Source organism: Sphingomonas sp. SL1004 (assembly GCF_057815015.1).
Map to the genome: position 1 here is coordinate 4331923 of NZ_JBYMUX010000001.1, position 56373 is coordinate 4388295.

Annotated in this window: 56 protein-coding genes (2 of these 56 cut by a window edge); 38 read left to right on the forward strand and 18 right to left on the reverse strand. The window is 65.2% G+C overall.

Annotated elements, in window-relative coordinates; translation table 11 throughout:
- Window positions 1-177: the beginning of an SDR family NAD(P)-dependent oxidoreductase gene (locus AC3D24_RS19955; protein ID WP_489032804.1), read on the reverse strand. The gene continues 684 nt to the left of window position 1, outside the view; only the first 177 of its 861 coding nucleotides appear in the window; it begins with the start codon at window positions 175-177; its stop codon lies off the left edge, out of view.
- A 247-nt stretch (window positions 178-424) separates the two neighbouring features.
- Between AC3D24_RS19955 and AC3D24_RS19960 the strand changes: the two genes are divergently transcribed.
- From AC3D24_RS19960 to AC3D24_RS20020, 13 genes are all read left to right on the forward strand, one after another.
- The gene (locus tag AC3D24_RS19960; RefSeq protein ID WP_489033257.1) at window positions 425-1567 is read left to right on the forward strand and encodes a sulfotransferase family protein; all 1143 of its coding nucleotides are present in this window, start codon (window positions 425-427) and stop codon (window positions 1565-1567) included.
- Window positions 1568-1570: 3 nt separating this feature from the next.
- The gene (locus AC3D24_RS19965) at window positions 1571-2038 is read left to right on the forward strand and encodes a VOC family protein (RefSeq protein WP_489032805.1); all 468 of its coding nucleotides are present in this window, start codon (window positions 1571-1573) and stop codon (window positions 2036-2038) included.
- Between the two features lie 13 nt (window positions 2039-2051).
- Entirely contained in the window at window positions 2052-2861 is an 810-nt protein-coding gene (locus tag AC3D24_RS19970; RefSeq protein ID WP_489032806.1) for a sugar phosphate isomerase/epimerase family protein, read from the forward strand.
- 11 nt (window positions 2862-2872) lie between these two features.
- Entirely contained in the window at window positions 2873-3250 is a 378-nt protein-coding gene (locus AC3D24_RS19975; protein ID WP_489032808.1) for a VOC family protein, read from the forward strand.
- Between the two features lie 190 nt (window positions 3251-3440).
- Window positions 3441-5711, forward strand: a complete 2271-nt coding sequence (locus AC3D24_RS19980; protein WP_489032809.1) for a TonB-dependent receptor — start codon at window positions 3441-3443, stop codon at window positions 5709-5711.
- Between the two features lie 197 nt (window positions 5712-5908).
- The gene (locus AC3D24_RS19985) at window positions 5909-8428 is read left to right on the forward strand and encodes a TonB-dependent receptor (RefSeq protein ID WP_489032811.1); all 2520 of its coding nucleotides are present in this window, start codon (window positions 5909-5911) and stop codon (window positions 8426-8428) included.
- 187 nt (window positions 8429-8615) lie between these two features.
- Window positions 8616-9320, forward strand: coding sequence for a TetR/AcrR family transcriptional regulator (locus AC3D24_RS19990; RefSeq protein ID WP_093400210.1), 705 nt, complete (start codon window positions 8616-8618; stop codon window positions 9318-9320).
- Between the two features lie 141 nt (window positions 9321-9461).
- A complete protein-coding gene (gene acuI, locus AC3D24_RS19995) occupies window positions 9462-10445 on the forward strand; it encodes an acrylyl-CoA reductase (NADPH) (protein ID WP_489032813.1) in 984 nt (327 codons plus the stop codon).
- Window positions 10446-10464: 19 nt separating this feature from the next.
- On the forward strand, window positions 10465-12153 hold the full coding sequence (locus tag AC3D24_RS20000) for a class I adenylate-forming enzyme family protein (protein WP_489032815.1): 1689 nt from the start codon (window positions 10465-10467) through the stop codon (window positions 12151-12153).
- The gene (locus AC3D24_RS20005; RefSeq protein WP_489032817.1) at window positions 12150-12563 is read left to right on the forward strand and encodes a nuclear transport factor 2 family protein; all 414 of its coding nucleotides are present in this window, start codon (window positions 12150-12152) and stop codon (window positions 12561-12563) included. The genes AC3D24_RS20000 and AC3D24_RS20005 overlap by 4 nt, the downstream gene beginning before the upstream one ends.
- Window positions 12564-12693: 130 nt before the next feature.
- Complete coding sequence (locus AC3D24_RS20010) at window positions 12694-13863, forward strand: FAS1-like dehydratase domain-containing protein (protein WP_489032818.1); 1170 nt, start codon at window positions 12694-12696, stop codon at window positions 13861-13863.
- Between the two features lie 10 nt (window positions 13864-13873).
- On the forward strand, window positions 13874-14635 hold the full coding sequence (locus tag AC3D24_RS20015; RefSeq protein WP_489032819.1) for an SDR family NAD(P)-dependent oxidoreductase: 762 nt from the start codon (window positions 13874-13876) through the stop codon (window positions 14633-14635).
- A gap of 14 nt (window positions 14636-14649) precedes the next feature.
- The gene (locus tag AC3D24_RS20020; protein WP_489032821.1) at window positions 14650-15069 is read left to right on the forward strand and encodes a nuclear transport factor 2 family protein; all 420 of its coding nucleotides are present in this window, start codon (window positions 14650-14652) and stop codon (window positions 15067-15069) included.
- A 217-nt stretch (window positions 15070-15286) separates the two neighbouring features.
- On the opposite strand, the gene AC3D24_RS20025 is transcribed toward AC3D24_RS20020, so the two are convergent.
- On the reverse strand, window positions 15287-15724 hold the full coding sequence (locus AC3D24_RS20025; protein WP_489032822.1) for a cupin domain-containing protein: 438 nt from the start codon (window positions 15722-15724) through the stop codon (window positions 15287-15289).
- Between the two features lie 200 nt (window positions 15725-15924).
- Between AC3D24_RS20025 and AC3D24_RS20030 the strand changes: the two genes are divergently transcribed.
- The 5 genes from AC3D24_RS20030 (at window position 15925) to folE (ending at window position 20557) form a co-directional block, all read left to right on the forward strand.
- On the forward strand, window positions 15925-16707 hold the full coding sequence (locus AC3D24_RS20030) for a hypothetical protein (RefSeq protein ID WP_489032824.1): 783 nt from the start codon (window positions 15925-15927) through the stop codon (window positions 16705-16707).
- 92 nt (window positions 16708-16799) lie between these two features.
- Window positions 16800-17537 carry an SDR family oxidoreductase gene (locus AC3D24_RS20035; RefSeq protein ID WP_489032825.1) on the forward strand — a complete coding sequence of 246 codons (738 nt, stop codon included), beginning with the start codon at window positions 16800-16802 and terminating at the stop codon, window positions 17535-17537.
- A 45-nt stretch (window positions 17538-17582) separates the two neighbouring features.
- Complete coding sequence (locus AC3D24_RS20040; RefSeq protein WP_489032827.1) at window positions 17583-19052, forward strand: aldehyde dehydrogenase family protein; 1470 nt, start codon at window positions 17583-17585, stop codon at window positions 19050-19052.
- A 31-nt stretch (window positions 19053-19083) separates the two neighbouring features.
- A complete protein-coding gene (locus tag AC3D24_RS20045) occupies window positions 19084-19797 on the forward strand; it encodes a TetR/AcrR family transcriptional regulator (RefSeq protein WP_489032829.1) in 714 nt (237 codons plus the stop codon).
- 121 nt (window positions 19798-19918) lie between these two features.
- Complete coding sequence (gene folE, locus AC3D24_RS20050; RefSeq protein WP_489032831.1) at window positions 19919-20557, forward strand: GTP cyclohydrolase I FolE; 639 nt, start codon at window positions 19919-19921, stop codon at window positions 20555-20557.
- 174 nt (window positions 20558-20731) lie between these two features.
- Here folE and AC3D24_RS20055 read toward each other — a convergent pair whose 3' ends face one another.
- Genes AC3D24_RS20055 through AC3D24_RS20070 form a run of 4 tightly spaced genes read right to left on the reverse strand, consistent with a single transcriptional unit; the run spans window position 20732 to window position 24895 of the window.
- The gene (locus AC3D24_RS20055; RefSeq protein ID WP_489032832.1) at window positions 20732-21565 is read right to left on the reverse strand and encodes an enoyl-CoA hydratase/isomerase family protein; all 834 of its coding nucleotides are present in this window, start codon (window positions 21563-21565) and stop codon (window positions 20732-20734) included.
- Window positions 21566-21575: 10 nt separating this feature from the next.
- The gene (locus AC3D24_RS20060) at window positions 21576-23792 is read right to left on the reverse strand and encodes an acyl-CoA dehydrogenase family protein (RefSeq protein ID WP_489032833.1); all 2217 of its coding nucleotides are present in this window, start codon (window positions 23790-23792) and stop codon (window positions 21576-21578) included.
- Between the two features lie 15 nt (window positions 23793-23807).
- Window positions 23808-24641 carry a coniferyl-alcohol dehydrogenase gene (locus AC3D24_RS20065; protein ID WP_489032834.1) on the reverse strand — a complete coding sequence of 278 codons (834 nt, stop codon included), beginning with the start codon at window positions 24639-24641 and terminating at the stop codon, window positions 23808-23810.
- Between the two features lie 23 nt (window positions 24642-24664).
- The gene (locus AC3D24_RS20070) at window positions 24665-24895 is read right to left on the reverse strand and encodes a ferredoxin (RefSeq protein ID WP_489032835.1); all 231 of its coding nucleotides are present in this window, start codon (window positions 24893-24895) and stop codon (window positions 24665-24667) included.
- A 242-nt stretch (window positions 24896-25137) separates the two neighbouring features.
- Here AC3D24_RS20070 and AC3D24_RS20075 point away from each other — a divergent pair, with 242 nt between their 5' ends.
- The 4 genes from AC3D24_RS20075 to AC3D24_RS20090 are packed head-to-tail and all read left to right on the forward strand — an operon-like array spanning window position 25138 to window position 28657.
- Complete coding sequence (locus AC3D24_RS20075; protein WP_489032836.1) at window positions 25138-26391, forward strand: cytochrome P450; 1254 nt, start codon at window positions 25138-25140, stop codon at window positions 26389-26391.
- A gap of 1 nt (window position 26392) precedes the next feature.
- On the forward strand, window positions 26393-26797 hold the full coding sequence (locus AC3D24_RS20080; protein WP_489032837.1) for a Zn-ribbon domain-containing OB-fold protein: 405 nt from the start codon (window positions 26393-26395) through the stop codon (window positions 26795-26797).
- A 41-nt stretch (window positions 26798-26838) separates the two neighbouring features.
- On the forward strand, window positions 26839-27966 hold the full coding sequence (locus AC3D24_RS20085) for a thiolase family protein (RefSeq protein WP_489033259.1): 1128 nt from the start codon (window positions 26839-26841) through the stop codon (window positions 27964-27966).
- Between the two features lie 4 nt (window positions 27967-27970).
- Window positions 27971-28657, forward strand: a complete 687-nt coding sequence (locus AC3D24_RS20090; RefSeq protein ID WP_489032838.1) for a DUF2889 domain-containing protein — start codon at window positions 27971-27973, stop codon at window positions 28655-28657.
- 186 nt (window positions 28658-28843) lie between these two features.
- On the opposite strand, the gene AC3D24_RS20095 is transcribed toward AC3D24_RS20090, so the two are convergent.
- Together AC3D24_RS20095 and AC3D24_RS20100 are read right to left on the reverse strand one after the other, a co-directional pair.
- Window positions 28844-29743, reverse strand: a complete 900-nt coding sequence (locus tag AC3D24_RS20095) for a helix-turn-helix domain-containing protein (protein WP_489032839.1) — start codon at window positions 29741-29743, stop codon at window positions 28844-28846.
- A 371-nt stretch (window positions 29744-30114) separates the two neighbouring features.
- On the reverse strand, window positions 30115-31341 hold the full coding sequence (locus AC3D24_RS20100) for a CaiB/BaiF CoA transferase family protein (protein ID WP_093400229.1): 1227 nt from the start codon (window positions 31339-31341) through the stop codon (window positions 30115-30117).
- Window positions 31342-31573: 232 nt separating this feature from the next.
- On the opposite strand from AC3D24_RS20100, the gene AC3D24_RS20105 reads away from it, so the two are divergent.
- Both AC3D24_RS20105 and AC3D24_RS20110 read left to right on the forward strand, forming a co-directional pair.
- On the forward strand, window positions 31574-32362 hold the full coding sequence (locus AC3D24_RS20105) for an SDR family oxidoreductase (protein WP_489032840.1): 789 nt from the start codon (window positions 31574-31576) through the stop codon (window positions 32360-32362).
- 148 nt (window positions 32363-32510) lie between these two features.
- Window positions 32511-32807, forward strand: coding sequence for a hypothetical protein (locus AC3D24_RS20110; RefSeq protein ID WP_489032841.1), 297 nt, complete (start codon window positions 32511-32513; stop codon window positions 32805-32807).
- Between the two features lie 263 nt (window positions 32808-33070).
- On the opposite strand, the gene AC3D24_RS20115 is transcribed toward AC3D24_RS20110, so the two are convergent.
- Together AC3D24_RS20115 and AC3D24_RS20120 are read right to left on the reverse strand one after the other, a co-directional pair.
- The gene (locus AC3D24_RS20115) at window positions 33071-33541 is read right to left on the reverse strand and encodes a MarR family winged helix-turn-helix transcriptional regulator (RefSeq protein WP_489032843.1); all 471 of its coding nucleotides are present in this window, start codon (window positions 33539-33541) and stop codon (window positions 33071-33073) included.
- Window positions 33542-33545: 4 nt separating this feature from the next.
- The gene (locus AC3D24_RS20120; RefSeq protein WP_489032844.1) at window positions 33546-34817 is read right to left on the reverse strand and encodes an acetyl-CoA C-acetyltransferase; all 1272 of its coding nucleotides are present in this window, start codon (window positions 34815-34817) and stop codon (window positions 33546-33548) included.
- 184 nt (window positions 34818-35001) lie between these two features.
- On the opposite strand from AC3D24_RS20120, the gene AC3D24_RS20125 reads away from it, so the two are divergent.
- The 7 genes from AC3D24_RS20125 (at window position 35002) to AC3D24_RS20155 (ending at window position 41690) form a co-directional block, all read left to right on the forward strand.
- On the forward strand, window positions 35002-36687 hold the full coding sequence (locus tag AC3D24_RS20125; protein ID WP_489032845.1) for an MFS transporter: 1686 nt from the start codon (window positions 35002-35004) through the stop codon (window positions 36685-36687).
- Window positions 36688-36894: 207 nt separating this feature from the next.
- Window positions 36895-38247 (forward strand): spinster family MFS transporter, encoded by a 1353-nt coding sequence (locus tag AC3D24_RS20130; protein ID WP_489032846.1) that lies wholly within the window; start codon window positions 36895-36897, stop codon window positions 38245-38247.
- Window positions 38248-38260: 13 nt separating this feature from the next.
- A complete protein-coding gene (locus AC3D24_RS20135; RefSeq protein WP_489032847.1) occupies window positions 38261-38572 on the forward strand; it encodes a DUF1330 domain-containing protein in 312 nt (103 codons plus the stop codon).
- Window positions 38573-38606: 34 nt separating this feature from the next.
- Complete coding sequence (locus tag AC3D24_RS20140; protein ID WP_489032849.1) at window positions 38607-39272, forward strand: carboxymuconolactone decarboxylase family protein; 666 nt, start codon at window positions 38607-38609, stop codon at window positions 39270-39272.
- 133 nt (window positions 39273-39405) lie between these two features.
- Window positions 39406-39636: a biotin/lipoyl-containing protein gene (locus AC3D24_RS20145; protein ID WP_093400235.1), complete on the forward strand. Its 231-nt coding sequence runs from the start codon at window positions 39406-39408 to the stop codon at window positions 39634-39636.
- Complete coding sequence (locus tag AC3D24_RS20150) at window positions 39633-40736, forward strand: Gfo/Idh/MocA family protein (RefSeq protein ID WP_489032852.1); 1104 nt, start codon at window positions 39633-39635, stop codon at window positions 40734-40736. Before AC3D24_RS20145 ends, AC3D24_RS20150 begins: the two co-directional genes overlap by 4 nt.
- A gap of 12 nt (window positions 40737-40748) precedes the next feature.
- Window positions 40749-41690, forward strand: coding sequence for an alpha/beta hydrolase (locus AC3D24_RS20155; protein WP_489032853.1), 942 nt, complete (start codon window positions 40749-40751; stop codon window positions 41688-41690).
- Here the strand turns inward: AC3D24_RS20155 and AC3D24_RS20160 are convergent.
- Window positions 41677-42471 (reverse strand): enoyl-CoA hydratase/isomerase family protein, encoded by a 795-nt coding sequence (locus AC3D24_RS20160; RefSeq protein ID WP_489032855.1) that lies wholly within the window; start codon window positions 42469-42471, stop codon window positions 41677-41679. The genes AC3D24_RS20155 and AC3D24_RS20160 overlap by 14 nt on opposite strands.
- 120 nt (window positions 42472-42591) lie before the next feature.
- On the opposite strand from AC3D24_RS20160, the gene AC3D24_RS20165 reads away from it, so the two are divergent.
- Window positions 42592-44265, forward strand: coding sequence for an FAD-dependent oxidoreductase (locus tag AC3D24_RS20165; protein ID WP_489032856.1), 1674 nt, complete (start codon window positions 42592-42594; stop codon window positions 44263-44265).
- Between the two features lie 10 nt (window positions 44266-44275).
- Window positions 44276-44722: a PaaI family thioesterase gene (locus AC3D24_RS20170; RefSeq protein WP_489032857.1), complete on the forward strand. Its 447-nt coding sequence runs from the start codon at window positions 44276-44278 to the stop codon at window positions 44720-44722.
- A gap of 10 nt (window positions 44723-44732) precedes the next feature.
- On the opposite strand, the gene AC3D24_RS20175 is transcribed toward AC3D24_RS20170, so the two are convergent.
- Together AC3D24_RS20175 and AC3D24_RS20180 are read right to left on the reverse strand one after the other, a co-directional pair.
- The gene (locus AC3D24_RS20175; protein ID WP_489032858.1) at window positions 44733-45674 is read right to left on the reverse strand and encodes an acyl-CoA dehydrogenase family protein; all 942 of its coding nucleotides are present in this window, start codon (window positions 45672-45674) and stop codon (window positions 44733-44735) included.
- 28 nt (window positions 45675-45702) lie between these two features.
- On the reverse strand, window positions 45703-46848 hold the full coding sequence (locus AC3D24_RS20180) for an acyl-CoA dehydrogenase family protein (protein WP_489032859.1): 1146 nt from the start codon (window positions 46846-46848) through the stop codon (window positions 45703-45705).
- Window positions 46849-46987: 139 nt separating this feature from the next.
- Here AC3D24_RS20180 and AC3D24_RS20185 point away from each other — a divergent pair, with 139 nt between their 5' ends.
- The 3 genes from AC3D24_RS20185 to AC3D24_RS20195 all read left to right on the forward strand — a co-directional run bounded on the left by AC3D24_RS20185 (window position 46988) and on the right by AC3D24_RS20195 (window position 49594).
- Window positions 46988-47314, forward strand: a complete 327-nt coding sequence (locus AC3D24_RS20185) for a Rieske (2Fe-2S) protein (RefSeq protein ID WP_489032860.1) — start codon at window positions 46988-46990, stop codon at window positions 47312-47314.
- A gap of 112 nt (window positions 47315-47426) precedes the next feature.
- On the forward strand, window positions 47427-48629 hold the full coding sequence (locus AC3D24_RS20190; protein ID WP_489032861.1) for an acyl-CoA dehydrogenase family protein: 1203 nt from the start codon (window positions 47427-47429) through the stop codon (window positions 48627-48629).
- Window positions 48626-49594 carry an acyl-CoA dehydrogenase family protein gene (locus tag AC3D24_RS20195; RefSeq protein WP_489032862.1) on the forward strand — a complete coding sequence of 323 codons (969 nt, stop codon included), beginning with the start codon at window positions 48626-48628 and terminating at the stop codon, window positions 49592-49594. Before AC3D24_RS20190 ends, AC3D24_RS20195 begins: the two co-directional genes overlap by 4 nt.
- Window positions 49595-49934: 340 nt before the next feature.
- Here the strand turns inward: AC3D24_RS20195 and AC3D24_RS20200 are convergent, their stop codons facing one another.
- Both AC3D24_RS20200 and AC3D24_RS20205 read right to left on the reverse strand, forming a co-directional pair.
- Window positions 49935-50930: an alpha-ketoacid dehydrogenase subunit beta gene (locus tag AC3D24_RS20200; protein ID WP_489032863.1), complete on the reverse strand. Its 996-nt coding sequence runs from the start codon at window positions 50928-50930 to the stop codon at window positions 49935-49937.
- Window positions 50927-51922 (reverse strand): thiamine pyrophosphate-dependent dehydrogenase E1 component subunit alpha, encoded by a 996-nt coding sequence (locus AC3D24_RS20205; protein ID WP_489032864.1) that lies wholly within the window; start codon window positions 51920-51922, stop codon window positions 50927-50929. Before AC3D24_RS20205 ends, AC3D24_RS20200 begins: the two co-directional genes overlap by 4 nt.
- 157 nt (window positions 51923-52079) lie before the next feature.
- Between AC3D24_RS20205 and AC3D24_RS20210 the strand changes: the two genes are divergently transcribed.
- Window positions 52080-53198 (forward strand): NADH:flavin oxidoreductase, encoded by a 1119-nt coding sequence (locus AC3D24_RS20210; RefSeq protein ID WP_489032865.1) that lies wholly within the window; start codon window positions 52080-52082, stop codon window positions 53196-53198.
- A gap of 306 nt (window positions 53199-53504) precedes the next feature.
- Here AC3D24_RS20210 and AC3D24_RS20215 read toward each other — a convergent pair whose 3' ends face one another.
- On the reverse strand, window positions 53505-54887 hold the full coding sequence (locus AC3D24_RS20215; protein ID WP_489032866.1) for an aromatic ring-hydroxylating oxygenase subunit alpha: 1383 nt from the start codon (window positions 54885-54887) through the stop codon (window positions 53505-53507).
- A gap of 187 nt (window positions 54888-55074) precedes the next feature.
- On the opposite strand from AC3D24_RS20215, the gene AC3D24_RS20220 reads away from it, so the two are divergent.
- Window positions 55075-55599: a nuclear transport factor 2 family protein gene (locus AC3D24_RS20220; protein WP_489032867.1), complete on the forward strand. Its 525-nt coding sequence runs from the start codon at window positions 55075-55077 to the stop codon at window positions 55597-55599.
- 83 nt (window positions 55600-55682) lie between these two features.
- Here the strand turns inward: AC3D24_RS20220 and AC3D24_RS20225 are convergent, their stop codons facing one another.
- Together AC3D24_RS20225 and AC3D24_RS20230 are read right to left on the reverse strand one after the other, a co-directional pair.
- Window positions 55683-56228 carry a nuclear transport factor 2 family protein gene (locus AC3D24_RS20225; RefSeq protein ID WP_489032868.1) on the reverse strand — a complete coding sequence of 182 codons (546 nt, stop codon included), beginning with the start codon at window positions 56226-56228 and terminating at the stop codon, window positions 55683-55685.
- Window positions 56225-56373 carry the end of an SDR family NAD(P)-dependent oxidoreductase gene (locus AC3D24_RS20230; RefSeq protein ID WP_489032869.1) on the reverse strand. 727 nt of this gene lie beyond the right edge of the window, so only the last 149 of its 876 coding nucleotides appear in the window; its start codon lies beyond the right edge, outside the window — the gene reads right to left on this strand; it ends in the stop codon at window positions 56225-56227. Before AC3D24_RS20230 ends, AC3D24_RS20225 begins: the two co-directional genes overlap by 4 nt.

The following is a 56373-nucleotide window of genomic DNA, read 5'->3' on the forward strand; positions in this document are numbered from 1 at the left end:
GATCATGTCGACTCTGCCGCCGTTCGATGCCGCGCGGATCTCCGCTTCGGCCGCAGCGGTACGCGCGGGATCGCGGCCGAGCGCGATGACATGCCACCCGCGCGTCGCGAGCGTCCTGGCGGTTTCCTTGCCGATCCCCGAGCTTGCGCCGGTCACGACTGCCACGCGTAATGCCATCGATACTCTCCCAATCGCCCCGCCCGTTATCGGCCTATCGTCCTGCCAAACATGGTCTGGAGCAATTCATCGAGGGTGTTTCGGTGGCGGGATCGCGGGCGCGATGCTGCGCAGCATGACGCCCCGGCGTTGTGGCCGGATCTGGATATCTCGGCCGGATCGCTACATCGAACGGCATTGGCGCAACGGGAAGCACTGCGCATGATGCCGGCAAAATATGACATTGGGAGAGAATGCTGTGAGCCAGATGCTCGTTTCCGACGCGCTTATCGAACAGGCCATGACGACGACCGGGCTCGACCGGTTCGATTCCACTTCCTATCGCGAAGGGCTCGATGTCCTGCTCGCGGACTATAATTCCTATGACCACCCCGAGCCTTTGATCGAACGGATGCGCGGCGGGCTGGTCCAGTCGCTGGTCGATCGGCTGAAGACCACCGACTATCTCGCCAAGCGCCCCGAACTACTGACCCGACCGGTCGAGCGGCCGTTGTTCGTGTTCGGCATGCCGCGGACCGGTACGACGCTGCTGAGCAATCTGCTCGCGTGCGATCCGGCGCGACGCTCCGCGCTGACGTGGGAGATCGAACAGCCGGTGCCGCCGCCGACGACCGCGACGCTGAAGACCGATCCGCGCGCGATCGCCAAGCTGGAGCAGGAAAAGGCGATGCTCGCCGCGCGGCCCGAGATGGGGAAGTATTATCGCAATTCGGCGGTGTATCCGAACGAATGCATGTTCTTCATGATTCACGACTTCAAGGGGCTGGCGTTGGAGTCGCGCGGCAAGCTGAAAGCGTATCGCGACTGGCTGTTCCAGACCGACATGACGTCCGTCTACACCTATCACAAGCGCTTCCTCCAGCTGTTGCAGGCGGATGCGCCGGGTGCGTGGAGCCTCAAGATGCCGAGCCACGCGCTGTGGCTCGATACGCTGCTCGAGACCTATCCGGATGCGCAACTGGTCTGGGCGCACCGCGATCCGTTTACCGCGACCAGCTCGTTCTGCAGCATCCTGTCGATGGCGCACCGGGGCTATACGGGGAAGGTCGATTATGAGTGGCTGGGCGAGGATTGCCCGTACCAGGCGCAGCTGCATCTCGACCGGATCATGGACACGCGCGAACGGCTGGGCCACGACCGGATCGTCGACGTGCATTATGCCGACGTCATGCGCGATCCGATGGCGACGATCCGCAAGCTCTACGCCGACCTGGGCGACACCCTGACCCCCGAGGCGGAGGCGGCGATGCAGGCTTGGCTCGACGAGAACCCGCAGGGCAAGTTCGGCAAGCACGAATATGCGCTCGATCAGTACGGCCTGTCGGTTGAATCGTTGGCACCGAAGTTCGACCGCTATCTGTCGCAATACGACGTCGCGCGGGAGGGATGATCGGTGAGCATCGGTCGCCATTACCAGAACGCCTATGTCACGCGCGACGTCGACAAGGCGGTCGCCGGCTTCAAGCTCCACGCCGACGTGCGGACGATCATCGAGATCGAGACGCCGGTCCAGGTCTGGACACCGCAGGGCGAGGGGCGGGGCGTGCAAAAGCTCGCCTTCGTGTGGGTCGAGGACCTGAACTACGAGCTGATCCAGCCGATCGAGGGCGACGTGCTCGCAATTTACCGCGACGCGTTGCCGGCGGGTGACGCGCTGGCGTTCCACCATGTCTGCCACCGGGTCGACGATTGGGATGCGGCGATCACGCAGATCGAGGCACAGCCGTTCCCGGTCGTGCTGAAGGGCGGCACGGCGGGGCTGCTGCAATTCGCCTATACCGACACGCGGTCGTGGCTCGGGCATTATACCGAATATGTGTGGATGGTGCCCGATCGCTGGGCCGGGATGGGCGGACGATGACACAGTACAGGTCATGAGCCGGCTGGGGATCGAGTTGCTGAGCGTATTCGGGCTCGATCCGGTCGCGCACGTGCATCTGGCGGCGGATCTCGGATGCGGTCATATCTCGAGCGGGCTCGGCCCGGCGCCGTTCAACCCGCATGGCTATGCGGCGTGGTCGTTGCGAGAGGATGCTGCGTTGCGGCGCGCGGCGATCGCCGCGATGCGCGAGCGGGGGGTGACTATTTCGCTTGGGGAAGGCTTCGCAATACGGCCGGGTGTCGACATGCGCGACCGTGCGAAGGAGTTCGACCTGATGGCGGAACTCGGTGCGGAATGCCTAGGCGGTGTGGGTATGGAGCCGGATGCGTCGCGGTCCGACGACCAGTTCGCGGCGTTGGCGGACATGGCGGCGGCGCGGGGGATGAACGCGACGATCGAGTTCGCGCCGGGCCTGGCGATCGGTACGCTCGGCGCGGCGGTTTCGCTCGTCGGGCGGATCGACCGGCCGAACTTCCGCGTGTTGGTGGATGCGATGCACCTGTTTCGCTCGGGCGGGACGTGTGCGCAGCTTGCCGCGCTCGACCCGGCGCTGATCGGCTATGCGCAACTGTGCGACGTGCCGCTGGTCGCGACCGAGCCCGACTATTTCCGCGAGGCAAGTTTCGAACGGCGCGCGCCGGGGGAGGGGGAACTGCCACTCGCCGAACTCATCGCGGTGCTGCCCGAGACCATCGCCATCGGCCTCGAAGTGCCGATGTTCGCGCGTGCCACTGCCGGCGAGCCACCGATTGAGCGGTTGCGCCCCGCTGTCGTCGCGGCGCATGCGTTGCTCGGCAATTAAGGAGACCAATGATGTTGACGGTAGCACGGTTCGGGACGCGCGACGTGGCGCGGGCGCGCAGCTTCTACGATCCGATCGCAGCGATGGTAGGCGCGAACATTGCGTATGATCGGCCGAACATGATCGCGTACAAGGGCACGGATGGCGCGATGCTGTTAATCGGCCTGCCGTTCGAGGGCGAGGCGACGGTCGGCAACGGGACGCAGGGCGGCTTCATGGTGGCGAACCGCGCCGATGTCGATGCGGTCCATGCCAAGGCCCTCGAACTCGGCGGCAAGGACGAAGGCGCGCCCGGCGTGCGCGGCGACGATCCCGATGGCTTCTACGGCGCATATTTCCGCGATCTCGACGGCAACAAGCTGTGCGTGTTCCGCTTCGGCCCGGCCTGACGGTAGGCCACGGCGGACCGAAGAGCGGCGGACGGCATTTCTATCGCTGCCACGATATCCAATAGGCAAGGCGTCCGCCACGCGGATATCGCGTTACATGGTCACCCCCACCGCTTAATAGACACGGGTGTCTACTTCCATCGCGGGGAATTGGACCCGGAAAACATAAAACGCGGCGGGGAGAACGTGGGTGAGGGTTTCGGCTGCTCGAAGCATCGCGTCGGTTGCCGTATTGGCGACCATGCTGGTGATCGCGGATGCGGCGGTCGCCCAGACGGCGCCCGCGATATCGCCTGAACCGACCGCCGACACGCCGATCGAAGGCGAGATCATCGTCACCGCACAGCGCCGCGAGGAACGCTCGCGCGACGTGCCGATCTCGATCACCAGCATCAGCGAGGCGCAGCTCGCGACCGCCAACATCAACCAGCTTTCGGATGTCGCACGCGTTACGCCGGCGCTCCGCTTCGACAGCTCGGGCAGCTTTTCGCAGCCGACCATCCGCGGCGTCGGCACCGCCGTCACGACGTCCGGGGGCGGTCCCAATGTCGGCATCTACGTCGACGGCTTCTATGTCGCCAATCCGGAGGCGACCGCGTTCGACCTGACCAAGACGCGCAGCATCCAGGTGCTCAAAGGACCGCAGGGCACGTTGTTCGGGCGCAACACGACGGGCGGCGCGATCCTCGTCACCACCGCCGAGCCGAGCACCAAGCCGGCTGCCGAGTTCAAGGCGACCTATGGCCGGTTCAACGCGCAGACCTATCAGGGCTATGCGACGGTCGGGCTGAGCGATCGCATCGCGGTCGACGTCGAGGGATTGCTGCGCAAGGGCGATGGCTATTTCCGCAATATCGCGAACGACGACGACAAGGTCGGCAAGTACGAGAATTGGTCGGTCCGCACCGGGATCAAGGTCGATGTCACTGACGGCATCTCGGTACTGTTGCGCTATACGCATTCGAAGACCGACGATCCGACGCTGCTGCTGACCAACGCCTATGTCGATCCGAACGGCGGATCGGGGTTCTACAGCCGTGTGCCGACCGCGGCCTACGGTACCAATGACAGCACCGGCCGCGCGCTAGTCTATGCGTTCGCGCCGCCATCGACTTATACGACGCGGCCGGGCGACGTCATCAACGTGCCGTCGACACCGACGCGGTTCACCAACAAGACGGACGCATTCCAGGGTACGATCAAGGCCGATCTCGGGTTCGCCGACCTCACCTCGTACACACAGGTGCGCAAGGACGACGCGGTCAATCTCCAGGATCTGGATGCGACCGCGATCCCGCTGTTCAACATCAACCTCGGCATCGGCAACCGCACCTTCACGCAGGAATTCCTGTTTACGTCGAAGCCGGGCGGGGCGCTGCAATGGACCGCGGGGCTGTATTATTTCCGCAACCGCGACACCTATTTCGTCAACGCGGCGTTCGGTCCGCCGCCGTACATGCCGTTCGGCGGATCGAGCACGACGACAAAATCCTATGCCGCGTTCGTCGACGCGACCTACGAGCTGTCGCCCAAGCTCTTCCTGACCGCGGGCGTCCGCTACGGCCACGACGTCGTCGGCGACGCGTATTTTCTGATTCCCGTGACGCAGGTCCGGTTCGACGTTCCCGACTACAAGACCAACCGCGTCACCCCGCGCGCGGTTCTGCGCTACAAGCCGAGCGACGTGTCGAGCGTCTATGCGTCGTTCAGCCGTGGGTACAAGGCAGGCATCCTTAACGTCGGCGGTGCTTCCGCCGTACCGATAAAGCCCGAGGGCATCGACGCGTTCGAGGTCGGGTACAAATATGACGACCGCCGCCTGTCGTTCGACATCGCCGCCTATTATTATTTCTACAAGAATTTGCAGGTGTCGAGCTTCCAGAGCGGGCTCGCGCTGATCACCAACGCGGCGAGCTCGCGGATCGGCGGAATCGAATCCTCTGCGCGCTACAAGCTGACCAGCGCGTTCGATCTGACGATCGGCGGCGCCTACACCCACGCGCGCTACCGCAATTTCACGCAAGCGCCGTTCTACAGCTATTGCGACCCGACCGGCGCGGTTCCGTCGCTGGTGTGTGGTGCGATCGGCGCGGGCTCGATCACGCAGACTACCAACGACTCCAGCGGCTACCAGATGCAGCGTGCGCCGGATTTCACCGGCAATGTCGGCGCGACCTATCACACTGCGCTCGTGGGCGGGAAGTTCAGCCTGTCGGGCAATCTCTATTACACGTCGAGTTTCTATTTCGACGCGTCGAAACAGTATAAGCAGAAAGGCTACGAAGTCGCTGCGTTGCGCGTGCAATGGGTTGATCCGTCGGACCGCTTCACGCTTGCAGTGTTCGGTGACAACCTAACCGACAAGCGATACCGAAACCAGGTATTGTTCAACACGCTTGGGATCGGTGCCGTGTGGAATTCCCCTCGGACATGGGGTGTCTCGCTTGGCGCCAAGTTCTGATTTGAAACTGAAACCGACTAAGTAGGCCGCGGTGTAACTTCGGCAAATCGTGATGGCGATATATACGGTTGCTAAAGTCGTAAGACCTTATCGGCCGGGCAAATTCAGCCATAAGGGTATCGTAGATTATTCACGCGATCCGTAATGCCATCGCAAGAAGCGATGACGTGCAGGCCGCGCTTGGGGAGGATCGTATCGTGAGGACACTTTCGACGAATACCTTGATCGGTGTCAGCCTCATCGCGCTGGCCATGCCGGCGTCGGTGATGGCGCAGGCCGGTACCGCAGCCGCTCCAGCCACGGCATCGTCTGTCGACCCGGCAGCACCTCCAACGACCGTTGCGACCGCACCGGTCCCGCAGGCTGCAGCGCCTGCGGCCGCACAGGCGCTGTCGCCCGACAGCGACATCATCGTTACCGCGCGTCGGCGTGAGGAAAGCATCCAGGACGTTCCGGCGGTGGTCAATGCGGTCACCGCGGCGGAAGTCGCCAAGCTCAACCTCCGCGACTTCCAGGAAGTCTCGACGATCGTCCCGGGGTTGAGCCTGAGCAGCAATTCGAACGGTACCGGCGGCAACGCGCAGCTTCGCGGCGTCAACTTCGACATCAACGCCAGCGGCCAGAATCCGACCGTCGAGTTTTATCAGAACGATGCGCCGATAACCGCGGGTGTGGTGCTTCAGCAGCTTTACGACATCGGCCAGATCGAGGTGCTGCGCGGGCCGCAGGGCACGCTACGCGGTCGTGCTTCGCCATCGGGCTCGATCACGGTCACGACACGCAAACCCGACCTCTACAAGGCGGGAGGCTATGCGAACCTGACCGGGAACACGATCGGAACGCTTAACTTCAACGGCGGCCTCAGCGTGCCGATCATCGAGGGTATCGCTGCGATACGAGTTGCCGGACTCATCAACGAAGACGAAGGCAATCGCGTAAAGACCGTCAATCCACGGATCGATGGTCGCGATCCCTATACTCAGACGCAGAGCGGCCGCGTCAGCGTGCTGGTGACGCCGGTCGACGCCTTGCGGCTCGAAGGCAGCTTCCAGCGGCTAGATCGCAAATCGCGGCAGTTCGATCAGGTCGAATCGTTCAATCAGGTGAACCCGGGGGCCGCCGCCAGCCCGTTCACGATCCGTGCTGAAGATCGACTCAGTAATCAGGAAACACCGCGCACGATCCATCAGAAATACGACATCTACAACGGCCGCGCCGAACTGGCGCTTGCGGGCCAGCGGTTGATCTATCAGTTCCAGCATTACACGCAGCTGATCGATTCGAACCTTGGCCAGGATTACGGCAACGTCTTTCCGGGGTTTGATTACAATTATTTTTCGGGCACCAACGTGAAGTCGACGTCGCACGAACTGCGCCTGCAAAATGAGGAGCGCGTCTTCGGCGCATTCGATTACGTGCTCGGAGTGTTCGACAACAAGAACAGCTCGCCGACGGACCTGCTGATCTCCACGCCGGTTTTCCTTCCCGCGGCGCTTGGTGGCAGCCTTGCAACGACGGTGCAGACTCCCGTCGGTCGCCGCGGCAAGACTCACGAACAATCGGTGTTCGGCAATTTGACGGCGCATATCGGCGACCGGACCGAAGTCGCTGGCGGCTTGCGCTATATCGATTACCAGAGTTCGGGCTCGTTGCTCCAGCCGGGGATCGTCATTCCCGATCCGTCGGTCAAGGACAACAAGCTGATCTACAGCGCGTCGGTAAAGCATAATTTCACGCGCGACCTGATGGTCTACGCCAGCACCGGCAGTTCCTATCGTCCCGGCATCAACGCCGTCGGTGATTTCAGCGTACAGCAATCGGCTCTCGAACAATCGTTCCTGAACCTGCCGCCGGAGACCTCTAAGTCTTATGAAGTCGGCTTCAAGAGCACCTTGATGGATGGGAAGCTGCGCCTCAACGCGAGCGCCTTCCACCAGAAATTCGACAATTTCGTGTACCGCGCGCCGGGCGTGAATGGCCAATCGGGCATCTATTACGTCAACTACAACCGCACGGTGACCAACGGCGTCGCGACTATCGTGCCGCAGGTGAACCAGTTTAATTTCGTCGCGGCGGTGCCGGTTACGGTCAACGGCGTCGAGGGCGAAATTGGCTACGACGTCGGCAGCCGATTGAAGTTCAATCTGGTCGGCAGCTATGCGTTGGGCAAGATCAAGAACGGAACGATCCCGTGTAACGACCTGAACGGCGACGGCATTCCCGACGCTACGATCACCGCGCCAAGCGTCGCGCAGCTGATCGGTCGGGTCGGGGCAAATAACCTGAGTTCTTGTTCGGTCAGCCAGCGGTCATCGTTCCAGCCGCCGCTGAGCGCCACTTTGCAGACGGAGTACGGCGCGCCAGTTACGGACGGCACCGATGCCTATATCCGCGGTCTTGCGAGCTATTTCGGCAAGTCACAGAGCGATCCGTCGAACATCTACGACAACGTGAAGCAATATGTGATGGTCAACCTGTTCGTCGGTATCCGCGATCCGAAGGGCAACTGGGAAATCAGCCTGTTCGCCAAGAACCTGTTCGACACGGTACGTGTCCTCAGCCGGACTGATCCTCTCAGCTCGACCTATCAGGTTCTTCAGCCCCCGACGTTCCGCTCTGCCGCGGCGGTCACAACGACGAGCACCTACACGGGGATCACGACCACCCCGCCTCGCGAATTCGGTCTCAACGCGCGCTTCTCGTTCGGGTCGCACTGAGCCAAGGTTCGAGGCCGACATGAAGGCTGGTGGCGGATGATTGGAAATCGTCCGCCGTTCGCTTTTCCATGCGGTATTGCGCAGTGTTGCTGTCCTAGCTCGAAAAATGCGCTACGGCGTTGGACCAGCGAGGAACTTGGCTACCGGGCATGCTTACGCGGGGCCGGGCCAAAGAGGGGGAATGTGTATGACCAACGTCCGCACACGTCGCCCCCGGGATCCGGTTGCGACGCGTGAGGTAATCCTGTCGGCAGCACGGGAATTGCTGGCGCGCGATGGCCCGGACGGGATGAGCGTATCCGCCGTCGCGACGCTCGCTGGGGTCAACCGCGGCACGGCCTACCAGCATTTCACGACACGCGAACAACTCGTCGCGGCGACCACGCAATCGGTGTCCGACCAGCTGTTCCATGCCGCATTCGGCGATCCGGCGACCGTGAAGGATCGCCGGGTCGAGGATGTCGACATCACCGCGCTGACCACTACGCTTGCCGATTTCGCGGTCGACAATCCGGCGCTGTGCCGCATCTGGTTCCTGCAACTGCTGGCGTCCGACGAACCGGCGCACGATCCGTTCTGGCGCGAATACGCCGGATCGCTGCGGCGGTTCACGCAGACCGATATGGCCCAGCCGGGGATCGACAGCGACGTCTTCTCGTTGCTGATGCTCGCCGGCAATTTCCTGTGGCCGGTGTGGACCAAGACGCATGAGAAGACCGATGCCGAACGTCGCGAACTCGCGCGACGGTTCGCACAGGAAAGTCTGCGTCTGTCGATGCACGGCACGATGCGCGCAGAGTGCTTTCCGGAGATCGAGGCGCTGATCGCAGCGTCCGATGCCGACCACGATGCGGGGCGACGCACGTCGAAGCGGACGTCGCGCACGGCGTAACGGGTGGGCGATGAATCGCCGGCCGCCAAGTAATTCGGTGGCAAAACCGGGCTATAGTCTGGAGGATGGCGTCGCAGCATTTCTCGACGCGACGGTCCGGATAACACCCGATGGTCGCGTCGCCACTTCCGGAGAGCGACGATGTTTTCAGCCATCCTGATCGACAAGACCGATGCCGGCCAGACCGTAGCCGTCACGCAGGTCGACGAAGCCAATCTGCCGGAGGGCGACGTCACGATCGACGTCGCCTACTCGACGCTCAACTACAAGGACGGCCTCGCGATCACCGGCAAGGGCCCGGTGGTACGCAAGTTTCCTATGGTGCCGGGAATCGACCTTGTCGGCACCGTCCGCGAGTCCAGCCATGCCGACTGGAAGGCTGGCGACACCGTCGTGCTCAACGGCTGGGGTGTCGGCGAGACGCATTGGGGCGGGCTCGGCCAGGTCGCGCGGTTGAAGGGCGATTGGCTGGTGTCGCTGCCGTCTGCGTTCACGCCGAAGCAGGCGATGGCGATCGGGACGGCGGGATACACCGCCGCGCTGTGCGTCGAGGCACTGGTTTCGGCGGGCGTTACGCCCGACAAGGGCGAGGTCCTGGTGACCGGCGCGACCGGCGGCGTCGGCAGCGTCGCGGTCGCGTTGTTGGCGAAGCTCGGCTTCACCGTTGTCGCGGCGACCGGCAAGGCGTCCGAGGGCGATTACCTGAAGACACTCGGCGCGACGTCGATCATCGACCGTGCGGAACTCAGCGCACCGGGCAAGCCGTTCCAGAAGGAGCGCTGGGCGGCGGTGGTGGACTCGGTCGGCAGCAACACGCTCGCCAACGCGGTCGCTGCGACCAAATATGGCGGCGTCGTCGCGGCGTGCGGCCTTGCGCAGGGGGCGGATTTCCCGTCGTCGGTGATGCCGTTCATCCTGCGCGGTGTCAGCTTGCTCGGGATCGACAGCGTCATGGCGCCGAAGGCCAAGCGCCTGACGGCGTGGCAGCGGCTGGCGAACGATCTCGACCCGGCGCTGCTCGACTCGATCGCTACCGAAGTCGGCCTCGCGGACGCGGTGCAGGCTGCGGCGGACCTGATTGACGGTAAGGTGCGCGGCCGCGTGCTGGTCGACGTGAACCGTTGACCCAAACGACAGGCGCATCATGACCGAACCGCTCCCTTCGATCGTCGCCGGGCCGCCGCTTGCGGACGAGCCCGGCATCGGCGCGCTGACGCTCGGCGGGTGGTTGCGCGAAGTCACCGCGCTGTACGGCTCGAGCGAAGCGCTGGTGCTGCACGAGGCTGGGCTGGACGGCGTCGAGGTGACGATCCGCTGGTCTTATGACGACCTATGGGAGCGTGCGAACGCGGTCGCCCGCGCACTGATCGCGTGCGGGGTCGGGAAGGGTACGCGGGTCGGCGTGCTGATGACGAACCGGCCGGAATTCCTGTCAGCGGTGTTCGGTACGGCATTGGCGGGTGGGGTGGCGGCGACGCTCAGTACGTTCTCGACGCAGGCCGAACTGGATCACCTGCTGCAAAGCTCGGCCTGTTCGGTGCTGCTGCTCGAACGCACGGTGCTCAAGAAGGATTTCGTCGAGACGATCGGCGCGCTGGAGCCGGACATCGCGACCGCGACGCCTGGTATGCTGGCCTCGCTGCGGTTTCCGTTCCTGCGCCACATCGTATCGATCGGTGGCGGCGACGACGGCGGTGGTGCCGTGGAGGCGTGGGATGCGTTCCTCGGGCGCGGCGATGGCGTGGCGCAGGCGCTGGTCGATGCGACTGCGGCGACCGTCACCCCGGCCGATCCGGGCGTGCTGTTCTTCTCGTCGGGATCGACCGCCAAGCCCAAGGGCATTCTCAGCGCACACCGTGGCCCGACGTTGCAGCTATGGCGCTGGAAACGCTTTCTGCAGGCGGGGCCGGATGCGCGCGCCTGGTCCGCCAACGGGTTCTTCTGGTCGGGCAATTTCGCGATGGCGATCGGCGGCGCGCTGTCGAGCGGTGGCAGCCTGATCCTCCAGGCGATTTTCCAGCCCGAGGAGGCGCTGGCGCTGATGGAGCGCGAGCGGGCGACGATGGCGTTCGCCTGGCCGCACCAATATGCGCAACTGGAAGGCGCTGCGAACTGGGCGGACGTCGACCTGTCGAGCCTGCATTACGTCAACGTCGCGCTCGCGAATCACCCGACGATCGACACCGACTGGCAGGAGCCGTGGTCGGCGTACGGCAATACCGAGACCTTCACGATCAGTGCGATTTACGATTCGGGTACGCCGGAGGCTAAGGCGGGCGTGGGGCACGGCTATCCGCTGGCGGGCAACGTGTTCAAGGTCGTCGATCCACTGACCGGCGCGGTCGTGCCGCGTGGCGAACGCGGTGAACTCGCGGTCAAAGGCGCGACGATGATGCTCGGTTATATCGGCGTGCCGCTCGACGAGACGCTCGACGGCGAGGGATTTTTCCGAACCGGTGATGGCGGTTATTTCGATGTGCAAGGCCGGCTGCACTGGGAGGGGCGGCTGAACGACATCATCAAGACAGGCGGCGCCAACGTCTCGCCGATCGAGATCGATACCGTGCTGAAGGCGCTACCCGGCGTGAAGGTAACGCAGACGGTCGGCGTGCCGCACGACACGCTGGGCGAGCTGGTCGTGACGTGCATCGTCCCGCATGTCGGCGCGACACTCGACGAGGAGGGCGTGCGTCGCTTCGCCAAGGAGAGTCTCGCTAGCTACAAGGTGCCGCGCCGCGTGCTGTTCTTCGGCGAGCACGAACTGGAACTGACCGGTAGCGCGAAGATCAAGACGGCGGACCTGAAGGCGCTGGTCGTCAAGCGGCTGGCGTGAGCGATGGCGCCGATCAGGCGCTGGCGATCGCCAATCTGAAAGCGCGATACTGCCGCGCCGCGGATACTGCGGCAGAGGACGTCGTGGTGGCGCGGGCGATGTTCGCCGATATCTTCACCGCGGATTTCGTTGGCGATTACGGGTACGGGCTGCTGCACGGACCCGCCGCGATCACCGACTTCCTGTGCGACGCGATAGCGGGCGGGAGCGTTTGGATGATCCACATGCTCCACTCGCCGCGCATCGATATCGACGGCGATAGCGCGACCGGCGAATGGGTGGTCACGGCGCAGTCGAGACGCCGTGAGACCGGCGAGATATCTCTCGTGCTCGGTCGCTATGCCGACGTGTTCCAGCACGGCGAAGACGGCTGGCGGATCGCGCGGATCACCTTCTCGCGGCCTGTCTGAAGACCGCCAAACCGCTCCCGCGATGCCTGCGGAACGCTCCCGCGATGAGTGCCGTGGCCGCCTTGCCTTTTGTCCGGGCCGCCGGACAACAGGCGCAACGATCGATCCACGGATCTCCCAGGAGCAGGCCATGAGCACCATTCTCGACACGTCCGATATCGATACGTATCTGGGCAAGCCGATGCAGCCGGCGCGGATGGTCGATCCGTTCGCGAACAACGATATCCGCCGCTGGGTGCAGGCGATGCATTACCCGAACCGCCTGCATTACGATGCGATGTACGGCATGCAGAGCCGCTTCGGCCAGTTGGTCGCGCCGCAATCCTTCCCGGTGACGATGGACGACGGCCACGGCTCCGCGCCGTCCTGTATCGGCCTCATTCCCAATTCGCACATGCTGTTCGGCGGCGACGAATGGTGGTTCTACGGTCCGCGCATCGTCGCGGGCGACCGGGTGTGGAACGAGCGCATCCCGTTCGACTATACCGTCAAGGAGACCAAGTTCGGTGGCCCGACCTGTTTCCAGCGCGGCGACAATTTCTACTACAACCAGCACGGCGACTTGATCGCCAAGCAGCGGTCGACCTCAATCCGCTACAGCCAGGCGGCGGGGCAGGCGAACACCCCGACGGACAACCAGGACGATCCGGTCTGGGGCGACGAGGAACTCGAGGCGCTGGAGACACGCAAGTTCGCCTGGATCCAGATGCTCCATGACCTCGGCCACAGTGCGCGCTATTGGGATACGGTGAAGGTCGGCGACGTCCTGCCCGAACGCGTGTTCGGGCCGCATTCGATCGTCAGCTTCACCACCGAATGGCGCAGCTACACCTTCACGCAATGGGGCAGCATGCATCGCCGCACCGACCTGAACATGGCCGAACTCGGCTTCACCGGGCCGATGGCGGGGCCCGAGCAGGACCCGACCGAAGAAGCGATCAATCCCGAGAACACCGATGGCGCCTATATCGGGCCGTCGCGCGGTCATCTGTTCCCGCGCTGGGCCCGCTTCATCGGCATGCCACGCGGCTATGGCTACGGCGCGTCGATGGGCGCGTGGATCACCGACTATCTCGCCGGCTGGGCGGGCGAATGGGGCATGGTGCGGCATAGCGCGTGCAATTACCGTAGCCCGGCGCTGACTGGCGACATCACGATCCAGACCGCGACCGTGACCGACGTCTTCATCGATGCGGCCGGCCGCCACATGGTCCAGATCGAAACGAAGATGCAGAACCAGACCGGCGCGACGCTGGCAACCGCGAAGGCCGAGGTCGAACTGGCCAAGCGGCCGGCGTGAGGAACCAATGATGACGGGAAAATTCTCGGGCAAGACCGTGCTCGTGACGGGCTCGGCAGGCGGGCTCGGCCGCGCCTATGCCGAGGCTTTCGCGCGCGAGGGTGCGCATCTGGTGCTGGCCGATCTGAAGCTGGACGGGCTCGATGAAAGCAAGGCGCTGGTCGAGCGCGCGGGGGGCAGCGCATCTGTCCACCGGGTCGATCTTGGCGTCGAAGAGGATATCCTCGCGTTTGCGGCCGAGGTGCTGGCGCTGCACGACAGCCTCGACGTGTTGATTAACAATGCGGGGATGCACGCGGGCGAGATCCAGCGCGGGTTCTTCGGGCTCGGCATGGCGAAGTGGCAACAGTTCTTCGCCGTGAACACGCTTGGGCCGGTCCTGCTCGCCGAGGCGCTGCGACCCGCGCTCGCCAAGGCGAAGGGGTTGATCATCAACAAGTCTTCGATGGCGAGCTACACGCCCGCGACCGCCTACGGGATCACCAAGGCGGCGCTCAACGTCTTCACGAACGCTATGGCGATGCAGTTCGGCGCGGACGAGATACGCTGCGTCGGGATCGCGCCGGGACTGATGCAGACCGAGGCGGCGCGCGGCGGTGTCGCCGACGATACGTGGGAGCGGTTGAAGGGCATGCAGTCGGTCAAGCGGCAGGGTACCGCCCAGGATATCGCCAATCTCGGCGTGTTCCTCGCGTCGGACGAGGGCAGCTTCGTCAACAACCAGACGATCCTGTGCGACGGCGGCAACCAGATGCGCGGCTTCCGGTTTTGACGAAGGCCCCGGTTTTGACGGAGATCGCGTTCGACGACTGGCTGGCGATCGCGAATGTGAAGGCGCGGTATTGCCGATTGCTGGACACGAAAGATTGGACAGGGTTCGCTGCGCTGTTCGCCGAGGACGCGGTGATCGACGCGACCGCATCGGGCGGACCGCGGCTCGACGGGCGCGATGCGGCGGTGGCGTATATCCGGTCGTCGCTGGAGCCGGCGGTGACGGTGCATCACGTCCGTTCGCCGGAGATCGAGATCGATGGCGACGGCGCGCGGGCGGTCTGGGCGATGAAGGATCGGCTGACCTGGCCGAACGGGCGCGTGCTGGACGCCGCGGGGCATTATCATGAGCGCTATGCGCGGGTGGGCGGTGTGTGGCGGATTATGGAGTCGCGGCTGACGCGGTTGTTTGTCGACATGCGGGTCGCGGAATAAGGGCACCGGAGCCGGGTCGTGGCAGGAGCAGACCATCGGGTGCGCAGGCTGTCTCAATAGCGCCTCCTGCTCGCATCTTGTTCTCCCGCGAAGGCGGGAGCCCAGTCTGGGTCCCCGCCTTCGCGGGGAAACATGGTGGTGGCGCGCTACGGTCTCAACGGTGCGCCTCCTCGGAGGAGGCTCTGTAGCGTCGGGGGCGCAGATTAGATGATCGATACTAGCCGAGCGCGGACGGCGGCGGCTCGTTCGCCCAGTTCTCGCGACTGCGATTCACCGTACCCACCGCCTTCTCCCAGAACGCCGGATTGTCCGCCAGCAGCTTGATGTCGAAGCTGTTCGAGCCGCGGAACTCCAGCACCTCCACGCCGTCCGCGCCCGGTACGTAATGATAGGGTACGTCGGCGCCGACGAAGAACCCATCGCCCTTCGCAAGCGTCTCGGTGCCGACGCGAAGAGAACCGGCGACGATATAATAGAGGCAGTCGACGTCGTGCGTGTGGCGGGGCAGGGGAAAGCCGCTCTTGAACCAGGCGTGCGTCAGGCTGAGGCCGGGCATCTCGAACAGCAGCTTGACCGTCGTACCCTCGAGCATCCCGGCATCGATCGCAGCGACCGCGCCGGTCATCTCGATCTCGGTCGGCATGCCCTGCGACATGATGCCGCTTTCCTCGAAATCGCGCGCGTCGGCGGCGCGGAAGAGCGCGAAGCGAGAGTTGGTGGTAGCGATCGGAGGTCTCCTGGAGCGACGCGTGGAGGATGTTACATGCCGCCCGATGGGTCAAATCGCACCCGCGATATGGCTTTCGTGCGCCACGGCTTAGACCCCTCCCAACGCGCAAAGCGAAGGGACGAGGGATGAGCCTGTACACGACGATCCACCTTCACAACGTGTTGGCGGGGCGCGAGGATGCGTACGCCGCATGGTTCGACGGGCCTCACCGCGACGCGCTAAAACGGCTGCGCGGGTTCGTGGCGGCCGATCGGTACGAGGTGACGCCCGAACAGGTCATGCCCGACATTCCGCAGCCGTGGCGGTTCGTGAGCGTCTATGATTTCGACTATCCGGCGCCGGCAATCGACCTGCCCGCGCTCGCGCCGCTGCTCGCCGAGGCACGCGATGCCGGGCTCATCGACGATGCCGACGAGAGCGAACGTATCCACAGCTATGCGATGTATTCGGACTGGGTATCCAGCCCCAACCACCAACCCGACAAGCCGTTGTCGGGCGTCAGCATCATTCTCGCCAATTTCGTTGCGGGTCGCGAGGCGGAGTATCAGCAATGGTACACCGACGTGCACGGCCCGGAAGTGACGCGCGTCCCCGGCAAGGTGGCGATGAAGCGCGGCCGCCTGTCGCCGCTCCAGGTCGAACCGGTCCGCTATTGTCCCGGCAGCGACCTGGTCCTGTGCGCGCTCCAGACCGACGACCTGCTGTTCACGGTGAAGGACTTTAGTGCCCGCGCACGTGGTGTTTCGCCCAGCGGGGTTGCGATGGCGCCGCGATCCTCGGCCGGTTCCTTCGCGCGGACGGTGCATTATTTCCGCAAGGTCAGCGGCGATGCGTTCTGGCCGGGCGGGGTCGCGTATGACGGCGACCTATCGGTCTATCCCCCCGACTTTGCCCGACCCGTGGGCTGAGTTCGGCAAGCATCGCGCGCACGATACGGTCGGCCCTTGCCGCATGCGGCGCGCGCGGGGCACTTAACGTCAAAGCATAAGGGAGCGGAGAGTTGGCAAAGACGATCGTGATCACCGGGGCAGGCGACGGACTAGGGCGCGCGCTGGCCCGGCGTTTCGCTGCCGATGGCGAGACCGTTATTCTTCTCGGACGCACGCTGTCGAAGGTAAAGGCGGTGGCGGACGAGATCGGCGCGCCGCACGTCGCGATACAGTGCGACGTGGCGGACCCGGACGCGGTGCGCAGCGTCTTTGCTACGATCGCTGAAAGCTATCCTAAGATCGACGTGCTGATCAATAACGCCGGCGTGTACGAGCCGTTCACGCTGGCCGATGCGCGCGACGACCAGATCCTCAACCAGATATCGATCAACCTCGCCGGACCCGTGTTCTGTGCGCGCGCCGCCCTGCCGCTGCTGCGCGGCGGCGGGCACATCATCAACGTTACGAGCGAGTCCGTCGCGCTGCAGATGCCGATGCTGTGGATGTATGCCGGCGCCAAGACCGGGCTCGAACTCGTCTCGCACATGTGGGGTCGCGAGCTGGAGGCGGAGGGCGTGCGCGTCACCGTGGTTCGCGCGGGCATGATGATGGACGAGACCAAGACCGGCAGCGGCTGGCCGATGGAGGTCGCGGTGAAGTTCGCGCAGGAGAACGCCAAGATCGGCATCAACCTGCGCGAACGGCCGATCTCGCATTACAATTCAGTCACCGACGCGTTTCGCGCGGTGCTCGACATGCCCGCCGATCTCCATGTCGGCCTCGTCACACTCAGCGGCAGCCGGCGCTGATTCCCCGACGCTGATTCCCTTGGTCCCGTTAGAAAGACTTTCGCCATGACGACCCTTCCCGACGCCAAGCTGTTCATCGATGGCAAACTCCGCGATGCCGAGGGTGGCAAGACCTTCGACGTGATCAGCCCGTGGACCGGCGAACCCGTCGGCAAGGCGGCAGACGCATCGGCGGCGGATGTCGAGGCGGCGATCGCGGCGGCGCGGCGTGCGTTCGACGACACCGACTGGGCTACGAACGTCGATCTGCGTCTCCAGCTGGTCACCAAGCTGCGCGATCTGTTCGCGGCGAACAAGGAACGCCTGTCGGACCTGGCGCGGCACGAAGCGGGCGCGGCATGGGGCGCGGTCGGGCGCGCGCATGTCGACATGGCGATGGAGGGCTGGGACGATTACATCGCCGCTTTCCCGAAGGTGACGTGGGAGCGCGATTACGGTGGCCGTACCTCGTACGGCTTCGAGACGTTGCGGAAAGCGGTGTATGAGCCGATCGGCGTGGTCGCCGCGATCACGCCGTGGAACGTGCCGCTTTACGTCAACGTCGGCAAGGTGGTCGCTGCGCTGCTCGCGGGCTGCACCGTGATCCTCAAGCCCGCCCCCGACACGCCGGGCATGGGCGCGATCTTCGGTGAACTGGCGATCGAAGCGGGCTTTCCCAAGGGGGTGCTCAACGTCGTGTTCGGCAGTGATCCGGCGCTGGCGGGCGAGATGCTGGTCAAGGACAAGCGCGTCGACCTGATCTCGTTCACCGGCTCCACCGGCGTCGGCAAACGGATCATGCAGCAGGGCGCGGACACGCTGAAGCGCGTGTTTCTCGAACTCGGCGGCAAATCGGCGAAGATCGTGCTCGACGACGCGCCGAACTTCGCGATGGACGTCGCGCAGACCATGCTGGTGTTCCATGCAGGGCAGGGCTGCGCGGTCCAGTCGCGACTGCTCGTACCGAAGAGCCGCTATGAGGAGGCCAAGGGGATCCTCAAGCATGCGTATTCGAGTTTCGGCGATAACTGGGGGGTGTTCGACGAGCCCAAGCACATCATGGGACCGGTCGTGTCGAAGCGGCAGATGGAGCGGGTGATGTCGTATATCGAACTCGGCCAGCGGGAAGGCGCGACGATGATCGCAGGCGGCAAGATGCGCCCCGACAAGGGCGGTGGCTATTTCATCGAGCCGACCTGTTTCGTCGACGTCACCAACGACATGCGGATCGCGCAGGAGGAGATCTTCGGACCCGTGCTGGTGGTGATCCCGTTCGAGGACGACGAGGATGCGATCCGGATCGCCAACGACAGCGATTACGGGCTGGGCGGCGGCGTGTCGTCGGGCGATCTCGACCGGGCGATGAAGATCGCCAAGCGCGTCCGCACCGGCACGATGAGCGTGAATGGCGGGATGAGCATCGCCGGCGATATACCGTTTGGCGGCTACAAGGCGTCTGGTATGGGCCGCGAATGGGGTCTCGAGGGAATCGAGGAGTTTCTAGAGACCAAGTTGATCGCATGGCGCGCGGCATGATCGGGCGCCGAGGCTAGGACGGGATGCGGGCGTGGATGTTGTTCAACCGACGGAGACGGTAAGGCCACGCGGTCCGGCGGCGGCGAAGGTGGTCAGCCATAACCTTAACGGGCAACGGCTTGGCCGCAAGGGGCGCGACACGCGCGACCGGATTATAGCCGCAACCAACGAACTGCTGGCGGGATCGCTCGATGCGCCGATCTCGCTTAGCGCGGTGGCGCGGCAGGCATCGCTCGGGATGACGTCGCTATATGTATATTTCACCGACCTGACCGAGTTGCTGCTCGCGGTACTGGAGCCGCTTTCCGCCGATGCCGAAGCAAGCTATCTGCGGCATCTGCGCGAACGCTGGCCGGACGAAAACCTGAACGCGCATTGCCTGGAGTTCGTCACTGCGCTGCATGGGTTCTGGCATCGCAACTCGATGATCCTGCATCTGCGCAACAGCATGGCCGACCAGCGCGACGAACGGATGATGGTCCACCGTGTCCACGCCGCGCAGCCGGTGATCGGATTGCTGATCTCGCAGATGGATCAGGACCCCGGCGTTCCCGGCACCCCGGCGGCCGGCATGGCGACGGTGCTGTACACGGGGATCGAACGCGTCGTGACGATCGCCACCGATCGGATCCTGCCGACGGTGCTGCCGGGCGCGTTCTCGCCGAACGTACGCAATTTCCTGCGTGCGGAATCGCGATTGCTGGAACTTGGGATTCGAGAGTTTCGGGCTGAGGCGAAGAATTGAGATTTTGCAAAGGCACCGTTCGATCCTTGCAGTCCGCATACCGCGCACGTGTTGAGCGAAATGGTACGTTTGCAGCGTAGAGATACGGTGTAATTTTGATATACTGACACAAGGTATTGCTATGCGGGTCGAATGCGATGGGGACGATAGCAGCACTGCTATAACCAACGAACGAGGGTCAGACGGCAAGCCGATCGTGCCGGAAGACGTCGCGTCGGCGATCCGTACGCTAATCCGCTGGACAGGCGACGATCCGACCCGCGAGGGGCTGCTCGATACGCCGCGGCGCGTCGCACGCGCGTGGAAGGAATATTGCGCGGGCTATGGCGACGATCCGGCAAAACATCTCGACCGCGTGTTTGAGGAGGTCGGCGGCTATGACGAGATCGTGCTGCTGAAGGACATTCCGTTCCAGTCACATTGCGAGCACCACATGGCGCCGATCATCGGCAAGGCACACATCGCCTACCTGCCGCGCGACTATGTCGTCGGCATCTCGAAGCTCGCGCGCGTGCTGCATGGGTTCGCGCGCCGATTGCAGGTGCAGGAGCGACTGACCGCAGAAGTGGCGGATTGCATTTGGGACAACCTCAAGCCGCAGGGCGTCGCGGTGGTGATCGAGGCGAGCCATGCTTGCATGACCGCGCGCGGAGTCCGCACGCCGGGCGTGACGATGGTGACGAGCCGGATGATGGGCGTGTTCCGCGACGACGAACGCAGCCGCAAGGAAGTGCTCGCGCTGATGGGACGTGCTGTCTAAGGCGCCTGCCGCCGGAACTGGTTGTGGGCACGCGCCCAGGTTGCCACGGTGGTGTGGTTCCGGGGCATCGCGCGCAGCGTATTTTTTGCAGGCGGAAGCCATTCAGGGGTTACCGGGAGCCATTCAGGGGCTACGCCCTCCACGAAGAGAAACTCGTTCTGCCGATCCGATCGGCTACTTCTTCGACCCAAGCTTCGAAATATACCGCTCGATCCCCTCCAGATACGCCGGATTGAGCATCAGCGCGCTGTTCGCCATCCGCTCGACGTGCCGGCCCATCTCGGGCCCGAGTTCGCTCGCCATCTCAATCGCGATCTTCGCCGCGCCCATCTGTTCGCCGCTCGACTTGGTCAGATGCCGGCAGAACGCCAGCGCCGCATCCGCGAAGCCGTCGTCGGGCAAAACGTCGTGGACCAGTCCCATGATCAGCGCACGATCCGCGTCGGCCTTCTGGTTGCCCATGATCAGCCACCGCGCCCAATGCGCACCGCAGATCCGCGTCAGCCGGCTTACCCCGTTGGATGCGGGGAGCACCCCGAACAGTCCTTCGGGGAACGCGAACGACGCGGATTTCGCGGCCAGCCGGAAATCGCAGGACAAAGCGAGTTCGAGCCCGCCACCGACGCAATCGGCGTGAATGGCGCAGACGATCGGCTTCTCGACATGCTCCATCTCGTCGTAGATCCGGTGCATGCCGTGCAGCCCGAGCCGGTGGTTTTCGCGGATCTCAGACGCCGTCGTCGGCCGCGGTCGCGACGATCCGCCGCGCAGATCCGCACCCGCGCTGAAGAACCGGCCGTTCGCGCGGACCAGCATGACCTTCAGCGCGGGCGTGTCGCGGAAACGGTGCAGCGCGGTCTCGAACAGCGCCATCGTTTCGCCCGACAGCGCGTTCAGCTTGTCGGGGCGGTTGAGCGTCGCGATGAGGACACCGTCCTGCTCCTCGGTCAGCAGATGCGGCGTAGGATCGGGGGCAGGAGCCGGGGCAGGATCGGGGGCATCGGTCATACGGCGATCCTCAAGCGCGGGTGCGCGGCAGGCCGAGGCCGCGTTCGGCGATCATCGAGCGGTGGACTTCGCTGGTGCCGCCATAGATCGTCGAGCCCTGCGCGTGGCGATAGAACATGTTGATCTCGGCCGCCGCCCCCTTGCGCTTCGACAGCGACAGCGGTGCGGTCAGATCGAGCAGGTCGCGCGCGTCGGTAAGGAATTTCTCCGACGAGAACATCTTCGCCATCGGCCCGTAGGCGAGGTTGGTCTTCTTCTCGGCGATCACCCAAGTCGCACGGAACGTGAGCAGTTCGGACACCCACAGGTTCGCGACGGTGCGCGCCAGTCGCGTCTGCGCCGCCGGATCGTCGATCAGTGGCTTGCCGTGCCTGGTGACCTCGCGACACAGTTGCTCGCCCGCGTGGAGCATCGCGCGCTGATACTTCGCGAACCCGCCGCCATGTTCCAATTCCAGGCTGGCGCTCATCGTCTTCACGCCGCCATCGACGTCGCCAAGCCGCCAGCTATCGGGAATCTTGACGTTGTCGTAGAAGGTGATGTTGGTCCGCTCGTCCTGGAAGGTATGGACCGGCTGGACCGTGACGCCTTCCGTCTGTTCGCCGTTGGTCTTGAGCGGCACGACGAACATCGTCAGCCCCTTGTGCTTGGCGACTTCGGTATTGGTGCGTGCGAGCATCAGGACATAGCTGGCGAGGTTGGCACCGCTGGTGAACATCTTGGTGCCGTCGATTCGCCAGCCGTTTCCATCCGGGGTGGCGCGGCATTGCGCGGCGAACACGTCGGACCCTGCGCCCGGCTCCGAATACCCCAGGCTGCAGATCACCTCGCCCGACATGATCTTCGGCAGGACGTCCTGCTTGAGGTCGTCCGAGCCAAACCGGTGGATGATCAGCGCGACCATCTGCGATACGCCCGCCGCGGGATTGTTATACCCCTCGAGCTCGAACGCATCCATCGCTGCGATCTTCGCATAGGGCGACAGGCCGCGCCCGCCGACGTCCTTCGGCAACCCGAGATACAGCAGGTTTTCGGCGGCGAGCTTGCGGTTGAGTTCCGGGTTGTAGCCTTCCCAGCTGTAGTGAAACTTGTCGCGCATTTCCGGCGTGACATTGGCGGCGAAGAAAGTGTGGATCTCCTGCGCGATCGCGTTGGCGTTGTCGCCGAGATCGAAGTCGATCGGGCTCTCGCCGGCGTCGGGCAGCGCGGTCGTCTCGCCCGCGTAAAGGCGCCGACCGGCCTCGTCGAGCAGCCGCTGCGGGTCGCCAAGTACGAGCGGCCAGGCCTTGGCACGCAGGTTGAACAGGAAGATGTCGTATTCGGTGGTCAGGCCGTAGCCACCGAAGGTGTGCAGCGCCTGCGCGGTGGCGCGCGCGGCGGCTTCGGCGTTCCACCACGCCGCCACGGAGATCGCGGCCCCGGCGGTCGGCGTGCCGTTGGCGATGTCGCGGATCGCCTTCCAGACGAGGAACTTGCCGCCGTCCACCTCGCAGATCAGGTCGGCGAGCGGGTGCGAGATCGCCTGAAACTGGCCGATGAACTGACCAAACTGTTTCCGCTCGCTCGCATACGCCGCGGCTAGCTTGAGCGCCTCGCGCCCGAGCCCCGCAAGTGCCGCGGAAACGAGCAGTTTCCACTCCTCGATCGCGGCGGCGAACGTCGCCAGTGCGGCATCGCCCGAGGCGAGGACGACCTGTGGCTGCGCTGCGAGATCGAGCTCGGCGAGCGGCGTGTCGGCGAGGTTCTCCTCCGCGACCCGCGCGCCATCCGCCACGGTGACGAGCACCACGTCGCTGCCGTTTCGTGCGATCAGGCCTTCCGCGATCAGGCCGCCGGCAATCCACTGGCGCGGCTGATCGGCGATATCGTGGAAGGCGATCGTGACGACGCTCTCACCGGTCATCGCACGCTCGAGCAAGTCGGCGTCGCCGCCGAACAATGCCAGCAAGCGCGCGGCGATCAGCGCCTCGGCGAGCGGTCCCGACGCCAGCGTTCGGCCGGCCTCTTCCATCAACACGGCCGCGTCGATCAGGCCGAGCCCTAGACCGCCCGACGCTTCGGGCACGCGGATCGACAGCGCGCCCTGCTCGGCCAGTCCCTTCCACAGCGCGGCATCGAAACCCGACGGCGCGGCAGCGCGCACCCGCGCGGTGGAACTGTTCTCGTCGAGGAAACGCGCGAACATGTCGCGCATCATCTCCTGGTCGTCGGTCAGGTCGAAATTCATCGCGCGGTCCTATTGTTATGCGGCAGCGGGAGCCGCCCGGCGCATCATCTTGCTGAGATCGACTTGACCCGTCGCGACGCCGCCCATGAACCCGCCATCCACCGGGAAGACCACGCCGTTGACGATGCCGGCGAGCGCACTGTTGAGCAGGACGAGTCCCCCGGCCTGTTCCTCTGGCGTCGAATAGCGCCCCATCGGCTCGGCGGCGGCATCGACCACGTCCTTGCCCGACGTTTCGTGGAAGGCCGCCATCATCGGCGTCTGCGTGGGGCTGGGCAGGGTGCAGTTGATCCGGATGCCCTGCTTGATCAGGTGCGCGCCCATATATTGCGTCCAGACGATCACGTTCTCCTTGGAGAAGCTGTAGCCCTCCTTGATCGTGTCCTCCTGATGCGCCTCGGCCCATTCGACCGCCGCCGCGAAGCCCTTGGTGGTGACGAACTCCATATTGGTCGGGATGCGACGGCTCCAGCCGAGTCCGCCGGTCGAGGCGATGCTGGCGATCGCGCCGCCCGGGCCCATCAACGGCAGGACCTGTTCGGTCAGGTGGCGCAGGCCGATGAAGTTGACCTTCATCACATCCATCGCCGGGAAGGATTGCGGCAATCCCGCGCAGTTGAACAGCGCATCGACCTTGCCGCCAATCGCGGCCACGCCCGCCTCGATCGAACCGGGATCGCGCAGGTCGACGTTGTTGAAGCTCGCGAGCGGCAGCGTGGATGGCTTGTAGTCGAGGCCGTGGACCTCGGCCCCCAGCGACAGCAACAGCTTGGCAGTCGCCTCGCCCATGCCGGAGAAGCAGCCGGTGACGATGACGCGTTTGCCGTTATAGCCGAGAATATCGCTCATAGGTGCTCCACAATATTGGGGTGTCAGGCGCGCTTTGTGGGCGGCCAAGAGATCGTGCCGTCGTCTTCCTCGACGAAGATGATGCGTTCCGGACAGGCGCGTGCCCCGTTCTTGGCGGCCTTTTCCTGGCCTGCGGGCACGTCGAACGCCTCGATCGCGATGTAGCCGTCGTCGTCGAGCGGGAAGAGTGCCTCGGCGACCGCCGCACACCGCGCATTGCCGACACAGCCCGATTTATCGATCCGGACTTTCATCCCGTCTCTCCTTAACTTCAGGGCGATCTAGCACGAACAGGGGTCGCGCGATCAACCACGCCGGTGCCTCATCGCCGCCGCGATGCAGCAGCGAAAGCGGTCGTGGCAGCTGGATCGCTGCGGCGATGCCGAGCGGTTCGGCATTGCCTTTGCCGAGGGTGCGCGCGACACAGGCTCCGGTACGACACGCGCGCTCGCCGGAGCCGCGCCGCCCGCAGATGCGACGTTACCGGAGGCCCAAGATGGCACAGTCTCAGCTCAGTTCGACCGTCCCCAAACCGGATCACGTGCCCGATGCACTGGTCTATGATTTCGATATCCACGGTGATCCGGAATTGCTGGTCAATCCGCATGGTCGGCTGCTCGATATGGCCCGCAATGCCCCGCCGGTGTTTTGGACACCGCGCAACGGCGGTGGCTGGGTGATCCTTAGCCACGCCGCGAACTATGCCGCCTCGCGCGATACCGAGGCGTTCTCCAGCGAGTTCGTACCAAAGGCGCAGATGGATGCCATGCTCGCGTCGCTGCCGCCGGGCGCGCCGCATATTCCATTGCCGGTACCAATCACGCTCGATCCGCCCGAGCACACCAAATACCGCCAGCCGCTCCAGAAGGTCTTCTCGCCCAAGACCATCAATTCGCTGCGGACCAGCATCAAGGACCTGGCGGCAGAACTGATCGACGCGGTCAAGGCTGACGGTGCCTGCGAGTTCATGTCCGCGATCGCGGAGCCGTTGCCGGTGCAGGTGTTCCTGAAGATGCTCGGGCTGCCGCTAGAACGGCAGGAGGAATATCGCGCGATCGTGAAGGAACACATGGCGGCGATCGACACCGATCGCGCCGGGTCGATGCGGCGCCTGCAGCGGATTGCCGCGGCGATGCGCGATACCGTGCTCGACCGTAAGGACAATCCGCGCGACGACATCCTGTCGATGCTGTGGCAGATCGAGATCGACGGCAAGCCGACCACGCTTGCCGACATGGAGAATTACGGCGTCCTGCTGTTCATCGCCGGGCTCGACACGGTGATGAACGGGATGGGGCTGGCGATGCGTGGCCTGGCGCTCGACCCGGCGCTCCAGAACCAGCTGCGCGCCGAACCCAAGCTGATCGCGGAGGCCTCGGAGGAGATGCTGCGGCGCTTTACCTTCACCGTGCCGATGCGGATCATCAAGAAGCAGGTCGAACTGGCCGGTGCGACGATGATGCCGGGCGAGATCGTCAAGCTGCTGCTGCCCGCCGCGGATCTCGATGCGAACGAGTATCCGGATCCCGCGACCTATGATCTCAAGCGCGAGAACAACGTCCATATCGCGTTCGGCGTCGGCCCACATCGCTGCCTCGGCTCGCACCTCGCGCGTGTCGAATTGCAGGTGCTGTACGAGGAGATGCTCGCGCGGTTGCCGGAATTCCGGCTTGATCCGGCGCGTCCGCCGGTGTTCCACGGCGGGCATGTGATGGGGATCGAGGAGATGCATCTGGTGTGGGACGCCTGACTTGGTCTGGCAGCGCTCCCGCGTCCGGCTCGACAAGGATAACCGCGCGTTCTGGACCGGTGGGGCGGACGGCAAGCTGAATATCGCGCGGTGCGGCGATTGCGGCGGCTTCATCCACCCACCGCGCGAGATCTGCCGGCATTGCCTGTCGGAAAACGTCGCGCCGTTCGCGGTGTCAGGCACCGGCGTGGTCGACAGCTATACCGTCAACCACCAGGCGTGGGCGAAGGACATGGAGGTGCCGTTCGTGATCGCCCGCGTGAAGCTCGACGATGCGCCGGGCGTGTACCTGACAACCAACATTATCGGCTGCCCGGTCGATGCGGTGGGGATCGACGACCGGGTGCGCGTGACGTTCGAGGAACAGGACGGTATCTGGTATCCACTGTTCGAGAAGATCGCGTGAAGGGTGCCGGCAAAGGTGAGGCGTACATTACCGGGCTCGGCATGTCCGAGGTCGGCGTTCGCCTGACCCGGTCGCCGCTCGGGCTGACGCTAGATGCGGTGCGCGAGGCGGTTGCCGATGCCGGGCTGACGCTCGACCAGATCGACGGCGTCGCGACCTATCCCGGCAAGATGCCGGCGTATCTCGGCTTCTCGCCGATCGGCGCCGACGACGTGATCGAGGCGTTCGCGCTCACGACGCGCTGGCACATCGGTGCGATGGAGATGACCGCGCAGCTCGGCGCGATCGCCGAGGCGGCGGCTGCGGTGAAGGCGGGACTGGCGCGGCACGTGATCTGCTTTCGTACCGTCTACGAGGCGGCGGCGATGGCGCGGCCCGACGAGTTCCCGCCAATGGAGCGTCGCAAGGACGTCACCGGCAATTCGCAATGGGTGTCGCCGTTCGGGGCGTTCTCGGCCGCCAACTGGACCGCGCAGTTCGCGATGCGGCACATGAAACGCTATGGCCTGACGCGCGAACAGCTCGCGCAGGTGGCGCTCAACGATCACGCCAACGCCGCGCTCAATCCGCGGGCGCTGGTCAAGACGCCGCTGACGATGGATACCTACATGGCGGCGCGGATGATCTCGACGCCGTTCTGCCTGTACGATTGCGACCGGTTCACCGATTGCTCGACGGTGGTGATCGTGTCGGCGGGCGATGCGCTCGACGAGGTGAAGACGACCCCGATCCGCATCGCCGCGTCCGCGGGGTCGGTCGAGCGCTACAGCTGGGACCAGGCTGAATGGGCGAGCGCCTATCCGACCGGCCGCGATTTGTGGAAGGCCACCGATTACACCGTGAAGGACGTCGATACCGTCCAGCTCTACGACGGGTTCGCGTTTCAGCCGATCACTTGGCTGGAGGGGCTCGGCTTTTGCGAGGTCGGCGAGGGCGGGCGCTTCATCGAGGGCGGCACGCGGATCGCGCGCGGTGGCGAGCTGCCGATGAATACGGGCGGCGGGCAGCTCGGCTGGGGACGTCTGCACGGCTTCGGTTTCGCGTATGAGGCGGTCGTGCAGTTGCGCGGCGAGGGCGGTGCGCGACAGATCGGCGGCGATCCCCGCGTCGCGATCGCGACGTCGGGCGGCGGGCCGATGGCGGCGGCCCTGTTGCTGGCGAAGGAGTGAAACTGTGACGCCCGCGTTCCACCGGCATGTCCTCATCACGCCGGGCGAGAGCGCGGTGAGCGTATGGGTCGAGGACGATTATCACCATATGGGCGTCACGCTGCACCATGACGGTGCGACCGTCGTGCGGGTTGAGGCGGACATGCTGCGCGCGCCGTGGTCGACCTGTCCGGGGGCGGTCGCGCAACTCGAAGCGACGTTCGCGGGTGTCGCGCTGGAAGCGGTAGCGACGCGGGGTGAGAAGACGATCAACTGCACCCATCTGCACGACATGGCGGTGATCGCCGCAGCTCATGCGCACGACGCCGCGCCGACCCGGTATGCGATCGCCGTCAGCGATGCGGTCGATGGCATCCGGGTGGCCGAGATCGCGCGCGATGGGGTGCACGTGCTGCGCCTCGTCGAGCAGTCGGGCTTGATCGTCGAACCCGCCGCGGCATCCAAGGGGACGCTGTTCCAGCTCGGCGGCTGGATCGCTTCGCTGGAACCAGCCGAACGGGAGGCGGCCAGATTGCTGCGTTGGGCAGCGATCATAGCGCATGGTCGCGCGATCCCGATGGATCGGCAATCGGATGCGACGCGAATGCCGGCGACCTGCTTCACGTTTCAGGAAGGACGCAAGCAGCGGGCGTCGCGTGTGGGGCGGATCGTGGATTTCTCTGCGGGCGATACGCTGCCCTTGACCGGATAGGCCTTCGCGGGTTCACCCTTGATGTTCCCCCGCGGACGCGGGGGTCCAGCTGAGTTTCAAACGCAGCTCTTTGGGTTTAGCTGGGCCCCCGCGTCCGCGGGGGAACATGCCGGTTGGCGATCTCAAGATAAGCGGCAAGGGCCCGACATCGCTGCCGGGCCGCTCCTCGTCTTTCCTCGCGACCGCTCAGCTATACGCGCGCTCGCCGGGCATCGTGGACCGGTGCGCCATCATCGACACCGGCAGGCGCTCGGGCAAGCGGCTCGTTGCGGCGCAGGGAAGACCGGTCTCGAACAACGGCTGGACCACCGTGAATGCGGCTTCCTGGTTGTAGAAGCACCGAGTGACCGCATCGTTCAACGTCTCCAGCAACGCCGCCGTGTCGACCTGTTCGCTGGCATCGTAGACGAAGCCGATCGCGAGCGGCTGGTTGGCGGGCTGGTCGGGGAACAGCACGGTGGCGACCTGCGCAGTCGTGTCGAAGCCGATCGGCCCGGCGGTCTGACCGTCGATATGGCACTTCTGGAGCTTGCCCGCCATTTCGGGGAAGGCGAACTTGCGTTCGTCGGAAGCCTCGGCGTTCAGGCGGCGCAGCATGCTTTCGCGGCGTGCGGGTGGGATCGTCGAAAGCAGCAGCTGGCCGGCGGCGGAGTCGCATAGATGCTCCTTCTGCCCGCCGCTGATCGCGAACGAATTGGCGGTGCGAAGCGGCTTCTGCCCCTCGCGCCACGTGTAGATCTGCACCTTGAGGCCGACCATTCCGAACACGCCGACACCGAGCCCGGTCTGCGCGTTGAGGCGATCGATCAGACCGGTAAGACGGCCATCCCGAACGACGGAGGGTTGTGCCGCACAGCCGAGCATCGCGGCGCGCGGGGTGGGGGAATAGGAGCGAGACTGCGGGTCCTTGTAGAGCAAACCCACCTCGACGAGGCTCGACAGGAGTTCGGACGTGCTGGACTGCGGGCGGTCGAAGCGACGGACGATATCCATCACCGTCGCCTGCGGATGCGTCTCGTCGAAAAACTCGAGGACTTCAATCACGCGCTTGGCGATCTTTGCCTTGTTCGATGCATTCGCAACCATGTCCGCTCTCCTATCGTTTTTTTATAATAGACAGGGTTGTTCAATACGCCGGACATATTGTCAACAAAACCGAGAGGGCTTCATTTATTTGTGCGGCACAAAAAATTTGTCACCGAAATGGGTGTATCGCAGAGGTGATCGGGCCGGAATGGCGGCGCAAAACCGAGGATGGTAGCGCCAACAGTGGGATATTGTGCGGTGCGGTAAAATCGCGGTTTGGGGACAGGATTATTTTTTTACCATAGGACGAAATGTGTCCGCGGAACGCCGACATGCCGGACCACCCGGTCGGCAAACCGGACGTTCTCGCAGTAGACGAGCTGAAAAGGCCGTGGGCCGACGAGGCAGGTCGCGCGACTCGGATTACCGAATTAGGCGATCGCGCCCTTGGCCTTCAGGTCCTCGATCCGGTCCCAGTCGACGCCTAGTTCCATCAGCACCAACTCTGTATGCTCCGATGCCTGGGGTGAGCGGGTGGTCTTGAGCGGCTTGCCGTCGAACTGCACAGGGCCGCGGACGAGGCGCAACGGCGCACCGCCATCGCCGCCCTCGACTTCGACGATCATATCGTTGGCGAGCGCCTGCTCGTCGGTGAGCAGATCCTCGAAACTTTGCACCGGTGCCCACTGGCCCTTCATGGTCTTCAGGTGCTGGCGCCAATAGGCGAAGGGCTGTGCGGCGAACGCCTTGACCAGGATGTCGCTCGCGGCGCCGGCATTCTCGATGAGCAATTTCACGTCGGCAAAGCGCGGGTCGTTCGCTGCTTCCGGAACGCCGACATGCGCGAACGTGTCGGCGATCAGGCCGGTCGGGCTGACCATGCACAGGTTGATCGTGCCGCCGTCCGACGTGCGGAAATTGCCCATGAACGGATTGCGCGTCGAGCCGCCCGAGACAGGCATGCCGTTGCGCGTGACGATGCCCGTCTCCATCACCTGCGAGACCAGCGCGCCCGACGCCCACCACGCGGCGCTGAGCAGGGACACGTCGAGTTCGGCACCTTCGCCGGTCTTTTCACGATTATAGAGTGCGGCGGCGATACCGCCTGCGATGAACATGCCGCCGATCGAGTCGCCGAATGCGGCGATACCCTGCGTCAGCGGCCCGTCGAGTTCGGCAGGGGTCATCGAATAGGCGACGCCGCTGCGCGACCAGAAACACGTTCCGTCGAACCCGCCGATCTCGCGCTCGGGACCCTTGTTCCCGAGGGCACTGCCCCGCGCGTAAATGATGTTCGGGTTGACCGCGCGAATATGCTCGATGTCGAACTTGTTCTTCTGGCGGACCTGCGGGAGATAGTTGGTCAGGAACACGTCGCAGGTCTTGGCGAGTTCGTAGAGGATCTCCTGGCCCTCTAGGGTCGAGATATCGATGCCGACGCTGCGCTTGCCACGATTAGGATGCTCGAACAGCGTGTGGCGCTGAGGATCGAGCGTCACGCCGCCCATGTTGAGGAACCCGCGCTGCGTATCGCCGCGCACCGGGTGCTCGATCTTGATGACGTCCGCCCCCCAGTCGGCCAGGATGCCTCCTGCCGCCGGCACGAACGTGAATTGCGCCACTTCCAGCACACGGACGCCCTTCATGACGTGTGTCATATCGTTCCCCTGCGTCGGAATGTGCCGACGTCCTATTGCCCGGAAGCCTATAAGGTGATGCGGCGGCGACAAGGCGCGGGGGCGATGCGCGGTGCTCCTATCGCTGGCACGATACGCCGGTGGTCGCCAACGCCACGGCGATATCCCCGGGCGTCAGTTGATGAAGCCCGAAACGCTGTCGATAGCCGGTGCAATGCCGCGCCGGTGCGCGGCGCCCATTGGGAGAGATGCCGTGAAGATCGACACATCGCTGTCCGCCATCGTTACCGGCGGTGCATCGGGACTGGGGCTCGCCACTGCGCAGGCGTTGATTGCCGCCGGCGTGAACGTCGCGATCTTCGATATCAGCGCCGATGGCGAGCGGATCGCCGACGAGATCGGCGCAAAATTCTTCAAGGTCGACATAACCTCGGAAGACAGCGCGCTCGCCGGGGTCGAGGCGGCACGCGCCGCGAACGGGCAGGAGCGTGTCCTCGTCCACTGCGCGATGGTCGCGAAGGGTGGCAAGACCGTCAGCAAGGACAAGGCAACGGGCGGATACAAGCGGCTTTCGACCGAGGATTACGCGCTGTCGGCTGAGGGCATACTCGTCGCAAGCTACCGGATGGCGTCGATCGCCGCGCTAGGGATGGCGGGGCTCGACCCGCTCAAGGACGGCGAGCGCGGCACGATCGTGCTGACATCGAGCGCGGCGGCGCAGGACGGGCAGGTGGGACAGATCTGTTACGGATCGCTCAAGGCAGGGGTGAACGGCCTGGTGCTGCCGATGGCGCGCGACCTGATGGACCTCGGCATCCGCGTGAACGCGATCATGCCCGGCATCTTCGCGACGCCGCCGATGCTGCGCTTCAGGGAACTGAACCCGCCGATGTGGGACAGTCTGAATGCATCGGTGCCGTTCCCCAAGCGACTCGGCAAGCCCGAGGAGTTCGCCAGCCTGGTGATGGAGCTGGTCCGCAACACCTATTTCAACGCGCAGACGATCCGCCTCGACGGCGCGATCCGGATGCCGCCGCGATAGGAAAGAGATGACGTGAAAGGCTGGCAAACTTTGTGCGCTGCGGCATCGAAAGGCTTGACAACGGCAAACTGCTAACCTAGCTTAGCATTATTGCGGATTAGGATCCGCACCGTCATCAAAGTTTTCGTTTCGCCTGGGAGCAAAAGTCATGAAGAAGTTCGCCCTGATTCTCGCCTTCGCCGCTCTGGCGCCTGCCGTCCCGGCGTTCGCCGATGAGGTCGCAGTGCCCGTCAAGGCTGTGCCTTCGGCCGTGCCCGTCGTCGGCAAGATGCTCTACAGCACTGGCGGCAAGAAGCTGGCCGCGATCTACAAGCTCGATGCCGGCAGCGCGCCGCAGATCCTGCTCGATGGCAAGCTCATCACCGTGCCGAGCGATACGCTCAGCGACGTCGATGGGCACATCGAGACGAGCCTGACCAAGAAGGACCTTATGACGCGCCGCTGATCGAGCGCGACATCGAAAAAGGCATCGCGACGGTTTGTCGCGGTGCCCTTTTTCGTTTGGAGCGGCGAGAAGGCGTAGGGGGCGAGCGTACGACTTTCCGCCGCACGGTTCCGTCGTTTCGTAGTCTACGACACGTGAAGATTGTTTCCCCGCGAAGGCGGGGACTCAGACTGGGCTCCCGCCTTCGCGGGAGAGCAAAGAAGCGGCAGTGACTACGTTAAACGGGGAGGAGGCCAAACCGACGGCAATGGCCGCCCCCAATCCTACCGCATTGCAGCGATATTGACCGCGATCTTGTCCAGATACGTCTCCAGCCGCGCGATATCGTCCGCGTCGAACCCTGCGAAGATCGCTTCCTCGTGGATCATCGCCACGCCGGATATCTTGTCGAGCAGCGTGCTCGCCGCGTCGGTCAGGTGGATGCAATGGGCGCGACGGTCGTCTTCCTTCGGCTGGCGGACGAGCATCCCGTCGCTGCACAGTCGGTCGATCAGCCTTCCGACCGACGCCTCGGACATTTCGAGCGTTTCGGCCACCTCGCGCTGCGTCACGCCGGGGTGCCGCGAGACCACCGCGATCAGCGTCCATTGCGACCGCGTCACGCCGATATCCGCGACGCTCTGATCGAAACGCTTGTGCATCTGCCGCGCGGTCACCGTCATCTTGAGCGACAGCGCGCGGCGGACGTTGATCGGTTCCTTGGCGCGAGCTTTGGGTTTCAGAAGCGTGGCCAAGCGATCAGACTCGTTCGATGATGATCGCTGGTGCCATGCCGCCAGCGGCGCACATCGTGATCAAACCATAGCGTCCGCCGGTCCGTTCGAGTTCGTCGAGTGCCGTGCCGATCAGCACCGCGCCGGTCGCGCCGATCGGGTGGCCAAGCGCTATCGATCCGCCATTTGGGTTCACCTTGGCACGATCGAGCCCCAGGTCGCGGATGAACTTCTCGACGACCACGGCGAATGCCTCGTTGACCTCGAACACGTCGATATCGGCGACAGTCAGCCCGGCCTTCGCCAGGACCTTCCTCGCGGCCGGGACGGGACCGTTGAGCATCAGCGTCGGATCGTCGCCGACATTGGCGGTCGCGACGATCCGCGCGCGCGGCGTCCAGCCTTGCTTGTCGGCATAATCCTTCGAGGCGAGCAGGATCGCCGCCGCGCCGTCGACCACGCCGGACGACGTGCCGACATGATGGACGGGTTCGAACGCGAGACCGGGATAGCGCTGGTTGATCAGTTGCTTGAAGGTCGGGCCGTCCTTGCTGGAGGGCATGTCGTAGAACGCGGCGAACGCCGGCTTGAGCTGGCCGAGGCTCTCCGCCGTCGTGTCCGGCCGCGGGTATTCCTCATGATCGAGCAACACGTTGCCGTCGTCGTCGCTGACCATCACGGTCGACCGGTCGAAACGTCCCTCGGCGATCGCGAGCGCGGCGCGGCGCTGGCTCTCGGCGCCGAATTGCTCCAGGTCTGCGCGGCTGATGCCTTCCATCGCCGCGATCGCATCGGCCGCGACGCCTTGGTTAGTCTGCGGATGCTTTGCCTGCAACCGCGCATTGCCCGTGCCGAGACCACTCGCCGCGTTGACCTTCGCCTCGCGCAGCCTGCCGCCGTATTCGACGACATGGCTCATCATCTCGGTGCCGCCGGCGATGACCAAGTCTTCCATGCCCGCCATAATCTGCGCGGCGGCCAGCGTCGTCGCGGTGATCCCTGAGCCACAGAAACGATCGAGCGTCACCCCGCTGGCACGCGGGTCATAGCCTGCATCGAGCGCGGCCATCCGGCCGATATCGCCGCCCTGCAGACCGACCTGCGCGCTAGTGCCCCAGATGATGTCGTCGACATCTTCGGTCCTGATATGGTTGCGCTCCTTCAGCGCGACGAGCACCGCGGCGGCGAGATGTTGCGGGTGCATGCCTGCATAGGCGCCGCCCTTCTTTCCGTTCGCGGCAGCTTTGCCGACGCCGCGCGGGGTGCGGACGGCGTCGATGATATAGGCATCGGCCATGATCGTCTTCCTCTGTGCGGGACGGTCGCGACAAGCGGCGGCTCCGGCGTTCCGGACCGATATCGCATGGCGAAACACGCGGCGCCAGTCCGTGGCAATCGCGACGGCGATCTGTCGGGCGTCTTTGCTTCCCACCCGCAATCATCGCCGATACCACGGCTTTCCATGACGGAGAGGGCCGCAGATGCACGCTGAGAGCGGGACGGAAACGGCAGGCGAGAACGGACGCGGGCGGGGCGGTGCATTCGAACCGCTGCGCGAGACGGTGTTCCGGCGCATCTGGCTGACCAGCGTGCTTTCCAATTTCGGGCAGCTTATCCTGGGCGTCGGCGCGGCTTGGGAGATGACCCGGCTGACCTCGTCGGCGAGCCTCGTCGCGCTGGTCCAGACTGCGTTGATGCTGCCGCTGATGCTGGTCGCGGTGCCGGCGGGGGCGGTCGCCGACATGTTCGACCGGCGACGCATCGCGATGACCGGACTGGCGTTCTCCGCGGTATGCGGTGCGTTGCTCACGACGCTGGCGTGGGCGGGGCTGACCAGCCCGTGGGTCTTGCTCGCCTTCTGTTCGCTGATCGGCGCCGGGGTCGCGCTGTATAGTCCGTCGTGGCAGGCATCGATCAGCGAGCAGGTGCCGCCCGCGCAGCTGCCCGCCGCGATCGCGCTCGGATCTATCAGCTACAACGTCGCGCGCAGCTTCGGGCCGGCGTTGGGCGGGTTGATCGTGCTCGCGGCGGGGGCCAAGGCGGCGTTCGCGATCAACGCGCTCTGCTATCTGCCGCTGCTGATCGCCTTCTATCTGTGGAACCGGCGGCACGTGCCGTCGCGCCTGCCACCCGAGCGGATCGACCGCGCGATCGTCACCGGCGCGCGCTATGCGCTGCATTCGGGATCGGTCCGCACCGTGCTGGTCCGTGCGTTCATGTTCGGCCTGGCCGGCGCGTCGTCGGCGGCGTTGGCACCGCTCATCGCGAAGACGATGCTCGGTGGCAATGCGAGTACCTACGGCATCCTGCTGGGATCGAGCGGCGTCGGCGCGGTGATGGGTGCGCTCGCCGTCGGCTGGATCAGCGAGCGGATGAGCAACGAGGCCGCAAGCCGGCTTATGGCGCTGATCGGCGGCGTCGCGCTGGTCGTGGTCGGGTTGAGCCGATCGGTCCCGCTGACGTGCGCCGGGCTGTTCGTCGCGGGCGCGGCGAGCATCGTCACGATCGCGATGTTCAACATTTCGGTCCAGCTCGCCGCACCGCGCTGGGTAACGGCGCGCGCGCTGTCGCTGTTCTCGTCCGCGTTGACGGGCGGCATCGCGATCGGATCGGTGTTCTGGGGGATCGTCGCGAACCATTGGGCGGTCGACGTCGCGGTGATGGCATCTGGCATCGCGCTGTGCCTTACGCCGCTGCTCGCCTTCGTGTTTCCGCTGCCGCTGACGGTGCTGTCGGGAGTCGAGTCGGTCGAGATCGTCCATGAGCCCGAAGTCGCGATGGCGTTGACGATGCGGTCGGGTCCGGTCGTGATCGAGGTCGACTACCGCGTCGGGGCCGACCTTGCCCGGCCGTTCTACGATGCGATGCGGAAGGTGCAGCGGTCGCGGCTGCGCAACGGCGGCTTCAACTGGTCGCTGTCGCGCGATATCGGCGATCCCGAACTCTGGACCGAGCGCTATCAGTTCCCGACCTGGAGCGATTACCTCCGTACCCGCGAACGATTCACGCAGGCCGACCTCGAGGCGCAGGCGAGCGCCGATGCGTTCATCACCGAGGATATCCCCAAGCGGGTCCGGCGCCGCCTGGAGCGCCCGTTCGGGTCGGTCCGCTGGCGCGCGGACTCGCCCGATCCGCAACAGGGGACGATCGGCTATCTCGGGCCGTAACGGTCGCACGGCACCGCCTTAGCAGCGGGACGGAACCGCCTTAGCGGCGGGATGGCATCGCCGAAGCGATCGTTGGCGCCGGGTCGTTGCCAGCGCGTGCCAACCGCCCGCAAACACTCGTACACCCACCAGCGACACAGCCGCGATGCAACGCGGCGTGCCGCGGAGCGCCCAGGATCGCGCTCGTGACGAGGCGAGGATTTGCGCATGGCCGACCAGGAATCGTTACCGCCCGAACCGCCGGAAACCGTGCCGGACGCTCTGCCGGGGCTCGCCTACCGGTCCTATTTCCTGCTCATCATGCTGTTGCTGTCGGCATCGGAGATCGGCGAGCGCTACATGCTGGTCGTGATGGTCGAGCCGATCCGCCGCGAGTTCGGCCTGAGCGACTTCGCGATCTCGATGATCAAGGACCTGGCGATCACCGTCGTCTACCTGCTCGTCGTCATACCCGTCGGTCGGCTTACGGACCGCGGATCGAAGCGCAAGATCGTCGCGGTTTCCGCCGTCATCTGGAGCACCGCCGTGCTGTTGTGCGGGACTGCGAAGGGGTTCTGGACCTTGCTCATCGGGCGGGCCGGGATCGGGCTGGGCGAGGGCGCGTTCACGCCGCCGTCGCAGTCGTGGATCGCCGACCTGTTCCCGATCAAGCAACGCGGCACCGCGCTGTCGATCTTCCTGCTGGGTACGTCGCTGGGCACGTTCCTCGGGCCGGCACTGGGCGGGTGGCTGACGCACGAATATGGCTGGCGCGCGGCATTGATGTTCGCGAGCATTCCCGGCTTCATCCTCGCGCCGCTGGTGTGGTTCACGTTGCGCGATCCGCGTCCGGGTCTCGCCGACGGCATCGCCGCGACCAGGAGCGTGGCACTGCCGTTCGGGCAGACGATCCGCGAGCTGCTGGCGATCCGGACGCTGCCGCCGCTGATCCTTGCCGCCGCGCTGAACGCGCTGCTGACACTGGGCCTGGTCAGTTGGGCGCCGGCGTTCATGGAGCGATCGCACGGCGTGCCGGCCAATGTCGCGGGCATGCAGCTCGGGCTCGCGCTGCTGGCGGGCTCGGCGATCGGCCACACGCTGGGCGGGCCGCTCGCCGATTTTCTCGGGCGGCGCGACCTGCGCTGGTATCCCTGGATCATCGCGCTCGGCGGTGCGATATCCGCGTCGATCGGCTGGTTCATCCTGACCGGGCCGAGCAGCTCGGTATTCCCGCTGTTCGGGCTCACGTTGCTAAGTGGCGGGCTGTCCGCATCGCCGCTGATGGCGATGGTGACCGGCCTCGTGCCGTCGCGGTCGCGCGGGACCGCCGTGGCGCTGTTGATGGTCACGATCCAGGTCGTTGGCCTGGGTGGCGGGCCGGTGTTCGTCGGCTGGTTGAGCGACATGCTCCACCCCTATTATGGCGAGGCGTCACTCGGCATGGCGATGCGCTGGGTGTTGCTCGCGGGCGTGCCGAGCACGTTGCTGGCCTATCTCGCGAGCCGCACCTGTCGGCATGATTTCGCAGCGGCGGGCGGCTGGGGCGGCGCGTCGGGCAAGACGCTCGCGTCCGTGCATTGAGGGAGCGACATCGATGCCCGCCTATATGATCTTCATCCGCGAGGACCCGGTCGTCGATGCCGCGGCGTTCGCGGCCTATGGCGCGGCGAACCGGGCCAATGCGGCGGTGTTCGTCGAGCGATACGGGATCAAGCCGCTTGCCGTGTACGGCGCGGCGGAGGCGTTCGAGGGCGAGACTCCGGACGGGATCATCCTGCTGGAGTTCCCGACCGCCGACGCCGCCCGCGCGTGGTACGACAGCCCCGAATATCAGGCTGCGATCCCCGATCGGCACCGTGCGGCGAAGTACCGTGCGATCCTGTTCGAGGGGCTGCCACCGCGGTGAAGCCAGCACGAAGACACGAACGATCGGAGAGACCATGAGCGATACCGAAGCGCCTATCGAGCCCCGCATCCTGCCGCTGCCGCGCGCCGAATGGACCGACGCCGCGCGCGACGTGTTCGCCTTCTGGGGCGAGCCGAACGCGTGGGAGGAGGGCTCAAAGACCAACGTGATGATGGTGATGGGCAACCACCCGGAGCTGGGCAAGGCGTACAACGTCTGGGGCAAGCATCTGCTGATGGCGAACACGCTGTCGACGCGGTACCTCGAGCTCATCATCCTGCGCGTCGCGTGGCGCGTGAAGTCGGCGTACGAATGGCACAACCATGTCGGCTACGGCCTCAACGCAGGCCTGACGCTGGAGGACATCGCGGCGATCCGCGATTTTCCCGAGGGCGGCAACTGGAGCGCGCAGGATGCGGCGGTTTTGCGATCGGTCGGCGAGCTGATCGACGACGGCACGCTGAGCGATGCGACCTGGGCCGAACTGAGCGGCTTTCTCGACCGGCGGCAGATGATGGATCTGGTCTTCTCGATCGGGCATTACGTGATGACGAGCTGGGCGCTGTCGTCGTTCGGTGTCGCGATCGAGGGCGGCGCGGACCGGATCGGCTTCGACCTCAAGACCGCGTCCGGCAAGATTCCCGGCAAGACCTACAAGCCCGGCGAGACCGACGACTGGACGGATACGCGCGGGTATTGACGTGCCCATCGAGCAGCCCCGGATCGTGCCGACGATATCGCGGGGTGGCCGCCGCTTTTCCCAATTGCCGGGCCCGGCCCGCGCGCTACGCAAACGACTTCGCGTTTTACGCCAGACCTTGAGGACCGACATCATGGCCACCGACATCCTGCTTCCCAAGCTCGGCTTTTCGATGACCGAGGCGCAGATCGCCGAATGGCTGGTCGAGGATGGCGCCGAGGTGAAGGAAGGCGATCCGCTCTATTCGCTCGAGGCGGACAAATCGACCAACGAGGTCGAGGCCCCGGCCAGCGGCACGCTGCGGATCATCGCCGAGGTCGGGGAGACCTATGAGGTCGGCACGGTACTCGGCCGGATCGAGTGACGCTCCGCGTCGGGATCATCGGCGCGGCGTGGGGTGCGTTCGCGCATCTCCCTGCATGGCGCGCGATCCCGGGCGTCGAGGTCACCGCGATCTGCACGTCGCGCGAGGAAACCGCGAGGGCCGCTGCCTCGCGGCTCGGCATCGCCCGGCCGTTCTGGGACGCTGCGGCGATGTGCGCCGATCCCGATATCGACATCGTCGATTGCGGCACCCGGCCGTCGCTCCGCAAGGCGATGGTGCTCGCGGCGCTGGCGAGCGGCAAGCACGTCTATAATTCGAGCCCGCACGCACCCGACTGGGCCGGCGCCAAGGCGATCGATGCCGCGTGGCGTGCAAGCGGCAGCGTCGGCGTGGTCGATGCGTTCGCACAGTGGATCCCCGCGCACCGGCAGATGAAGGCGATGGTCGATGCGGGCTATGTCGGCCGACCGCTCGGCGGGACGTGCCATTTCAACATCTCGCTGTTCAACCGCCCTTCGCGCCAGTTCCCGTACAACTGGTTCGCCGAAGCCGGGCAGGGCGTCAGCGCCGTCCGCAACAACGGCAGCCACGCGTTGTACATGTTGCTCCATCTGTTGGGTCCGATCGCGGAACTCGTCGCCGACGACAGCCAGGTGCTGCGCGAATGGGCGTTCGAGGATGGTAGCCGCATCGTTCCCGAGACGACCGACTTCGCCAACGTCATCCTCCGGTTCGCGAGCGGTCTGACGATGCAGATGCAGATCAGCTGGAGCATGCCGCTGCACGATGGCTGGTCGATCGACGTGTTCGGCGATGGGGGCCGCTTGGTCGCGGCATCGCCGACTTTCCCGACGTCTCGTGATTGCACGCTGCAGGGTGGACAGATCGGCGGGGCCGTCGCGCCGATCGACATCCCCGATGCGTTCAAATCCGTACCCGGCATCGCACTCGACTGGCAGAGCGATCCGCAGCCGAGTTTCCCGATGGCCCTGTCGATGCAACACATGATCGCTGCGATCCAGGGCGGCGAAAGCCCATCACCCGATTTCGCTCGTGCCCTGGAGATCGAGCGCATCCAGGAGGCGATCCGCGTATCGAGCGCCGAACGCCGCTGGATCGCCGTCGCCGACATCGCCTGACAGGAGCCCGCCATGACCGAACCCTTCGTCCGTGCAGACGTCCGCGCCTTCCTCGACATGATGGCGGCGAACCCCCGACCCGCGTTTACCGCGGAGTTCCTCGCGTCGATCCGCGGCATGGTGATGCCGCCCGAGATGTCCGCAGACAATCCGGTCGGGGACCTCGGGGAGGTCCGCGACCTGGTCATGCCGGGACCGAGCGGCGATATCGCGCTGCGGCTGTTCGATCCACGGATCGAGCGCGGGGCGGGGCCGGTCGTCGTCTTCTATCACGGCGGCGGCTATGCGGCAGGCTCCATCGATTCGCACGCAGGCCTTGCCGCGGAGATCGCGCGGCAATTGGACCTGCCGGTCGTCTCGGTCGAATACCGCCTCGCTCCCGAAAACCCCTGGCCCGCCGCACCGGACGACGGCGAGGCCGCGGCGCGCTGGATCGCCGCAAACGGCGCGATGTTCGGCCGCGAGGTCACCGGGCTGATCCTGTGCGGCGACAGTGCGGGCGGCAACCTGGCGATCGTCACCGCGCTTGCGCTACGCGATGCACTCGCGGCGGTGCCCGTGATCCTGCAACTGACCTTCTACCCCGCGGTCAACCACAGCCAGGACTATCCGTCCGCAGCCACCTTTGCCGCGGGTTACGGCCTCGATGCCGCCGATATGCGGATGTTCGACCAGCATTACGCCGCCGATGCCAGCGATCACCGCAACTCGCCATTGCTCGCCGACCAGCAGGGCATGCCGCCGACGATCGTCGTCACCGCCGGGCTCGATCCGTTGCGCGACGAGGGCCGCGCCTATGCCGCCAAGACCGCGCTCGCCGGCGTGCCGACGGTGTTCCACGAGGCGGTCGGGACAATCCACGGTTTTGCCGGTTACCGCCGCGCGATCCCCTCCGCGCAGGGTGATCTCGACCATGCGCTGGGACTGACGAAGGCGATGCTCACCGCCCGCTGAAATCGGGTGCGCGTCGCGCCTTCAACGCGGCGATGCCTTCGCGGTGATCCGCGCTGCGGACGCTGAGTGATTCATAGGCTATGCCGGCTTCCATCACTGCGCCGGCGATCCGCTTGAGCTCCATGTTCGTGAGCACCTTGGTCCATCGGATCGCGTTGGTCGCGCCGGCGAGAAGTTTGGCACAGAACGCGTCGACTGCCGCGTCGAGCTCATCGGCAGGAAGGCAGTGGTTGATCAGCCCGATCTCGGCCGCGTGGCGCGCGGTCAGCAGGTCGCCGGTCAGCAGATATTCCTTTGCGCGCGTCAGCCCGATCCGCTGCGCCCAGATCACCGCGCCGCCATCGCCCGCGACCAGCCCGATCCCGACATGTGGATCGCCGATCTTCGCTCCCTCCGCGGCGAAGATTACGTCGCACAGCAACGCGATGCTCGCGCCGAGCCCGATCGCGTGGCCGTTCATCCGACACACCACCGGCTTCTCGATGTCGAGCATGGCGAACACGATCCGCTTGGCCTGCCGCGCCTCGTGGTCGAACAGATCCGGATTGGCCGCATTATGCTCCATGTGCGCGATGTCGCCGCCCGCCGAAAACGCCTTGCCGCTGCCGGTCAGCAGCACGACGTCCGATCCCGGATCGCGCGCGGCGAAGGCCAGTGCCTCGGGCAGTTCGTCGTGCAGCGCGAGGTTGACCGCGTTCATCGCCTCGGGACGGTTGAGCGTCACGACCAGCAGCCGGTCGCGGCGTTCCAGCAGGATGGTTTCGAACTCTGGCAGGTCCATCGGCGACGTCTCCTCGTGTCAGGCGGCATATCACGCGGGGGCGATATGCGTCTGCCGCCGGGGCGATAGCTCTTGTGCCACCCCCGCCGCGCGGGTCTATCTCGGGCAAGGAGAGACGGTATGAGCGCGTTCGAAGAGACGTTCGACTGGGTGGTCGTCGGCAGCGGGGCAGGATCGATGGCGTCCGCGCTGGTCATGCGCACCGCAGGCAAATCGGTGCTGATTCTCGAGAAATCGGCGTTCGTCGGCGGCACCACCGCGAAGTCCGGCGGCGTCATTTGGGTCCCCAACAACCGCTTCCTCAAGGCTGACGGCGAACAGGACAGCGTCGAGGCGGGGATCACCTATCTCGATGCCGCGTGCGCCGACCTGCCCGGCTCGGGTCACGACAAGCGCCTCGCCTATGTCAACCAGGCGTACCGGATGATCGACTTCCTCGTCGACCAGGGCGTCGAGCTCGAGCGCGGGTCGAAATTCTGGCCTGATTATTACGACGAGCTTCCCGGTGGCTGTAAGACGAGCCGCACCGTCGTCGCCAAGCCGTTCGACAAGAAGGAGCTCGGGCTATGGGCGACGAAGCTCCGCAAAGGCTTTCTCGAAGTACCCGTGAAGCTCGACGACGGAATGAAGCTCGCTTACGTCCGCCGCGATCCGGCGCTCAAGAGATCGACGCGCGCCCTGATCTTCAAAACGATCTGGACGCGGATCACCGGTAAGCATTACGTCGCGGCCGGCGCGGCGTTGCAGGGCCGCATGCTCAAGGCCGCACTGGCGGCTGGTGTCCAGTTCCGCACCGAGGCGCCGGTGTCCGAACTGATCGTCGAGGACGGCGCGGTGACCGGGGTCGTGGCAACCGTCGACGGCGTGGCGAAGCGGATCGGTGCTAAACTGGGCGTGCTCGTCAACGCGGGTGGCTTCGCGCAGAACCAGGCGATGCGCGACGAACACATGCCCGGCACGCAGGCGGCCTGGTCGCTGACCAACGAGGGCGACAAGGGCGAACTCCACCGGGAAATGGCGCGGATCGGCGGCGTGCTCGCGCAGATGGACCAGATGGTCGGCTATCAGACCACGCTCTCGCCGGGCTGGGAGGGGGCGTATGTCACCCCGCCGGGCCAGAGCCTGACCGGCAAGCCGCACGCGATCCTCGTCGACCAGTCGGGGGTGCGCTACATGAACGAGGGCGGCAGTTACGAACTCTATTGCGAGACGATGGTCGAGCGGAACAAGACCGTGCCCGCGGTGCCGAGCTGGGCGATCCTCGACCGCGAGTATGTCGAAAACTACCAGGTCGCCGGCAAGTGGATCGACAAGAAGATCCCCAAGGGGTGGGCCGACGCGAACTATCTTCACACTGCCGACACGATCGAAGCACTGGCGACCAGCATCGGCATCGATCCGGCGGTGCTGGGCAACACCGTCCACCGCTGGAACGGCTTCGTCGCGCAGGGGCGCGACGAGGATTTCCACCGTGGCGAGCGTGCCTATGACGAATGGCTCGGCGATCCGTATCACGGCCCCGTCCGCGCGCTCGGCAGCATCGCCAAGGCGCCGTTCTACGCGGTGCCGATCGTGCCGGGCGACGTCAGCACCTATGGTGGCGTGGTGACCGACGTGCACGGCCGCGTGGTCCGCGCGGATGGCGCGCCAATCGCCGGGCTGTACGCGACCGGCGTCTCGACCGCGTCGGTGATGGGCGGCGTCTATCCTGGCGCGGGATCAAGTATCGGACCGTCGCTGACCTTCGGCTATGTCGCGGCCAAGCATGCCGCGGGTCTCGATAACCAGGTGTGACGGGGCCAGCGTGAGCACCGAAGCCGCACAACTCGAAGCGGACGGTTGGACGCTCCTCGCCGGTACGCATTTCAATGAGACCGCTGGGCCCTATTGGGTCCGCCGCGAGGACGGCGTGCGTGTCGTCGGTCTGCTGGGGGAGGAGCGCCACGGCAACGGCTATGTCGGCACGGTCCATGGCGGCGTGTTGATGACCTTTGCCGACATCGCGCTCGGCATGGGCGTGGTTGATGCCGCCGACACGCGCGACTGCGTGACGCTCCAGTTGCAGATGCAGTTCACCGCGAGCGCACCGATCGGCAGCTTCCTGACCTGCCGCCCGGAACTGGTCCGCCGCACGTCGCAGATCGTCTTCATGCGCGGGCTCATCATGACGGGGGAGCGCACGTTGGCATCGGCGGACGGCATGTGGAAGCTGCTCGACCCCGATAAAATGGCAGCGCTGCGCCGCGGTTAGCGTGCCGGGGTCACCTTTCCGAGAGCCCGGCTTTCTGTCCCCAGACGGCGTCCGCCGCTGCCAGCGCCTGTCCGCCGCGGCCATCGAGATCGCTCGCCAGCGCCTTCAGCCGGTAGGTCCACAGATGCAGCGGATGCTCCAGCGTCATCCCCATCGCGCCGAGAAACTGGTGGAAATCATAGACGCAGGCACGGGCGCTTTCCTGTGCGTGCAGCGCGGCGAGTGCGGCATCGCCCGCATCGAGCGTACCGGCGGCCTTCACCGCTAGCCAGTACACGCCGTTGGTACGAACCTGCGCCTCCGCCAACCGGTGACGCAGCGCCTGAAACGTGGCGAGCGGGCGACCGAATTGCTGCCGATCGGTGACGTAGCCCGCCACGCTGTCGAGCGCCGCCACCAGCAGTCCTGCCGCCTCGGCCGCGATCGCGATACGCCAGCGTGTCTTTACCTCGTCGGGCGAGACGTCGTGCACCGTCGTCGTCACAGCGACCGGATCGACCAGCAACGTCGCCATCGGATAGGCGAACAGGCTGTCTTCGCTACGGACCTGATCCGCCGCCGCGACGAAACTCGAAACGCGGTCGGCGCCGACCACGATCACCGTCGCCCCAGCCTGGAGGAAACGGATCGGTCGCGTCGCCTTGTCCACCTCGAGCAGACAGAAGGGCCGCGGGAGTTCGATACCGAACAGCGGGCGGACGAGTGCGCTTATCGCCGCCTCGATCGCGAACGGCAGCCGCGCTAGCCGCTCGACGATCAAAGCCGCCGATACGGGGCCGAGGTCAGGATCGAACGCGATATCGAGGAAACCGCCCTCGGCCAGTTCGCGGTCGAGCGTATCGCTGACCAGCGCAAGGCTGACGTCGTGCAACGGTACGCTTGCATAAGGCTTGGCGAGCGAGTCGACCGCGTCGAGGATCGCGACCTGATCGGGGCTAGGGGACAGGTCCATCAGCGCGGCTCGCTTTCAAACGGGGGGCTCAACGGGGTTCTCTGGGGAGTTTGAGGACGTCGCTGGCGATGATGTTGAGCTGGATTTCCGCCGCACCCGCCGCGATCCCCGCGACGATCCCGCGCTGGTGATGCATCTTGAGATACGGATGCGCGTCGGCCAGTGCTTCGGGCAAATACTCGACGACGAACTCGGCCACTCGACGTTCCGCCATGATCGTCGCGAACCGCGCGGAGGATGATTCCGCGCCTACCGCTTCGCTTCGCGCGCGCGCCGATACGATCGCATAGCTTGCCATCCGCGCCGCCTCGCACAGCGCGAGACACTGTGCGGCCTCGATCCTCACCGCTTCGCCGGTCCAGCCACCCTGCGCCTTCAATACCGCGACCGCGCGATCGAGCGCCGCGCGCGCCAGCGAGTAGCGCGGAATGCCGAGCCGTTCGTTGGTCAGCGAATAGGCGATGATCGACCACGCCTCGCCCTCGTCGCCAAGACGCGCCGTGGCTGGCACGACCATGTCGTCGAAGAACACCTCGTGGATATCGCCCTCGCCGATCAGCGACGGGATCTGGCGTACGGTGATGCCCGGCGTGTCCATCGGCACCAGCAGGATCGAGATGCCCTTCTTCCGATCGTCGCTGGTGCGACAGACCAGGAAGCAGGTGTCGGCGAGCCCCGCATAGCTGGTCCAGATCTTCTGCCCGGTGACGCGGTAATTCTCGCCGTCGAGCACCGCGCGCGTGCGCAGCGAGGCGAGATCGGAACCGGCGCCCGGCTCGGAAAAGCCCTGGCACCACAATGCCCGTCCCTCCACGATAGGCGGCAGATAGCGCTCGCGCTGTTCGGGCGAGCCATAGCGGATCAGCGTCGGCCCGATCCAGTTGACGTTCATGTACTGGCCACCGCGCGGTTCGCCGGCGATCCACATCTCTTCGGCGAGGATCGTCTGATGCCACGGATCGAGCCCTGCGCCGCCGATCTCCTTCGCCCAGTGCGGCGTCAGCATGCCCTGTTCGGCGAGCGTCCCGCAGAACTCGCGCGCATAGTCGGTCAGTGCGGGCGATGCAGGCCCGTGTTGCGAGAAGCACTCCCAGTCGCCCGGCAACGTCGCGCCTAAAAAATCCTGCAGGCGCTGGCGGAAGGCGGCTTCCTGTTCGGTCCAGTCGAAATTCATGCGGCTGTTCTCGCGGGCATTGGAAGGATACGGGCTAATCCACCCGGCCACACCCGAACAGGTCGGACCGCAAAAGACCGCCGGGGTGATATGCCGCGATATTGTGCAACGGGGGAAAGCCTGCACACATTCAGCGGTGATGACAGACCCCGCCTATACGCCCGCCTACACTGGCGTCGCGCTCGAAGCCGACGTCGCGCCCGATACCGTCAAGGCCGTCGAAGTCGGCGGGCGATCGATCCTGATCGTCCATCACGGCGGGCGGCTTTTCGCGGTTGCAAACCAGTGTTCGCACGCGGAGCAGGCGCTGACGTGCGGCCGCGTCCGGTGGGGCTGGATCGCGTGCCCGGCGCACGGCGCGAAATTCGATCTCGAAACCGGCGAGGCGCTGAGCCTGCCCGCGACCGACCCGATCGCGACGTTTCCTTTGCGCATCACCGAGGGACGGATCGAGATCGCGGTCTGAGACGCACCCGTAGGCACATCGCCTTCCCGATATATGCGCGGAGACGTCCCCCGTCGCTTGCGGCCATCGCCGAAAATACTGCCTAGCATCGGGGACAGTCTGGGAGGCGGAATTGACCGACGCGCTTGAGATATTGCGGTACGATTTTCGCGCGTGGCTCGCGGCAAAGGCGCCGAAGGACTGGCGTGCGACCTGCACGACGCATGAAGGCTTCCTCGCGACGCAACGCGACTGGTTCGCGAAGCTGGCGGCGGGCGGCTATGCGGTGCCGCACTGGTCGGCGGAATGGCCGGGCGGCGGGCGCAGTCTCGCCGAGCAGAAGGTAATCTACGAGGAGCTCGCGCGCGCCGACACGCCGCGGCTGCTGCTGTCGTTCATGTCGACCTATCACGCCGCCAGCACGCTGTTCGAATGGGGCAGCGCCGAGCAACAAGCGCGCTACATCCCGCGCATCCTGGAGGGCGAGATCTGGTGCCAGGGCTTTTCCGAGCCCAATGCCGGCTCCGATCTCGCCGGCGTAAGGACGCGCGCCGAACGGGTCACGCGCGACGGGAGCGACGTCTATGTCGTCAACGGCCAGAAGCTGTGGTCGACGATGGGGCAGTTCGCCGATCAGTGCCTGCTGCTCGTCCGCACATCGAGCGAAGGCGCCAAGCAGGCCGGGCTTACCTATCTGCTGCTCGATCTGAAAACCAAGGGCGTCACCGCGCGGCCGATCCACCAGATTCACGGCGACGAGGAGTTCGCCGAACTGTTCCTCGACGAGGTCGAGGTGCCGGTTGCCGATCGGCTCGGCGAGGAGGGGCAGGGCTGGGCGGTCGCGCAGTCGACGCTGTCGTCCGAGCGCGGGCTGACCTTGCTCGAACTGAGCGCCCGGATGCGCGGCGCGCTGTGGCGAATCGCCGACCTGATCCGGGCGGGCGGGCGTGAACACGATGCCGGAATCGTGCGCGACTTCGGTCGGCTGGCGACGAAGATCGACGCGACCTGTGCGCTCGCGGACCAGTTCCTCGCGAACCGGATCGCCGGCGAGGAACGCGTCGGCGACGCCTCGCTCGTCAAGCTGTCCTATTCGCGGACGCTGCGTGAGTTCACGTCGCTCGGGCTGCGGACCGGCGGGCTTCAGGCGCAGTATCACGAGCCGATCGTGTTCGGCGGCGGCATGGAGACGGGCAACTGGATGGCCGATTTCATGAACAGCTATGCCTGGACGATCGCCGGCGGCAGCGACGAGGTGCAGCGCAACATCATCGCCGAACGTCTGCTCGGTATGCCCCGCGAACCAAAAAGCTGGACGCTGGAGACGGTACGATGAGCATGACCCGTGCCGAGCTGCAGGATGCCGCGCGCCAGGCGTTCGGCGAAGGCGGCCTTGCGCCCGATGCCGGCAAGAGCTGGGGCTTGGTCGCCGAGATGGGCTGGCTGACGATGACCGTGCCCGAGGAGCGGGGCGGCCTGGGTCTCGGCGGCGAGGCGGCGGGCGTGATCCACACCGAGCTCGGCCGCGCGCTGGTGCCCGGGCCGATGATCGCGCAGATGCTGGTGATCGAGGCGCTGGGCGCCGTGGACGATTTTGAAGGGCGCGACGATCTGCTCGCGCGGGCGATGGCCGGCGAGGTGATGACGGCGTCGCTGTCGCTCGGCGAGCGGCTCGACTGCGTCCCCGATGCGGATAAGGCAAGCCACGTGCTCGTCGTCGCACCCGGTCGTATCGCGCTGGTCGCGCTCGAGGGTGCGACAATCACGGCGCGCGACAGCTGGGACAAGACGCGGCGATTGTCCGATGTCGTCGTTCATGGCGACGGCATCACGCTGGCAACGGGCGACGCGGCGACGGCGCTCGCCCGCCGCCTCGAAGCGCAGCTGCTGGTCGCGATCGCAGGCGACTCGCTCGGCGGCGCGGCGGCGATCCTCGACCTGACGATCGAGTATCTCAAAATGCGCCATCAGTTCGGTCGTCCGCTGGCGCTGTTCCAGGCGCTCAAGCACCGTGTGGCGGACATGAGGACCTGGCTGTCCGCGGCCGAGGCGCTGTTCTGGGCCCGCGCCACCGATCCTGCCGCGACATTGGTCGAGATCGGTGTGCTGAAGGCGCATGCCTGTGACGTCTACCGCGCGATCGCGGAGGATGCGATCCAGCTGCACGGCGGCATCGGCCTCACGATGGAATATCACTGCCACCTGTTTCTCAAGCGCGCGACATTGAATGCAGTGTTGGGCGGCGATGCGGATCATTGGGAGGCGCGAGCCGGACGGTGTGCACTGGACGCCGCCGCCTGACCGAATCCGGGAAATCCTCCCCAGCCAGGGGGAGGTGGCTGGCACTTGCCAGTCGGAGGGGAAGGTAAACGATAACCGCCGTTGCGCGTTCCTCCCCCTCCGTCACCTTCGGCGACACCTCCCCCTGGCGGGGGAGGATCGAACTTTGACTGCCTCTGAACAGCTACTGTGACACGGGTTCGGAAAGCCCCGTCACCCCGGGCTTGTTCCGGGGTCCACGGTGCCACACGTCAAACGCTTCTGCAGTTGCGGAACCGTGGATGCCGGAACAAGCCCGGCATGACGGAGGAAGGATAAAGTCCGATCAACGACGACCAGTCGACTGCCCGAGACGATATAGTCACCCCTGGCCGGCAACCTCCGTCACCGCCGCGACGATCTCGTCGACCGATACCAGGAACGCATCCTCTAGCACCTTGGCGAACGGAACCGGCGAATAGGGCGCACCAAGACGCCGGACCGGTGCCTTCAACTGGCCGAACAATTCCTCGTTGACCGTCGCGGCGATCTCCGCGCCCGGTCCGAAGCTGCGCACCGCCTCGTGCACCACCACGCAGCGGCCGGTCTTGGCGACCGACGCCAGCACTGTCTCGCGGTCCCATGGCGATACCGTCCGCAGGTCGAGCAGCTCGACCGAAATGCCCGCCTCGGCGAGGATCGGCAGCGCCTGGAGGCTGCGCACCACCATCGACGACCACGATACGATCGTGACGTCGGTCCCCTCCTGCACGACGCGCGCGACGCCGAGCGGGATCGGACCCTGGTCTACGGGCACGTCACCCGGAATGAACAGGGTGCCCGCGGATTCGATGATGATGCACGGATCGGGATCCTGGATGCACGACAGCAACAGGCCCTTATATTCGGCCGGGTTGGACGGCGCGACGACCTTGATCCCGGCGGCATGCGCGAACCAGCCCTCGAGATGATCGGCGTGTTGCCCCGCGGTCTGCCAGCCGGCGCCGGTCAGCGTGCGGATCGTGATCGGCACCGTGCTCTGCCCGCCCGACATGAAGCGCAGCTTGGCGGCGTGGTTGAAGATCATGTCCATGCAGACGGTGGTGAAGTTCATCAGCATGATCTCGGCGACCGGCTTGTAGCCCGCCAGCGCCGCGCCGATCGCGGCGCCCATGATCGCCTGTTCGGAGATCGGCGTCGATTTTACCCGCATGCCGCCGAACTTGGTCGACAGGCCGACGGTCGCGCCTGTGACGCCGCCGCCCTCGGGGTCGGCGATGTCCTCGCCGAACACGAGCACCTTGGGGTCGGCTTCCATCGCCTCGTGCAGCGCGGCGTTGATCGCCTGGAAGGCGTGCATCTTCACGGTCTCGCTCATGCCGCGATCTCCTTCTCGAACACATCGCGGCGCAGTTCGTCCACGCTCGGATATTCACTCGCCAACCCGAACGCCATCGCGTCCTCGACCTCGGCCTGGATATCGGTAGCAAGCTTGGTGAGCTGCTCATCGGTCGCATGCCCCTCGGCGAGCAGGCGCGCGCGGAACTTCGGCAGCGGATCGTCGGCGATCGCGGCGGCCTTCTCCTCCTTGGTCATGTATTTGTCGTCGTCGCCCAGAACGTGGCCGTGGAACCGGAACGTCTTGCACTCCAGCAACGTCGGGCCCTCGCCATCGCGGGCGCGATTGATCGCCTCGTAGGCGGCGGCGTACATCGACCAGGGATCGTTGCCGTCGACGGTGTAGCCCGGCATGCCATAGCCGATCGCGCGCTTCGAGATGAAGTCAACCGACGTGCCCAGCTCATACCGCGAATGTTCGGCAAAGCCGTTGTTCTGGCAGACGAACACCACCGGCAGCTTCCACAGCGACGCGAGGTTGAGCGACTCGTGGAAGGCGCCGATGTTCGACGCACCGTCGCCAAAATAGGCGATGCTGACGCGCTTGCTGCCATCGAGCTGCGCCGCCCAGGCGAGCCCGTTGGCGATCGGCATCGACGATCCGACGATCCCGGTCGTGACCATCACGCCGGTCTCGGGATGCGTCAGGTGCATCGGCCCGCCCTTGCCCTTGCAGGTGCCGTCGACCCGGCCCGCGATCTCGGCCCAGAGCGGCCGCAGCGGCATGCCCTTGGCGACCATGTCATGGATGCCGCGATAGATCGTGCAGATCGTGTCGTCGTTGGTCAGCAGCGTCGAAATCGCCGAGGGGATCACTTCCTGCCCGCGCGCGGAGTAATAGGGCATGACCAGCTTGCCGCGCCGGATCGCGGTGCGGATGGTGTCATCGTTGCGTTCGATCCGGATCATCCGCCGATAGATATCGACGAGCGTCTCGGTGCTCGGGACCGGACTGTTGCTGTGCTCTGCCATGGGGTTCCCGCGTCGGTAGTGGATGGCCGAACTCTTCGGGCGGGGGCTGTACGGGGTCAACACGCCCCCGCGATATGTGCCGGGCGGTGGTCGGATCGGCTTCACCGAAGCGCTGGAATCGGCATAGCTCGCGACCTAAAACGAGGATGAAGCGCCAATGTCTGAAACTGATACGAGCGCCCTGTTCGAACCGTTCACCTGCAAGTCGATGATGCTTCGGAACCGCATCGTGATGGCGCCGATGACACGATCGTTCGCGCACGGTGGCCTCCCCGCCGAACCGCATGTCGACTATTATCGGCGCCGCGCAGAAGGCGGAGTCGGGCTGATCCTGTCGGAGGGAACGGTAATCGACCGGCCCGGTGCGCGCAACGATCCGGGCGTGCCGTTCTTCCACGGCGCTGCGCTGGATGGATGGGCGAAGGTGATCGACGCGGTCCACGGTGCAGGCGGCGCGATGGGTCCGCAATTGTGGCATGCGGCGTCGGCGATCAGCAAGACGGCCGACTGGGACCGCGACACCCCGGTCGAGAGCCCGTCGGGACTGCACGCACCCGGCGAACCGCACGGCGAGGCGATGACCGAAGAGGACATTGCCGACAGCGTCGCCGGGTTCGCGCGCGCCGCGGCGGATGCGAAACGGCTCGGATTCGAGACGATCGAGGTCCACGGCGCGCATGGCTACCTGATCGACCAGTTCTTCTGGGACGGCACCAACACGCGGACCGATCGCTACGGCGGTGCGACGCTGCGTGAGCGCGCGCGCTATGCCGCCGAGGTGATCGCCGCGATCCGCACTGCGGTCGGCCCGGACTATCCGATCATCCTGCGCGTGAGCCAGTGGAAGCAGCAGGACCTGAAGGCACGCCTCGCCCACACCCCCGCGGCGATGGCCGACTGGCTCGTGCCCCTAGTCGAGGCTGGGGTCGATATCCTGCATTGTTCGCAGCGGCGGTTCTGGGAACCCGAGTTTCCCGAAATCGATGGCGAGGGGGGGCTGAACTTCGCCGGTTGGGCGAAGACACTGACCGGCGCCGCGACGATCAGCGTCGGCTCGGTCGGCCTGTCGGGCGATTTCATCAGCGTCTTCCGGAACCAGGTCTCGGCACCGACCGATCTCGATGCACTGGTGCGGCGGATGGAGCGGGGGGAGTTCGACCTGATCGCGGTCGGCCGCGCGTTGATCACCGATCCGGCATGGGCGAACAAGGTGCGGGCGGGCGACGTTTCCGCAATGCTGTCGTTCGATGCGGCCGCATTAGGGGCGTTCGTCTAGCGCAGGTCGATATCCGCCTCGGAGAGGAGGGCATCGGTAGACCAGAAATCGCTGCGTCACCCGGTCTAGTTCGGTGGTATTCCATCGGACATCCAGGCGCTTTCCGACATTGCCATCGCAGCTCTGTTCTCCCGCGAAGGCGGGAGCCCAGTCTGGGTCCCCGCCTTCGCGGGGAAACACGGTTCACATGTCGATGGGGATAATTGTCGAACAGGCCCGGCATGGCGATGCCGTACCAAGACGGGCTCTCGCCGGACGCAGACCAGCCCGATCGAGTGACGCGCCACGCAGGAAGATTCGTGGCTTTCAGAACCCCAGTTCGAGGATCTTGCCGTCGAAATTGCCGCCGAGCAGATGCGTCGCGCTGGCCAGCTTGTCGGAGGGGACACCCTTCAGATGGCCGTCGATGATGCGATTATAGTTGCTGATGAGCCCCTCGATGTCCTTCGACAGCCGCATGAAATCGAAGCCGGTGGCGTGCAGGCCCTTCTGCTGGATCGGAATGTTGGCGTAATCCTGGCGCGGGATCGGCGGGAAATCCTGGCTGTTATAGGGCAGGATGGTCGGCTCCATGACCGTCTCATGCTCGGCACCCTCGGCGACGTGCGTCAGCGACCAGAGCTCGAAGGTGCAGCTTTCCGGCCCGAGCGGACGAATGCGGTAGGCCGACATGCTGGAGAACAACGGCAGCAGGAAATAGTTCGGGAAGATGAATTCGACCGCGTTGATCGGGTCGGATACCGCGACCGCGTTGAGATCGGGTACGTCCTCGCCCGCCGCGCGCAGCTGTTCGGTGATCTGGTGGTTCAGCATGCCGTACCACATCATCACCGCCTGCTGCGGATCCTCCGGCAGTTCGACGTCAGCGAGCTGGCGCGCGATTGCGACTTCCTTCTCGTGGACCATCCCTGACATGCCTTCGCTCAGCAGTCCGAGATGCTTGATCTGCGCCTTGATGTTGTCGCGTACGCTCATGTTCGGGTTGATCGGTATGCCGATGCCGCCGGTGTCCATGCCGTACATCGCGTTGTAGAGCATTGGCGCGGCCTGTTGCAGCTGCGGATGCGTCTTCATCACGTGATAGCCTTCCATGAAGGCCTCCATCGCGACCTTCCAGTTCGCTGGCAGGACCGTCTGGTACCACCATTCCGCGCGCAGCTTGGCGCCGCCATGTGCCTCGATCCGATCGGTGACGGGGCCGATCGTGTCGCGGAAGGACGGTGCGTCGTCATCGAAATTGATGAACGCGCAGCCGCCCCAGGTCTCGACCCGGCAGGCGCGCAGGGCCAAGTCCGCAGAATCGAGTTGCTCCTCGCTGAACATGTGGCGTCCATAGACGAAGGTGTTCTTGCCCTCGATGTTCCAGCGCCAGCCGTGGAAGGGGCAAATAAAGCCCGGCGTCTTGCAATTGCCGTGTTCGCCCTCGCCGACGAACGGCACGCCGCGGTGGCGACAGGCGTTATGGAAGGCCTTCACGCCGTCTTTGGTCTGGACGACGATGACCGATTTGCCGAGGTTGGTGTATTCCACATAGTCGCCGACATTGGCGATCTGTTCGAGGCGACATGCCATCTGCCAGACGTGCGGCCACAGGCGCTCGGTCTCGAGGCGGTAGAATTCCTGGTCGTAATAACGCTGCGTCGGGATCCGTTCGGGATTTTCTACCGAGAATGGAACGGGTCGTTCCATGTCCATCACGCCCATCGCAAACCTCACCATCTTGTTATTCGGTCAAATGGTAAACCTGCGGCCCACCCGCACAAGCGCGAACCCCCGCCGCCCACGCGATATCGCCGCACCGATACACGCGGGTCCGCGCTGGAGATCGTGCGGTCCGGATACTAGCCTCGGGTCGACCATGCGCGAGGAGCATCCGATGACAGACACACCCGAGATGGCGGAAATCATCGCGCATCACCGTATCAAGACCTGCATCGTGGCCTTGGCGCGGGGCGAGGACCGACGCGATGCGGGGATCATCTCGGGGTGCTTCTGGCCCGATGCGAGCGTCAATTTCGGAATCTTCACCGGCTCGTTCGACGAATATCTGGCGTGGGTCGTGCCCGGTGCCGACAGCATCCCCGTGACGCTGCATACGCTGGGCCAGAGCCTGATCCACGTGCAGGGCGAGACGGCGGTCGTCGAGACGCATGTGACTGCCTATCACCGGATCGATTTCGGAGAGGCCGAGCACGACGTTATTCTCGTCGGCCGCTACATCGACCAGTTGGCGCAGCGCGAGGGCGTGTGGCGGATCGCCAAGCGGACCATGCTGTACGACTGGACGCGCGATCTGGGGGTGTCGGTGGATTGGTCGCAAGGGCTGATGGGAATGCCGTTCCTGCGCGGCAATCCGGTCGGGCGTGCGAAGGGCGATCCCAGCGAAGTGTTCTTCGGCTGAGTTCGACCTGCATACCATGTTCTCCCGCGAAGGCGGGAGCCCAGACTGGGTCCCCGCCTTCGCGGGGAAACAATCTTTGTTTGTTACGATGGGACGAACGGTTCGCGCAGGTTCGTCAGCGGCCGACGGTACGACAGGTCGCTGGTATCGCGCGCGACGACGCCATTGAGGTCGATGCCGGGAATATCCCCGAAAGGGATCGGCAGCGTCGGCAGCAAACCCGAATATTCGATTACGGTACTCCGGCTCGCGACCCGCCATTGGCCGTCACGGCGCTCGAACCGGTCGATATAGCGGCCGCCCGCGATCCAGTTGCTGTCGTCGCGGTTGCGCGCGGCGAACAAATAATAGGTCTCGGTATGCGCGGTATCGCCGTCGAGGTCGCAGCTATGGTTGAGCAGGACATGCTGCGTCGCCGACTGCCCATGATCGTGCAGGTCTCGCGCCCAGTCGTAGAGTGCGGCGGGCTGGCCGACGAACGGCCCCGCCGCGATCTCCGCATCGTCGTGGAAGGCGGAGAGGAACGCGTCGCGGTCGAACCGGTCCATGCCGCGCGCGAACCGGGTCAAGGCGTCGAGGATATCCTGTCGGTCGAGAAGCTCGCCGAGGCGCACCAAAGGGTCGGTCATCGTGGTTGCTCCGCTATGGGTTTCCAGATCGGCGATCCACGCTGTTCGCGCAGCGACGGGATGATCTTCCCATCGATATCCGTCACGCCGTATTCCTGTGCCAGTTCGGCGGTGATGAAGGTCCCGCCCGAATGCCGCGTGACCG

Excerpts from the sequence above, each read along its gene's own strand:
- AC3D24_RS20100 (WP_093400229.1), bottom strand. The coding sequence starts at position 31,341 with ATGACACACGTCATGAAGGGCGTCCGTGTGCTGGAAGTGGCGCAATTC.
- AC3D24_RS20085 (WP_489033259.1), top strand. The coding sequence starts at position 26,839 with ATGTCCGAGGTCGGCGTTCGCCTGACCCGGTCGCCGCTCGGGCTGACG.
- AC3D24_RS20195 (WP_489032862.1), top strand. The coding sequence starts at position 48,626 with ATGAGCATGACCCGTGCCGAGCTGCAGGATGCCGCGCGCCAGGCGTTC.
- AC3D24_RS20130 (WP_489032846.1), top strand. The coding sequence starts at position 36,895 with ATGGCCGACCAGGAATCGTTACCGCCCGAACCGCCGGAAACCGTGCCG.
- AC3D24_RS20030 (WP_489032824.1), top strand. The coding sequence starts at position 15,925 with ATGAGCCTGTACACGACGATCCACCTTCACAACGTGTTGGCGGGGCGC.
- AC3D24_RS20075 (WP_489032836.1), top strand. The coding sequence starts at position 25,138 with ATGGCACAGTCTCAGCTCAGTTCGACCGTCCCCAAACCGGATCACGTG.
- AC3D24_RS20180 (WP_489032859.1), bottom strand. The coding sequence starts at position 46,848 with ATGAATTTCGACTGGACCGAACAGGAAGCCGCCTTCCGCCAGCGCCTG.
- AC3D24_RS20160 (WP_489032855.1), bottom strand. The coding sequence starts at position 42,471 with ATGGACCTGCCAGAGTTCGAAACCATCCTGCTGGAACGCCGCGACCGG.
- AC3D24_RS20220 (WP_489032867.1), top strand. The coding sequence starts at position 55,075 with ATGACAGACACACCCGAGATGGCGGAAATCATCGCGCATCACCGTATC.
- AC3D24_RS20010 (WP_489032818.1), top strand. The coding sequence starts at position 12,694 with ATGAGCACCATTCTCGACACGTCCGATATCGATACGTATCTGGGCAAG.
- AC3D24_RS20175 (WP_489032858.1), bottom strand. The coding sequence starts at position 45,674 with ATGGACCTGTCCCCTAGCCCCGATCAGGTCGCGATCCTCGACGCGGTC.
- AC3D24_RS20015 (WP_489032819.1), top strand. The coding sequence starts at position 13,874 with ATGACGGGAAAATTCTCGGGCAAGACCGTGCTCGTGACGGGCTCGGCA.
- AC3D24_RS20205 (WP_489032864.1), bottom strand. The coding sequence starts at position 51,922 with ATGGCAGAGCACAGCAACAGTCCGGTCCCGAGCACCGAGACGCTCGTC.
- AC3D24_RS19970 (WP_489032806.1), top strand. The coding sequence starts at position 2,052 with ATGAGCCGGCTGGGGATCGAGTTGCTGAGCGTATTCGGGCTCGATCCG.
- AC3D24_RS20215 (WP_489032866.1), bottom strand. The coding sequence starts at position 54,887 with ATGGAACGACCCGTTCCATTCTCGGTAGAAAATCCCGAACGGATCCCG.
- AC3D24_RS19990 (WP_093400210.1), top strand. The coding sequence starts at position 8,616 with ATGACCAACGTCCGCACACGTCGCCCCCGGGATCCGGTTGCGACGCGT.
- AC3D24_RS20145 (WP_093400235.1), top strand. The coding sequence starts at position 39,406 with ATGGCCACCGACATCCTGCTTCCCAAGCTCGGCTTTTCGATGACCGAG.
- acuI (WP_489032813.1), top strand. The coding sequence starts at position 9,462 with ATGTTTTCAGCCATCCTGATCGACAAGACCGATGCCGGCCAGACCGTA.
- AC3D24_RS20000 (WP_489032815.1), top strand. The coding sequence starts at position 10,465 with ATGACCGAACCGCTCCCTTCGATCGTCGCCGGGCCGCCGCTTGCGGAC.
- AC3D24_RS20210 (WP_489032865.1), top strand. The coding sequence starts at position 52,080 with ATGTCTGAAACTGATACGAGCGCCCTGTTCGAACCGTTCACCTGCAAG.
- AC3D24_RS20025 (WP_489032822.1), bottom strand. The coding sequence starts at position 15,724 with ATGTCGCAGGGCATGCCGACCGAGATCGAGATGACCGGCGCGGTCGCT.
- AC3D24_RS20225 (WP_489032868.1), bottom strand. The coding sequence starts at position 56,228 with ATGACCGACCCTTTGGTGCGCCTCGGCGAGCTTCTCGACCGACAGGAT.
- AC3D24_RS20135 (WP_489032847.1), top strand. The coding sequence starts at position 38,261 with ATGCCCGCCTATATGATCTTCATCCGCGAGGACCCGGTCGTCGATGCC.
- AC3D24_RS20200 (WP_489032863.1), bottom strand. The coding sequence starts at position 50,930 with ATGAGCGAGACCGTGAAGATGCACGCCTTCCAGGCGATCAACGCCGCG.
- AC3D24_RS20155 (WP_489032853.1), top strand. The coding sequence starts at position 40,749 with ATGACCGAACCCTTCGTCCGTGCAGACGTCCGCGCCTTCCTCGACATG.
- AC3D24_RS20055 (WP_489032832.1), bottom strand. The coding sequence starts at position 21,565 with ATGACCGATGCCCCCGATCCTGCCCCGGCTCCTGCCCCCGATCCTACG.
- AC3D24_RS20185 (WP_489032860.1), top strand. The coding sequence starts at position 46,988 with ATGACAGACCCCGCCTATACGCCCGCCTACACTGGCGTCGCGCTCGAA.
- AC3D24_RS20110 (WP_489032841.1), top strand. The coding sequence starts at position 32,511 with ATGAAGAAGTTCGCCCTGATTCTCGCCTTCGCCGCTCTGGCGCCTGCC.
- AC3D24_RS20070 (WP_489032835.1), bottom strand. The coding sequence starts at position 24,895 with ATGAAAGTCCGGATCGATAAATCGGGCTGTGTCGGCAATGCGCGGTGT.
- folE (WP_489032831.1), top strand. The coding sequence starts at position 19,919 with ATGCGGGTCGAATGCGATGGGGACGATAGCAGCACTGCTATAACCAAC.
- AC3D24_RS20060 (WP_489032833.1), bottom strand. The coding sequence starts at position 23,792 with ATGAATTTCGACCTGACCGACGACCAGGAGATGATGCGCGACATGTTC.
- AC3D24_RS20125 (WP_489032845.1), top strand. The coding sequence starts at position 35,002 with ATGCACGCTGAGAGCGGGACGGAAACGGCAGGCGAGAACGGACGCGGG.
- AC3D24_RS20095 (WP_489032839.1), bottom strand. The coding sequence starts at position 29,743 with ATGGTTGCGAATGCATCGAACAAGGCAAAGATCGCCAAGCGCGTGATT.
- AC3D24_RS20065 (WP_489032834.1), bottom strand. The coding sequence starts at position 24,641 with ATGAGCGATATTCTCGGCTATAACGGCAAACGCGTCATCGTCACCGGC.
- AC3D24_RS20120 (WP_489032844.1), bottom strand. The coding sequence starts at position 34,817 with ATGGCCGATGCCTATATCATCGACGCCGTCCGCACCCCGCGCGGCGTC.
- AC3D24_RS20165 (WP_489032856.1), top strand. The coding sequence starts at position 42,592 with ATGAGCGCGTTCGAAGAGACGTTCGACTGGGTGGTCGTCGGCAGCGGG.
- AC3D24_RS19960 (WP_489033257.1), top strand. The coding sequence starts at position 425 with ATGCTCGTTTCCGACGCGCTTATCGAACAGGCCATGACGACGACCGGG.
- AC3D24_RS20140 (WP_489032849.1), top strand. The coding sequence starts at position 38,607 with ATGAGCGATACCGAAGCGCCTATCGAGCCCCGCATCCTGCCGCTGCCG.
- AC3D24_RS20040 (WP_489032827.1), top strand. The coding sequence starts at position 17,583 with ATGACGACCCTTCCCGACGCCAAGCTGTTCATCGATGGCAAACTCCGC.
- AC3D24_RS19975 (WP_489032808.1), top strand. The coding sequence starts at position 2,873 with ATGTTGACGGTAGCACGGTTCGGGACGCGCGACGTGGCGCGGGCGCGC.